This window comes from Rhizobium sp. Root149, from assembly GCF_001427345.1.
Classification (GTDB): Bacteria; Pseudomonadota; Alphaproteobacteria; order Rhizobiales; family Rhizobiaceae; genus Neorhizobium; species Neorhizobium rhizoryzae.
This window is the reverse complement of sequence record NZ_LMGD01000001.1, coordinates 57,672-113,931: the sequence shown is the minus strand read 5'-3', so window position 1 is coordinate 113,931 and position 56,260 is coordinate 57,672. Positions and strand designations below refer to the sequence as shown.

The following is a 56,260-nucleotide window of genomic DNA, read 5'->3' as shown; positions in this document are numbered from 1 at the left end:
TATCGGCTGGAACTTCGGCTTCATCGGCTCCACGGCGATAGTTGCCTCCACTTACCGGCCACAAGAGGCAGACAAGGTGCAGGGCTTTCACGATATCTTCCTGTTCGGAACGGTTGCACTGTCTTCTTTCTCGTCCGGCAAGGTGTTTACCAATTACGGCTGGAGCTTCATGAACCTGTTCATCTGGCCAGTTTCCGTTCTCTGCCTCGTTCTGATCGTGATGCTGCTGATCCGCCAGAGGCGCGCGGCACCTGTTTGATCAGGTAAAACTGACATTTGCTCAGTCTTCAGTGTGCAGCTGGATGCTCGCACCGTTTATTCCTTGACGCAATTTATGAACGAACGCACTCTCGCGTCTAACTGTCGGGCCTATGTCCTTGGGAGGGGATCTGTCTGATGGTTCTCGCCGGCGCAATTCTTGTGGCCGGTCCATTGGGAGAGGAAATTCGTATGACAGTGATACTGGGAGTGATCGTCTGCGGGTTCTTGTCAGTGGCCTACGCTGTGTGGGCCACTCGGTCGGTTCTGGCGGCGGATCAGGGCAATCCCCGCATGCAGGAAATTGCCGGATATATTCGTGAAGGTGCGCAGGCTTACCTGACGCGTCAGTACATGACCATTGCCATTGTTGGCGTGGTCGTGACTTTGGGAACATGGTGGCTGCTGTCCGCGCTTGCGGCTATCGGCTTCGTCATCGGTGCTGTCCTGTCGGGTGCGGCAGGCTTTATCGGAATGCACGTCTCGGTTCGCGCCAATGTTCGCACGGCGCAGGCCTCGTCTCACAGCCTCGCGGCGGGTCTTGATATTGCCTTCAAGTCCGGCGCCATTACTGGAATGCTCGTGGCGGGCCTCGCCTTGCTGGGAGTGTCCATCTATTACGGTATCCTGACTTCCGGTCTCGGCCATGCGCCGGGTTCACGTGAAGTGATCGATGCTCTGGTTGCGCTTGGTTTTGGTGCCTCTCTCATCTCTATCTTCGCGCGCCTTGGCGGCGGCATTTTCACCAAGGGTGCCGATGTCGGGGGCGATCTCGTCGGCAAGGTCGAAGCGGGCATCCCGGAGGATGATCCGCGCAACCCGGCAACAATCGCTGACAACGTTGGGGACAATGTTGGCGATTGCGCTGGCATGGCGGCCGATCTTTTCGAAACCTACGCCGTCTCGGTCGTCGCAACCATGGTTCTGGCTGCCATCTTCTTTGCCGGCGCGCCCAACCTCGCCGCGATCATGGTCTATCCGCTGGCCATCTGCGCAGCCTGCATTCTCACATCGATCGTGGGAACATTCTTCGTCAAACTCGGTGCCAATGGCTCCATCATGGGCGCTCTTTACAAAGGCCTCATCGTAACAGGCGCTCTCTCCATCGTCGGCCTGGGTGCTGCAACGTCCTTCACGATAGGCTGGGGCGGTATCGGTACGGTTGCGGAGAAGCAGATAACCGGAACCAACCTGTTCTTCTGCGGTATCCTCGGTCTCGTCGTGACGGCTCTGATCGTGGTGATCACGGAGTACTACACGGGCACCAACAAGCGTCCGGTGAATTCCATCGCGCAGGCGTCGGTCACCGGCCACGGCACCAACGTGATCCAGGGCCTGGCAGTATCGCTCGAATCAACGGCGCTTCCGGCCATCGTCATCGTCGGCGGCATCATCACCACCTACCAGCTCGGCGGCCTTTTCGGCACCGGCATTGCCGTTACGGCCATGCTTGGTCTTGCCGGAATGATCGTGGCACTCGATGCGTTCGGCCCGGTGACCGATAATGCCGGCGGGATTGCCGAAATGGCAGGCCTTCCGCCGGAAGTGCGCAAATCCACCGATGCGCTCGACGCCGTCGGTAACACAACGAAGGCCGTGACCAAGGGGTACGCCATCGGCTCTGCCGGTCTCGGAGCGCTTGTGCTTTTTGCGGCCTATGCCAACGATCTGCAATACTTTGCAGCCAATGGTCAGAAATATCCGTACTTCGCGGATGTCGGTGCGATCTCCTTCAGTCTCGCCAATCCATACGTGGTTGCGGGCCTGATCTTCGGTGGTCTTATTCCCTACCTCTTCGGTGGGATGGCCATGACGGCTGTCGGAAAGGCAGGCAGCGCCGTTGTGGAAGAGGTGCGCAGGCAGTTCCGCGAAAAGCCGGGCATCATGCAGGGTACGGATCGCCCGGATTACGGACGAGCCGTCGATATGCTGACCAAGGCCGCAATCCGGGAAATGATCCTGCCTTCACTTCTGCCGGTTCTGGCGCCCATCATCGTCTACTTTGGCGTTCTCTTGATTTCGGGATCGAAGGCGTCGGCTTTTGCCGCACTCGGAGCGTCGCTGCTCGGCGTCATCATCAACGGACTTTTCGTCGCGATTTCCATGACCTCCGGTGGCGGTGCCTGGGACAATGCGAAGAAGAGCTTCGAGGATGGCTTCGTCGACAAGGATGGCACGCGCCATATGAAAGGATCGGATGCGCACAAGGCTTCCGTGACCGGCGATACCGTGGGGGACCCCTACAAGGACACGGCCGGCCCGGCAGTCAATCCGGCGATCAAGATCACCAATATCGTGGCCTTGCTGCTTTTGGCGATCCTAGCCGCATGAGTGACTGATCGATGATGAAAAGCCCGCGGCATCAGAAGATGCCGCGGGCTTTTGCCTGTGGAGTCGATTTCTGAGTTAGTTCCCGCCCAGTATGTTGCGAACGGCTGCGGCGCCGCTGCTGCCTGTGCCGCCGCCACCCGACAGGAGCTGCTGCAGGAATGTGAGGTCGCGACCGCCGGTAGGCGTTGTGCGGCTGATATTGTCGAACACCTTGCCATCCTGCAGCGTGTAGACCGCGCGTCGGGCAACGGTGCCTTCCTTGTTGAAATAGATGGCAACAATGGTCTGCTCTACCAGCTTCGGCTTCATGAAGGCAGCCGAGCGATGGCGCTTCTGCGAGATGTAATAGAAGACTTCGCCATCAAAGGTCGCGGTGGTGGAGGGCGTGCCCATGCTGAGCAGAACCTGTTCGCGGCTCGAACCCTCCGGAATGAGATCAAGCGAATCCTTGTCGAGAACATAGCCATTGTACATCGTCTGGCCGATGTCCATGCTGGTGCAGCCGGAAACGCCAAGCGCGAGTGCGACGGCGGCAACCGCAACTGTGCCCCTCAAATTCACGTCAGAACCAAACACGCGCTTCTTCAACACTTTGTCCTCATGTCTTCCTGCCGGTCAACGACAGCAAACCTGCTGCGATAGCATTGTGGCTATTCCGCGAAACCCGCAACGGCAATCGGCATTTTACAGCCATATTCTCGCGCGAAGCCTCGCCGATCGCGATCGCCATTGCAATTCGTGCCTGCTTCGGTAAACCACCTTTTGTTTCCATGCAACAAGGTGGCGCGCCTTCATTGGCTGCTTTGGCAGCAAAGAGTGTGATCACGTACAAAACATGATCGAGTCTCGAGCCCCATGATCTTCAATCTCTTCAAAAAGAAGAATAGCAACCGCGCAATTGTCGACCGCCAGTACGCAATATTGACATCTTCGGCCCGCATCCCCTTCTTCTATTCAGATCTGGATGTGCCGGATACCGTAATGGGTCGGTTCGAGATGCTGTCGCTGGTGATGATTCTCTTCTTCCGGCGAACATCCGGCTCAGGTCAGAGCGGCAAGGAACTGGCTCAGGAGATCATTGACGCGTTTTTTCAGGATATCGATCATTCCATCCGGGAGCTCGGTGTCGGCGATCAAAGCGTGCCCAAACGAATGAAGAAGTTTGCAGGCATGTTCTACGGTCGCGTTCAATCCTATGGGGAGGCTCTTCAGGCCGAGGATGGAGCGGCACTTGCCCAAGCATTGCGCCGGAACATCCACCCGGATATGAGTGAAGCACCTTCGATGGAAGGGCTGGCCGCCTGGGCGCTGAGGACGGAGAAGAGGCTGGCGGCGCTTTCGGACGATGATATTGCGCGGGGTGCCTTGCAGTTGCCCGTGCCAGGACAAGAGGACTTGCAGTGAAGACATCACCCGACGCCAGATCCAGACCGCCTTTTTCCTATGCGGTCAAGGTTGGGCATATTTCTGCCAATCCGGTGACAGTTCGAATTTCTGCAGACGAGCGTGAACGAGAAGGACTGGCAGAACTCTGGAAGGTTTCCTCCGTGGAAGAACTCAGCGCGGAAATGCAGATTGCCCGCTGGAAGAAGGATGGAGTCCGGGTTCGCGGCCACATCACTGCCCGTTTGACCCAGAGCTGCGTCGTGACGCTGGAGCCCGTCGAGAGCGTGGTATCGGAAGACTTCGAGCAGATCTTTGTGCCTGAAGGCTCCAAGCTTGCGCGTATGATGACAGGGGAAAGCGCTGAAATGGTACTGGACCCTGATGGTCCCGATCTGCCGGAGACATTCGAGGGCGACACGATCGATGCAGGCGCCACCGTTGCGGAAGTGGTTGCCCTTGGCATTGATCCCTATCCTCGAAAAGCTGGCATCGAATTCGCCGATCATATCGAGTCGGATCCAACAGCGAAGGACGACAAGCCAAACCCGTTTGCCGTCCTGAAGGACTGGAAAAAGAAGGAATAGCGTTTGCATTCGCTTGCGAATGAGTTGTATGGGGCGAATGAACCAAGATTTTGGCCGCGACACAGCCAGGCCGGCGGCAGAAGGACCAGGAACGCGTGATCAGAATTTCTCTTGATGCCATGGGCGGTGATTTCGGTCCTGCCGTGGTCATTCCAGGTGCAGCCAAGGCTCTGGAGCGCCATCCGGACATGGTTTTCGTCATGTACGGACTTCAGCAGGAATGCGAGCCAATTCTCGCCAAATTCCCGAAGCTGAAGGAAAAGACGACATTCCATCATTGCGATGTCGCAATCACGATGGACGAAAAGCCAAGCGCGGCGCTGCGGCGTGGTCGCTACGTTTCAAGCATGTGGCGCTCCATTGAGGCCGTGAAGTCCGGTGAGGCCGATGCCGTTGTGTCTGCCGGGAATACCGGCGCGCTGATGGCCATGGCAAAATTTTGCCTCCGGACGATGGAGAATATCGAACGCCCTGCGATTGCCGGTATCTGGCCGACGCTGAAGGGCGAAAGCATCGTTCTCGACATTGGCGCCACCATCGGTGCTGACGCGCAGCAGTTGCTGGACTTCTCGTTGATGGGCGGCGCCATGGCGCGCGCGCTGTTTGAAATCGAGAAGCCCACCGTCGGTTTGCTGAATGTCGGCGTGGAAGAGGTCAAGGGACAGGAAGAGGTCAAGGAAGCCGGGCGCATGCTGCGTGAGGCCAATCTGTCGACAATTTCCTACCACGGTTTCGTTGAAGGCGACGATATCGGCCGCGGCGTCGTGGATGTGGTGGTGACGGAAGGTTTTACCGGAAACATCGCTCTCAAGACGGCGGAAGGCACAGCCAAGCAGATGGCTGAATTGCTTCGCTCGGCAATGTCCCGCACACTGATGTCGAAGATCGGTTATCTGCTTGCAAAGGGTGCCTTTGACCGGTTGCGCGAGAAGATGGACCCGCGCAAGGTCAATGGCGGCGTGTTCCTCGGCTTGAACGGCATCGTCATCAAAAGTCACGGCGGAACGGATGCCGAAGGTTATGCGGCTGCCATCGATGTCGGCTACGACATGGTGCGGAATGCGTTGAACCAGAAGATCGTACAGGATTTGAAAACATATCATGCCCGCCGCCTGCCTCCTGCAGGCCCGGAAGAAGCGGCGTGACCAAAGGAATTTGCATCAGATGATTCGCTCTGTCGTCCGCGGCTTTGGTTCCGCACTGCCCCAACGCGTCGTCACGAACAAGGAAATGGAAAGCCTTGTCGAAACCTCCGACGACTGGATTGTCCAGCGCACCGGAATTCGCCAGCGTTACATTGCAGGCGAGGGAGAAACCACAGCGTCTCTCGGGGAAGCCGCGGCACGGGACGCCCTGCAGCGCGCAGGCCTTACGCCAGACGACATCGACCTCGTTATCGTTGCGACGTCCACGCCGGACAACACGTTTCCGGCAACTGCCGTCAATATTCAGAATCGCCTTGGTATGACCAAGGGCTACGCCTTCGACGTACAGGCTGTCTGCACGGGCTTCGTCTATGCCATGGCCACCGCCGACGCGCATCTGCGGGCAGGGATGGCGAAGCGTGCCCTGGTCATCGGGGCTGAAACCTTCTCCCGCATTCTGGACTGGACGGATCGCACAACCTGCGTTCTCTTCGGTGATGGCGCCGGTGCGCTGGTCCTGGAAGCGCAGGAACAGGAAGGCAAGGTGTCTGATCGCGGCGTTCTGACGTCTCATCTGCGTTCTGACGGATCGCACAAGGAAAAGCTTTACGTCGACGGCGGGCCGTCGACGACGGGCACAGTCGGTCATTTGCGGATGGAGGGCCGGGAGGTCTTCAAACACGCCGTCGGCATGATTACGGATGTTATCGTCGCTGCTTTTGAGGCGACCGGGACAACGGCTGAAGATCTGAACTGGCTTGTGCCCCATCAGGCGAATCGCAGAATCATCGATGGCTCAGCGAAAAAGCTTGGCATCCCTCTCGAAAAGGTTGTGGTGACAGTCGATCTGCATGGCAATACGTCGGCGGCATCCATCCCACTGGCCCTGTCTGTGGCCGCCAATGATGGCCGCATCAAGCAGGGCGATCTCGTGATGCTGGAGGCCATGGGCGGGGGCTTTACCTGGGGTGCTTTGCTGGTCCGTTGGTAGAAGCCGCAAGAGAGGCGCTTGACCCTAGGCATTAACGCACATAGTGTTTGAAAAAATTGATCAATACAGCTTCAGACGGGCGAGGATCATGGCTGGCAAAACAGTAACACGGGCAGATTTGGCAGAGTCGGTGTTTCGCAAGGTCGGCCTGTCCAGAACAGAATCCGCCGAGTTGGTGGAGACAGTGATCGACGAGATCTGCAACGCCATCGTACGGGGTGAGACGGTCAAGCTGTCTTCCTTCGCGACCTTCCAGGTTCGAGCCAAGAATGAGCGCATAGGTCGCAATCCGAAGACCGGGGAAGAGGTTCCAATTTCGCCCCGCCGGGTGATGACGTTCAAAGCATCGAACGTTTTGAAGCAGAGAATTCTGAAGTCTCACTTGTCACGCAAGGCGAAGCAGAAGCCTGCGAATCCAGCGTCTTGATCGCGCCAAAATCAAAACATTAAACTCTGTTGGTTCGCGACCACTGCACTTGATCCGATGATGCGGTGTCGCTGAAATGCATTATGACTGGATGCGTTGTCGTGATTCGGCACGACGGTTCCTCGGAGATATGTAAACGTGGATAAGAGCCCCGACGCGTTCCGCACGATCAGCGAAGTTGCGGATGATCTTGATCTTCCGCAGCACGTGTTGCGCTTCTGGGAAACCCGTTTTCCGCAAATCAAGCCCATGAAGAGGGGCGGCGGACGTCGCTACTACCGCCCGGAAGACATCGACCTCTTGAAGGGAATTCGCCATCTTCTCTACGATCATGGCTACACGATCAAGGGCGTCCAGAAGCTCCTGAAGTCCAACGGCAACAAGTTCGTAACAGCAATTGCCACGGGTGATATGGCAACCATGGAAGCCATCATGGCGGCCAACAGCGACCGGCATGAGGAGCCAAAGGGCCTCAGCCATGCAGATGAAGATCAATTGCTTGGCAAACCGAAAGCAAAACCCAGCGGTCGCTTCTTTGGCTTCGGTGGATCGAGTGATGACGAGGTCTCGATCGGCAAGAGCTCAATTGGCAAGGAAGACCGTGCCTTACTGCAGGAAGCGCTTTTTGATCTGCTTGAATGCAAACGGCTACTTGATCAGGTTCGCTGATATCCAAGCGTGCATAAGAGGTTCACAACCGGAATCGACAGTTTTCACAAGAGTGGCGAGTTACACTGTCGCTGGTCGCAACAAAGACAACTGAACGCGTCGACAAGGTCCGCCGTTTGATCGTCGCCATTGGGTGTTATTTTGCGCCGTTAAGCGCGAACCTTGGCCATTAATGCCATATTGTGCTGGCGGGCGTCTGCTTCAGCCTTCTTTGCAGCCAGTGGCATGCAAATCGTGAACAACACCAAGCCAAATACGAAAATCCGTCCCTGAAGCGCCATATCGACCTCGTCCCAATGTCGTCTGGATCTTCATAGTAGATTAAAATTAATCGAAACTGAAACACTAAAATGCATGCAGTGTGATCAAACTTTGATTGTCAATGTTACACAAGGATTTTATCACCGGCTTTATCCGTGTCTCAACAGCGGTTGGTGTAGCAATGTCTCTGCCGCCGGGAACGACGGTCGAGGATTCTGACCAGCGTCAGACTTGCTTGTCGCCGGGGGACTTTCCATCTGAGCTTCTGGAGCGTTCTTCAACGCGCTCTGCGCCTTTACGAAGCTGTGACCCCTTGAGGCTTTCCGTTCGCGTCTCTTCAGCTTTTGCGGATCTGTGCAATCCTGTTGCAGATTCGGTCGCAGTCGCTTTTGTCTTACCCTGGTCCGTCATGATGATCTCCTGTCTGGGGAAGCAAACCGGAGATGCAGCCGATTGTTCCCGCGCCATTGCGCAGGCAAACGTCTGTTGAGAAAGGAGAGGGCGAAGAGGATGAGAAAGCCAATGCTGGGGTAATGGCTTAAAAAGTTAAATGGTCGGGACGACTGGATTCGAACCAGCGACCCCTTGACCCCCAGTCAAGTGCGCTACCGGGCTGCGCTACGCCCCGACCCGCTTCCGAAGAAGCCTGATCTCCATACTGGCTTGCCGACTGCTTCGCAAGTCTAAACTGTCGAAATAACCAGTTCAGCGATAAAGTGGCGTCCGGCTGGCATTCATCAGAAGTTCCTGTTCGCTTGCGAAGGGACCAAGCAGCTTGAGCAGGCGATTTTCCTCCTGCGGATCAAGGCGATAGCGCTTGGCGAATTCGGCGACATTCCAGACTTTCCTCAGTCCGGATGTTTCGGTGAGATGCTGATCGACGTGCGTTGTCATGATTTCCCCCATCTGAATCTGACGCAACAACGATACTCGGCTCGACTTGTTCCAATGATCTATCCAAATGGTTGAAAAATAAAGTCCAAATTCAATGATGAGTGTAATAATACGCTAGCCGAGTTTTGGACCGCTCCGAGGAGACCTGTAGGGGGAGGAGCGATTCCAGCCACTAATCGTCGTTCGTCGAGTTCAGATTTTCCGGACGGGTTCCCTGATCAAGAGTTTGATCTCTCCATTGAATTCCCGGTCCAATGCCGGGATCGGCCTGTCCTCTCTCGAAGAAGACAATACCACGGCTTTCCAGAAACGCCCGAATCCGCTCTGACGCCTGAGGGTCCAGGTCACCACCGCCGCTTTCAGAGGCGATGATCTTGTGCGCATCCACGCCGGTAAAGCCGGCAATGTCTTCCATGGAAAGGTTTAGCGCTGCACGTGCAGCCCGCATTTGCTGAATGGTCATCATGCAAGATGAACTGGGGCAGGAGTGGGACTTTTCAAGCTATCCCGGCATTGGCAAGCGAACTTTGCCGTATCCGTTTTTGCCAGTTGTTTTCGAGCGCGAAACAGCCCCAAATGATCCCGAAAAGCATATAGACATGTCGCCAGTGATCGAGATCGATGACATTTCCGATCAACGCGTGACCTGCGAGGACAATCCAGGCGACCATCAGGAAGGGCTGCCAAGGCCGCTCCCGCAGCAGCGAGCGGAAGCCGATGTAGAGTGTCGACCATAGCAGGATGAGATAGCACACGAAGCCCAGCCAACCGTAGGTCGTCAGGGTCTTGAGCCAAATGTTGTGCTCATCTTCGCCAAACATCTTGCCAAGCACCATGGGCCCCATGCCGAGGGGCCGTTCCATCGCCATCAGGAAGCCGATCTTGTGACGTTCGAAGCGGCCCAGTCTTGCTCCGTCATACTCCTGAACGAGCTTGGCGCGGTTCATGAACAGGTCGGATACCTTCTTCGATTGCATCGCACCGGCAATCGCCATCATCAGAATAACGACTGCTGTCAGGCTCAACGTGAAGATCTTCATGCGAAATGCCGCTGTGCGTTCCTTGAGAAGCATCACGACGATCAAGGCAATGGCAGCAAAAGCGAACAGACCCCAGGCTGCACGCGAAAAGGATAGAAAGATTCCAAGCGCCAGAATCAAAATGCCCGGAACGTAGAAAACAGCACGGCTCAATCGGGTCGTGAGCAGCCGATACATCAGGTAGATTGCCGGTGCCACCAGATAGGGGCCGAAGACGTTGGGATCCTGAAAGGCACCCATAGCTCGGTCATAGCGTGTGAAAACTTCCGCTCCAGGAAAGGCGTGGAAGTAGCCAAGGATGCCGAGGAGGGCGGTAATAACAGCGCCCGCCACCCAGGCCCTGAAGATCAGCAGAAGGCGATGGTGCCCGTCTTCGATGATGGCGGCATAAAATACCGAGGTAAGAGCCAGAAACGTTGAGACCGCCATGTAAAGCGGCGCCCCGGTCATGTCGTTCATGACGGTCAGCGAAAACATACCGCCGATATTGAACAAGAGCATCAGCACGAGCAGCGGAGCGACCGATCGCGAAATCTTGAGGCCGAGCAGAAACCAGATCGCAATCTGCACGGCCAGCATCACTTCGTAGGGAGCTGGCTCACGAATGACGAAGCCCGAGAGAAAAACACCAAAGGCAACCATGGCGGACCCGATGATGCGCAGGGCCGCCATTTGTGGGTTGAATGGCTTGGCAGAAACCGGGGCCTCGAACGCGACGCTCAATACGCATTCTCCGTGTTCAGCAGCCTGATGGGCGTCAGGAACAGGATCTTGAGGTCGAGCCAAAGCGACCAGTTCTCGATGTAGTCGAGATCAAAAGCGATGCGGGCCTTGATTTTTTCGTCGCTGTCGAGCTCCCCGCGCAGGCCATTGATCTGCGCCCAACCCGTTACGCCAGGCTTGACCCGGTGACGGGCGAAATAGCTTTCGACCACATCGACATATTTCCTGTCGCCGGTCTGGGCCTGGACCGCATGCGGTCGCGGCCCAACGAGGGAAAGTTCACCGCGCAGCACATTGAACAATTGCGGAAGTTCATCCAGCGACGACTTGCGAATAAAGCGCCCCACAGGTGTCACACGCGGATCGTGCTTCGTCACCGCCTTCTTCGCAGTGGGATCGCTCTGCTCGGTATACATGGAGCGGAACTTCAGGACGTTGATGACCTCATTGTTGAAACCATGGCGCTTCTGAATGAAGAGCGCGGGGCCCTTTGAGGTTGCTTTAACAGCAATGGCACAGCCGATCATGATCGGCCAGCACAGCAACAATGCGAGGCTTGAAAAGAAGATGTCGAAGGCGCGTTTTGAAACCGAGTCCCAGTCCCGAAGCGGTTTGTCGAAGATGTCGAGCATCGGCACGGCGCCGACGTGACTATAGGCGCGGGGACGGAAACGAAGCTGGTGTGCGTGTGCGGCGAGGCGAATATCGACCGGCAGAACCCAGAGCTTCTTCAGCAGTTGGAGGATTCTCTGTTCTGCGGATGCCGGTAGCGCGATGATCAACATGTCGATCCGCGCGAGGCGGGCAAAGGTAACCAACTCGCCGAATGTCCCAAGCTTTGGATAGCCGGCGACCAGATCCGGCGAGCGGGCGCTGCCACGATCATCAAAGATACCACAGATGCGGATGTCGTTTTCAGGCTGCGCTTCGAGCGCGCGCACAAGATCCTTCGCTGGCTGGCCGCCGCCAACGATCACAGCGCGACGCTCCATGATGCCGTTGCGTGCCCAATGCCGAATGGCAATCGCCATCAGATAGCGCACCGCAATCATGGCTGCAGTGCCAAACACCCACCACGCAAACGTATGCACATCAGGCGTGTAGGACAGCAGAAGCCAGTTCAAAAGCCCAACGGCACCCCAACCAAGGCTCCAGCAAATGACGACGCGGACGACCATGCGTCGAGGCATTCGCAATGAGGGAATTTGGTAGGTATCCGCAATTTGCAGGCTCAGTATCATCAGACCGGCTGCAAATACGGAAGTGAAGAACTGGATGATGAGCGATTCCAGATCCCGGTTGTCGCTGAGGTAATGGGCGAGAAGACTGATGAGGACAACGACCATGCCTTCCAGAAGTCGGAACTTGCCGATGAGCATGGATGGTGTGGTATTCGTGTCACGAAACTGCTCGGCAATTTGCTGTGCAAAATCGTTCAACTGGGCTGGAGGCTCTTCCTGCCCGGTTTCAGATCGGCTTTGGATCTCGGAAACCTGTCGACGCAATGCCTCGACGTCGAATTCCTGCTTTCCTGCCGGCTCGCTCATTGCTCGGATCCCATTGATCGCAAACGCGCCCAGGCACCGCCTGTTTCATTCTGCGCATTGCCGAGCATTAGCAGCAAGATGCTAAGAAAGTTTTGAACCTTTGGTTAGAGTATCTTGATATAGCTCGAGCATGGAAGACGCCATCGCATCGGCTGAAAAGCGGGCGCGAAACTGTTCGGGCAGCGGCATTACCCGTTCTCGCCATCCGTTCTCGCTTCTTGATTCAACCATCAAGCGCGCCAGATCCTCTGCACTTCCGGGTATGGCAAGGGCGCGGCTCTGCTCGCCAAGAATTTCCGGAATGCCGCCGACCCTGCTGGCAAGCACAACTTTGCCGGCGGCGAGAGCCTCAAGAACGATATAGGGCATCGCTTCGGCACGGGATGGCACCACGACGATGTCCGCCATCGAAAATGCAGCCGCAGCCGGCATCGCATTGTCCATCGAGATGCGGTCCGACAGCCCTCTTCCACGGATGGTCCGGATATAGGTTTCCTTGTCGGGTCCGTCGCCGACCATTGCAGCGGACAGGCGTCGTCCGAGCATTTTCTCGGCCAGCTCGAACGCAGTGATGAAGACATCTGGACCTTTGAGATCCCGCATCATCCCGATGTACAGGAAATCTGCCCCGTTCGGCACAGTCGCAATCGGTTTAAACTCGGTGTCGTCGATCCCGTTATAGATTACTTTACCGGCGACACGGGGCCTGCCTACCTTCTGCTCGTAGACGCGCCGCTCGTAGTCACAGACGAAGACCAAGCCGTCGGTGAAGTACTCCTGCATGCGCTCCAACCACATGACCGCCTTGCCGGAAAGGCGCTTTTCATCATAGTGCAGACTGCCGCCGTGAGGCGAATAGAAGCGGGCTACGCGATACCTGTTGACCCGCAGGGCTGAGCCGATGAGACGGGCAAGGACGCCACCTTTGGCGCCATGTCCATGCAGAACATCCGGCTGCAAGCTCTTGATATGTTTGTAACTGTCATAAAGTGCGAGAAGATCTCCCGGCGACACTGACCGCTGGATGGGCAAGCGCATCAATCCCAGTGCCAGTTTTGGTTTGATCCGATCGAACAGGGCCTCCTCATGTGCTCCGCCTGTCGAACTGTCACAGAGGATGCCGATCTGATGACCAGCCTCCGAATGCGCGTCTACCAGATCGCGCACATGCCGAAAGATGCCGCCGACGGGCGACCTGAAGCAGTGAATGATGCGGAGCGGTCGTGACGCAGCCATATGATCAGAAGAGACGTTCTTTGACGTAGATAGTGTCTCCAGCCAGGATCGGCGCAGAGATGGTCGTCTTGCCAGTCAGGATCTGTCCGTTGATCTTGCGCGTGACGTCAATTTCGCGCTGGTTGCCGCGGGGCGTAAAGCCTCCGGCAATGGCAATGGCGTTCTGCGCCGTCATTCCAGGAACGTAAGAATATTGTCCGGGGCGACCAACTTCACCCATCACGAAAACCGGGCGATAGCGGTCGACTTCGATGGATACATCGGGATCGCGCAGATAGCCTTGCTTGAGTTTTGCCGCGATGGCTCCGGAAAGTCCGCTTAGTGTCTGGCCGCGTGCTGTTACCTGACCGACGAGCGGGAAGGAGATGTAACCGGCCTGGTCGACAGTGTAGGTGTTGGAGAGGCTAGGCTGCTCAAAAACGGTCACACGCAGGCGATCACCACTATCCAGGCGATAAGGCTGGATAGTGGCCTCGTGAAATGCCTTGGGCGCAGGTGCATAGGAGGTGCATCCGGCAAGCGTGGTTGCAGAAAGGGCTGCAAGCGCCAGAGCTACAACTGATTTAAAACGGGCGAACTCCATCCGCGCGAACTCCGCTGGAAGAAACTGATGGCCCGTTATGGAACTGTTAGGGTTAATGTCTGGTAAAAGTGTCCACGGCCAGCCCTGATTTGACGTAGATTCGTGCATTCGTATGAGCTTTCGAACGTTAACCGGACGCTTACCATAGTCCTTTACGCTCGCGCCCAAATGAAATCGTGGAGTGCGCAATGTCTGGCGTAAGCGGAAATCAGGACGCAGATATCGACATCGGCCAGTTGATGAGCGCGGTGTGGGAACGCCGCATGCGAATTCTGGCCACGACGATCCTGGCCGGTGGCATTGCTCTGGCAATTGCCGGCACCATGACGCCAGCCTACAAGGCTGAAACGCGCCTGCTGATCGAAACGCGAGAAAACTCCGTGGCAGGTCGCGAAACGCAAGGCGCCTCCGAACCGGTGCTCGATCAATACAATATCGTGAGCCAGGCGCAGATCCTGCAGTCAGCGGATCTCATCAAGGCGGTCGCAAGAGATCTGAAGCTGGCCGATCTCAAGGAGTTCGATCCGGAAGCGCATTCCTTCCTGTCCGGGCCACTCGTTGCGATAGGTATGAAGTCCAATCCGATGGACACGGCACCCGAGGAGAGGGTGCTGAAAGCATTCCGAGAGAAGTTGCAGGTCTACCCGGTCGAAGGCTCACGCATCATCGCAATCGAGTTTTCGTCGCAAGACCCCAAGCTGGCGGCTGCTGTGCCTAACCGGATGGCAGATCTTTATCTCTCCATGCAGAGCGGCGCGAAGATCGATACGCATACTGAGACCACTCGTTGGCTGGAGCCGGAAATCCAGGCTCTGCGAACAAAAGTTCAGGAGGCCGAAAAAAAGGTCGCGGATTATCGAACATCGGCTGGCCTGTTTCGCTCCTCGGATAACACCAGTTTCTCAGAGCGCCAGTTGAACGATATCTCCACTGAGATCGCAAGGGTGCGAACTGAGAAGGCAACCGCGGAAGCCAAGGCTCAGAACGTCAAGCGGGCGCTGGATGCTGGAACTGGCTACGATACGTTGAATGATGTCATCGCTTCGCCGATGATTCAGCGGCTGAAGGAAACCGAAGCCAACCTTCAGGCGCAGATTGCCGATCTTTCGATTTCCATGATGGACGGACATCCCCGCCTGCGTGGACTGAAGGCGCAATTGGCGGGAATTCGCCAACAGATCCAGGCTGAGACCCGAAAAATTCTTGCGGCAGCCGAAAGTGAAGCGCAGGTTGCAAACGCGCGTGAAGTTCAGTTGAATCAGCAACTGACCACGATTAAGGCGGATTCTGCCCGTGCAGGCGAAGAAGAGGTTGGCCTACGCGCCCTGGAGCGTGAAGCGGCGGCACAACGGCAGTTGCTTGAAAGCTATCTCTCCAGATACCGCGAAGCTGCATCGCGCGCAGATCGGGCGGCAACGCCAGCCGATGCTCGCGTGATTTCAACCGCTGTAGAGCCGTCCGAACCCTATTTCCCCAAGGTCGTGCCGATCACCATTGTCGTGGCGCTGGCCACACTCATATTGTATGCGCTTGGCATTGTCGTTGCGGCTCTCTTTAGCGGGCGTGGCCTTCGCCCTGCCGCAACCAGCAACGAAGACCTTGTTGTGGTTCGGTCGACAAAACCTGTCGATACTCATGCAAGGGTCGAATTGCCCGATACAGCAATGAATTCGGCACACGCTTCCTCTTTCGAACAGTCAGGCGAGCAGCCCCTTGTCGTCCGGAAAAAGACGACAACCGAGATTGAAGCGATCAACGAAAAGCCCGACGATACATCGGTGCGAACCTTCAGTGCTCTGGCCAAACTGCGCGCGCGCTCCGCCGTGGCGAAGGAGGACAGTGACGAGAAGGTGATAGTGACGCCCGCACCCCAGCCCTCAAAGTCTGTTTCTGACGCGGCAGATGCCGTTTCTATAGACGAGATGCGCACGGACCCCTTCCGGGAGCTCAAGGAGTCGCTGTCTTCAAAGTCTGGCGACGAGGTAGAGATTCAAGAAGCCGCGCGAGATGAGATGAGCGTTGCAGCAACTGTTTCGAATTCGGTGGAGCCACCGAAGCAGGATCAGGAAGAACCTGTTGAGGTTTTGTCCCTGAGCGTTGAAAACGTTCGTGATCTGTTGACGCGCACAGGTCTCCCTATGGCAATCAGCGTATCGCCAACCGGCGACGATGGTTCCACGGCGACGGTGCTGCTGGCGCGCGAGATCGCAGAAATGGGTCGCAGTGTGGTGCTCATCGATATGTCAGGCTCCGCATGTCCGACCCGACTGATGGCACACAATGCCCAACTTCCCGGCATCACGGACCTTCTCTGTGGCACGACGCCGTTTGGTGAGACCATTCATCCCGATCGTCTGTCCGATGCTCACATCATCCCGCAGGGCGGCGCTGATCCCGCCCAGGCCATGCGCGGTGCTGACAGGCTGGGGATGATTTTCGATGCCCTGACCGGCGCCTATGACATTGTGATTATCGAATGCGGGCGGGCAGAGCCTCGCAGCCTCGCTCGGCTGACGAAGAACAACCCGATGCAGATCGTTCTGTCGCTGGCAGGCGCAGGAGACGAAATCATCGCAAGCCAACTCGAGGCATTCCGGAAGGCCGGTTACGGCGATGCACTTGCGATGACTGCGAGCGTGACCGACAACCCGGAAAATCGCGGGCGGCACGCGGCCTGATAATCCTGAGATCCAGAAATGATACGACTGGATCACATCGTACCGTTATAAAGCAGAGCCCGCTGGCGCGTGTAGTGTCAGCGGGTTTTCAGCCTTCTGGGGAGGCAATCTTTGAGGCTCTGATTCGCTGTAGCAGACGGTAGATGGTCTGACTGCGTTTCAGCCGCGATTTTAGGCGGATCTGCGCCTGCCTTGCGATGGCTGCCAGATGGCCTCGACCGGAAATCGGAACCATCAGATCATAGTGCACCGTTTCTACCGGGCACCAACTGCGTTTGTAGAGTTGATCACCCAGTCCAAAATCGAAAAGTTTCGCGCCCGTGCTGCAAGCATTTTCGATGACATGCCAGAACAGCAGTTCACCCGGGCTCGTTTCCGGCACGCGACTCTCATCAATCGAACCGAATTGGCAGATTATGTGATTGCCCTTACGCGTCAGGCCGCAGATTGCTGGGATTGCGCGGTCGCCACCCGACGTTAGCTTGATTGCTGAAAGCCTTAAGGGATAGTTTTCTGCATCGGCGGGCTCATCAAGAAGCGCATGAAAAAAATGCTGTATGGAAGCGCTGGCAAAGACATCCGGCAATCCCTGGGACCGGAAGCGTTCGCGCTTTTGTTCAAAGAAAAGGTCGAGAAGTTCGTGTTGCTCACCTGCGTGCTCAGGCGTGCAGACCTCATACCCTCCAAGTTCGCTGATCCGTCGCGTCTGTTGGCGAAACTTCTTGCGCCTGCGCTTGGCGTTGATCTGCGCCAGGGTCTCGTCAAACGATCCGAGAAGCGGCAATTGGAAGGAATGGTTGACATGCTCTACGGCTGAAAGTCGGTGCAAGGGCAGTCTGGCACCCTGCCATTCCTTCGGGATCGCACGCATGTGCAAAACGTCAACGTGCTCAGACAAAGCGCTTTTGATCTGTGCGATACAGTGCACCAACGCCGATTCCGAGAAGTCGCAACCTGCCGCGAACAGGCCAGTGTTTATGTTGTTGAACGAACCGCCGGGAAAGCCAGCGGACCGAATGCCGTGGCTGGAGGTAACTGCAAGCGGTAAAACGAACAGGGGCTTTCCCATGTCAGAGCCCAACAGGAAGAGCGGCTTGTCGGCTTGCGTCGCATACCAGGCCTTGCACCACTCAATAGACTGGTGCGGACTGTTCCATGCGATCTGCTGCAGGTCCCGCCACGCATCCACAACCTGCTCGATTTCCTGATGAAGGCTTACGACCAGACCATGGTCTTTCGCTGCGTCCGCAGCGCAGTTGTCCTGATCTATCCGTGCCGTCACTGCGCTCATGGCAAATCCGTCCATCTGAAGGTGGCGGCCCAAGCTTTACCGGCAAACGCCGCATAAGCTGTTAGCACGAGAACGCCATCGATCAACTTTTAGACAGATGGTTAAGGCGCTCTAAAGCGATCCTCAAACATTTCTCGGCCCCGCCATCCAGCGGATAATCAGCATCGCGGGCAAGATCCAGATAACGCCTGTCAGCAGGAAATAGAGGAGGTGGACATACCAGGGCGCTGTGGAAAGGGTTAGCGTGGCGATGGTTGTCGCAACGATTGCATAGACCGATACAAGGACGATAATCAGGATCGTGCCAATGAACTTTTTGAGCCGCAGAGGCATTCGTCTGTCTCCTTGTTGAACCTCTCCCGTACCGCGACGGCATGCCGCAAAGGGCGAGGACTTGTTTTGCACCGAAGGGTAGGGCAAATCAACGCCCAATAACCATGTTGACGAATGTCAGGAGATCTCATGGCGACGTCGCAGACGACGGAAGTGATGCAGGCGCCAGTAGGGCGCGTCGAGACCAATCGAACCGCGCTGAGATGGTGGCTGAAAACGGTCATTGCAACGCTGTTCTGCCTCGTTCTGGTTGGCGGAGCAACCCGGCTGACGGATTCCGGTCTCTCGATCACTGAATGGAAACCCATTCACGGCGTCATTCCGCCCTTGAGCGTTGCAGACTGGGAGGAGGAGTTTCAGCTCTACAAGCAGATTCCCGAGTACCAGCAGATCAACAAGGGCATGGCGCTGGATGAGTTCAAGTCCATCTTCTGGTGGGAATGGGCTCACCGTTTGCTGGCCCGTGCGGTCGGACTGGTTTTCGGCCTGCCGCTCCTGTTTTTCTGGCTAAGCGGTCGTGTCGAAAAGCGCCTGCGTCTGCCGCTGGTTGGTCTTCTGGCCCTGGGCGGCTTTCAAGGTTTTGTCGGCTGGTGGATGGTGTCTTCCGGTCTATCAGTGCGAACCGATGTGTCGCAGTACCGGCTTGCTACCCATCTGACAATCGCCTGCATGATCTTCTCGGCCTGTGTATGGATCATGCGCGGCCTGACGCCGCAACAGGTAGACCGGCCACCAACTGCACATTCACATCTGGCTGCAGGCGGGTTGGCTTTTCTCGCTCTGTTCCAGATCTACCTGGGTGCACTGGTGGCAGGTCTCGACGCTGGCTTTACCTATAACACCTGGCCGTTGATGGATGGCGCGATCATCCCGCCTGACCTCTTCGTGCAGAACCCATGGTGGATCAACCTGTTTGAGAACCCGAAGACAGTGCAGTTCGTCCATCGCTGCGGCGCCTACGTGCTTCTCGCATTGACTCTGGTTCATATGATTCAGTCCATCCGACTGACACCCGGAACGACGCATGCGAAGGGTGCCATCGTTCTGTTCGGACTGGTCTGTCTTCAGGCCGCCATCGGCGTTACGACTTTGCTCCTGCATGTACCCATTGAGATGGGGCTTTTGCATCAGGCCGGCGGTCTCGTTGTGCTGGGCTATGCTATCACTCACTGGCGTGGCTTCTACGGCGAATTCCCGAAGGATCAGGTTGTTTCAGCCTGATCCTTAACGTTCAGCCGAAGCGATAGGCGGAATAAGGCTTGCCGAGGAATTCGGTCGTGAATATCCGTTTTCCGGTATCGCTCCCGGCCGCACCCGCCGCGACAAAAAGCGGAACAAGATGATCGTGGTCCGGCACATGACAGGCGAGCGCATCAGGGTTCTTGTCCCAGTGCGACAAGCGAGCTGCCCTGTTTTCTGAATCTGTTTCCTCAATGACCTCGGCGAGCCAGGCGTCGAATCGCGAAGCTTGCGCGACATGTTCCGGATCCGCTTTCCGGAACATTGGCATGTTATGATAGGTCATTCCCGACGCGATGATCAGGACACCTTCATCACGTAGCGGCTCAAGCGCCTTGCCGATCTCCAGATGGCTTGGCGCATCCAGCGTATTCTTGAGTGAGATCATCGTGATCGGTACATCCGCCTTCGGATAGATCAGCATGAAGGGGATGAAGACGCCGTGATCAAACCCTCTGGCTTCATCTTCTGCTGATTCAATACCGGCATCTGAAAGCAGTTTACGAGCGCGCACGGCAAGTTCAGGAGATCCGGGGGCCGGATAGCTTAGTTGGTATGTATGGGCTGGAAAGTTGTAATAGTCGAACAGCATGCCGGGTTTGGAAGCGGTGCTCAGAGTTGGAACCGGCTCATTCTCCCAGTGACCCGATATAACCAGAACTGCCTTCGGGCGCCTGCCGACATCGTCCGCAAGATTGCGTAAGAAGGCACCGAGATCATCCCATGGTCCTTTTCCCTCATTGTTTTTAGGAAATTCCATGAATGGCCAGGGCCCACCGCCGTGCGGAATGAAATAAACTGGAAGTTTGTGCGACATCAGCGCCTCCGAAAGCTCTTATAGAAGGCGTATCAGTCGGCAAGATCATCGCATAGCTAGACGCATACCGACAATTCGTTCAGTAAAATTGAACAATAAAAAAGCTGCCACCTCGCGGCGACAGCTTTCTTCAAGTCAACAGCGAAAACTTATGCCGAGAGCATCAGATCCATGTTCTGGACCGCTGCTCCGGAGGCGCCTTTGCCAAGATTGTCGAGAAGCGCGACGAGATTGACATGCGCGCCGCCCGCTGTTCCAAACACGAACAGCTTCATCGTGTCCTGTCCGGCCAGTTCCTCGGCGTCGATACGGCCCAGCTTGCTGCTCTCTTCAAGCGGAACCACGCTGACAATGTTCTGGCCGACATAATGGTCTACCAGAGCGGCATGGATGCTTTCGACCGTTGCACCCTGTTTCAGGTCATCCAGGAAAAGCGGTACCTGAACGATCATTCCCTGTGGGAAACGTCCGACGGACGGCGAGAACAATGGCGCGCGGTCAAGCAGGCCGTGGATCTTCATCTCAGGCACATGCTTATGCTTGAGGGTCAGACCATAAAGGAAGTTATTGGCCGAAATGGCATCGTCGCGCGTCTGGTCTTCCATCTGGGCAATCATCTGCTTGCCACCGCCCGTATAGCCGGAAACGGCATTCACGCTCACAGGATAGCCGTCTGGCAGAAGACCTGCGGCCCGCAACGGACGAATGAGCGCAATCGCGCCGGTTGGATAGCAACCCGGATTGGCCACGAGCCGCGCGGACTGGATCTTGCTTCTCTGGGCGCTATCCATTTCGGCAAAGCCGTAGGCCCAGTCCTCGGCAACGCGATACGCCGTCGAGGTGTCGATGATCCGAACCTTGTTATTGCCGCTCAGCATCGCAACAGCCTCGCGAGATGCATCGTCAGGCAGGCAAAGGATGGCGATGTCCGCACTATTGAGCAGATCCTCGCGCATGGCAGCGTTGCGACGTTCCGCTTCGGGAATGGACAGGAGTTCCACGTCGCGGCGACCAGCCATGCGGGTGCGGATCTGCAGTCCCGTTGTGCCGTGTTCGCCGTCGATGAAGATTTTCGCGCTCATGTCCTTGTCCAGATTTTCAATGGGTTACGGGTGCAGGCGGAATCAGTATATCCGCCGGTTGATTCATTTTGTTAACGACCGTGCCAGTCGTTCGGCACGCAAACCCAGCATATACATGGCTACCGTCGCACCGGCAATGGCGGTGATATCCGCATGGTCGTAGGCAGGCGCCACTTCCACGATATCCGAGCCGCGAATGTCGAGCGGGCCGAGTTTCCGGAGAACCGATAGCATCTTTGCGGAGGAGGGGCCGCCTGCGACGGGCGTGCCGGTGCCAGGCGCAAACGCCGGGTCAAGGCAATCAATGTCAAAAGTGAGATAGCAGGGTGCTTCGCCGACATGGGAGACGATCATGTCTGCAATGGCCTGTGCACCCAGATCCTCGATTTCGTAGCCGTGGATGATCCGAATGCCGAAATCGTCCGGAGCTTCGGTTCTTATGCCAATCTGGATAGAGCGGGCAGGATCGATGACGCCCTCGCGGACGGCTCTGCACACAAACGAGCCATGATCGATGCGCTTTCCGTCATCATCCCACGTATCCTGATGCGCATCAAAATGCACGAGCGCCAGCGGGCCGTGTCTTGCAGCATGCGCTTTCAGCAAGGGCCAGGTCACGAAATGATCGCCACCCAGCGACATTAGATAGGCATTCGAGGAAAGGATGTGCGCCGCTTCCTGTTCGATGAGGGCAGGCGTCTCTTGATGATTCCCGTAGTCGAAAAGCACGTCGCCGTAATCGATGACTGCCATCTGCTCGAACAGATCCCGCGCAAACGGATATTGGGGGTCATTGTCGAAGATCGCCGATGCGCGACGGATCGCCTGCGGGCCAAAGCGGGCGCCCGGTCTGTTGGAAACAGCGGCGTCAAACGGAATGCCGAGAATGACTGCATCGACAGCCTCGAGACTTTTGGTGTACCGGCGTCGCATGAAGGACAGGGCGCCCGCATAGGTGGGATCGGTAGCGGCACCACGTATTGTTTTTGCCATAAAAGCGTTATCGATGGATTTCGAAGCCATGGGATCAATCCTTCACAAAGCCATAGGCGCGCTGCACAAGGGCGATCCGAACCTCATAACGTTCATACCAGTCCCTCCGGCCCTGTTCCTGCGCGGCAAGGTGGTCTACCACTTGTTTCCACGCGATGATGCTGGCCTCATCGATCCAGTAGGAATTGGCTATCCCAAATCCGTCAGCGCCGCGCACGCTCTCATAGCCGAGATAGCCCGGTTGCTGCTCGGCAAGATCCAGCATGGTCTGGGCCATGTCTGCGTATCCGCAATCACCAACAGTTCGATGAGAACTGAAAGCCACCACGAAATAGGGTGGCTTTGGCAGCGCTGCGAAACGATCTTTCGGTTCCGCTGACATAGTGATCTCCCGTTAGAAGCCTCGTTCAAAACGATGCCTGATGATGCCCAGATGGCTTCTCCGGACAAGCCTGAATTATTGATGAAGCCATAACGAAAAAAGGCGGAGCCGAAGCCCCGCCTTTCCAATCCAGTATCCAGCAGAAGCGATTAGCGCTTCGAGAACTGGAACGAACGGCGGGCCTTAGCCTTACCGTACTTCTTACGCTCGACAACGCGGCTGTCGCGGGTCAGGAAGCCACCCTTCTTCAGAACCGAGCGCAGGCCTGGTTCGAAGTAGGTGAGAGCCTTAGAGATACCGTGACGAACGGCACCGGCCTGACCGGAAAGGCCACCGCCAGCAACGGTTGCGATAATGTCGAACTGGCCATTGCGGGCAGCTGCAACGATCGGCTGCTGCAGGATCATCTGCAGAACCGGACGTGCGAAGTATGCCGAATAGTCCTTGCCGTTGACAATGATCTTGCCGGAACCAGCCTTGACCCATACGCGGGCAACGGCGTTCTTGCGCTTGCCGGTAGCATAGGAACGGCCCTGTGCATCAACCTTGCGCTCACGTGCCGGAGCGGAAGCCTGACCAGCGACGCCGAGGTCCTTCAGGGAAGAAAGGTCAGCCATGCTTAGGCGCTCCTTGTGTTCTTGTTGCTGAGCTTGGCCACATCGAGCGTGACCGGCTGCTGTGCTTCATGCGGATGGTTGGAGCCAGCATAAACGCGCAGGTTCTTCATCTGGCGACGTCCGAGCGGGCCGCGCGGGATCATGCGCTCAACAGCCTTCTCGAGAACACGCTCAGGGAAGCGGCCTTCGATGATGGCGCGTGCAGTGCGCTCCTTGATGCCGCCCGGATAACCGGTGTGCCAGTAGTACTTCTTGTCGGAGTACTTCTTGCCGGTGAAGACGACCTTCTCAGCGTTGATGACGATGACGTTGTCGCCGTCGTCGACGTGAGGCGTGTAGGTAGCCTTATGCTTGCCGCGAAGATGGTTTGCGATGATGGTGGCGAGGCGTCCGACAACGAGGCCTTCGGCGTCGATCAGCACCCACTTCTTCTCCACCTCAGCGGGCTTCTGTACGAAGGTAGACATATGTGCTCTCTTCTTTTCATGATCCCGTAGCGAGGAAACCTCATCTCGGGCGTTTCTTGTTGCTTGGTTTTGACCCGCGAGCAGGCCAACAGGGCAGGAAAGTCACGCTTTCACGACCTGCGGCGGCTTATAGGGACAGATGCCGCTATCGTCAAGATAGCTGCAATTGGCGGTCTGGAAATAAAACGATAAAAATCAATGGGTTAGAATTGTGGTTCTATGATACCACAAAAATCAACCGAAACTGTTGCATGAGACCGTGGTTTATCGCCAACCAAAACATCCTTCGTCCAGAAAACTGTCGCAGTCCCCGGGGGAAGGGCGCATTTCGCACTGACGGACAGGGCAGTTGCGGACATCCTTGGTCGGAATGCTATCGGACTTCGCATACTCGCCACCGGCACAATAGCGGTCGCTCGAAACGTAGCGATCATAGAGCGTCACCCCCGTCCTTCCGGGGTAGCGGAAGATAACTGCGCCTTCGCGTGCAATACGCTCCTGTGCTGCCGCGCAGGTCATGGATGTCGAGTTATACCGTGAGATAGCGGCCGCTGGCTGGCTGCTTGCGATGATGGAAAACGCGGCGCTTGCGGCAATCAAATAGTGACCTTGCATTTGATCTTTCCTTTTAAGCCTTGCGGAACCTAAATAGCGCAAACTGTTTCTCAGCCAAGAGCATGAACTGATGCTTTGGAGGATCACGCGATGGATCACAATTTCTATGACGACGGCTATCTGACGGACATCTTGAAATCCGTTAAATCAATCGCTCTCGTGGGGGCGTCTCCCAACCCTAGCCGACCCAGCCATGGCGTAATGGGCTTCTTGCTCTCCAAGGGGTACCACGTCATTCCCGTCAATCCGGGTCAGGCTGGCAAGATGATTCTTGGCCAGAAGGTGTATGGTCACCTGGGCGATATTGCCGAACGGATCGACATGATCGATGTGTTTCGTGCCTCGGAATATCTGGCTGAAGTTGTCGATGAAGCGCTTGCGCTTTCTCCGCGCCCAAAAGTCCTCTGGACCCAGTTGGGCGTGAGGGAAGAAAGTTCGGCGGCGCGGGCAGAGCAAGCGGGTGTGCAGGTTGTCATGGATCGGTGTCCGGCAATCGAATATCCTCGACTGCTCGGGCACCATCCGGTGCATTGAACCGACACGGGTCGAGAGGTTCGGGGGCGCTAGTCCACCAGCAAATCCGGCTGTACCCGAAGCGCGTTCATCTCGCCTGCGTTCACGCAGTATGCGGCAAAGTTTTCCGGTGCCTGATGCATGCCAAGGTCGTGTCGGCATTGCTCCTTCGACGCGCAGTGCGAGCAATTCGACTGCATCTCGCGGAACTGGTTCGGTGACAGAAGGCGCACCTCGACCGGATCGATATGCAGGGCCTGCATCAACCGTTCCATTTCTTCCGCGCCATTCGCGGCCAGGCGGTTCAGCTCCAGCAGCCGGTGACGGTCTATACCCAGATCTGCTGCAATTTCGCTCTGGAGCTCCGGTCCCAGCTCATCCAAATCCGATAAGGTTTGGAAACAGTTGCGAATATTTCCGTAGAGATGCGACAAGCGCGCTGCGAAACTTCCCGATGCTTCGTTCATAGCCATGCTGATGCCTCCTGACGATCCGGCTCGCAGTGTGGCACGTCTGTGAGCAGCCACCTTGATCCGGATCAAGTCCTTATCGGGGAAGCAGCAGTTCCGTCTGCAGCGTCGAACCGCGCAAAGAATTTCTCAATTCAGTCCGGTTTATGGCGTTTGGCGGTTTGTCGCCGGAGCATGGCGCTGTCTATAGTGTGCCTCAGTCAGCCGAACACGGCGGTATTCGTTCAAGGGAGGAACCACTATGACAACCGACAATCCGGGCTTTTCCACACTTGCAATTCATGCAGGCGCAAAGCCTGATCCGGCCACAGGCGCCCGAGTGACGCCTATCTACCAGACAGCGTCCTACGTCTTCGAAAGTGCCGATCATGCCGCGGCTCTTTTCGGACTGCAGCAGTTCGGAAACATCTATACGCGAATTATGAATCCCACTCAGGCGGTACTGGAGGAGAAGGTTGCTGCCTTGGAAGGCGGCACCGCGGCTCTTGCCGTCGCTTCGGGCCACGCAGCGCAGATGCTCGTTTTTCATACGATCATGAAGCCCGGGAGCAATTTTGTCGCTGCACGCCGTCTCTACGGAGGCTCCATCAACCAGTTCGGACACGCCTTCAAGAATTTTGGCTGGGACGTACGTTGGGCAGACCCTGCAGATCCGCAAACCTTCTCCGCGCAAGTCGACGAGAACACGCAGGCGATCTTTATCGAGAGTCTTGCCAATCCTGGCGGCACCTTTGTGGACATTGCGGCGATTGCAGAAGTCGCTCAGAAGCATGGCCTTCCATTGATCGTGGATAACACTATGGCTAGCCCCTATCTGGTTCGTCCCCTTGAGCACGGAGCCGATATCGTCGTGCATTCCCTGACCAAGTTCCTCGGCGGGCATGGCAATTCGATGGGTGGCATCATCGTGGACGGAGGCACCTTCGACTGGACCGCATCAGGACGTTATCCGATGTTGTCCGAGCCGCGGCCTGAATATGCCGGTGTCGTGCTGCATCAGACGTTCGGCAATTTCGCTTTTGCCATCGCTTGCCGCGTTCTTGGCCTGCGCGATCTTGGACCTGCGATTTCACCCTTCAACTGCTTCATGCTGCTGACCGGTATCGAGACGCTTCCGCTTCGTATGCAAAGGCATTGCGACAATGCCCTGGCGGTGGCGAAGTGGCTTAAAAAGCACGAGAAAGTTTCCTGGGTTTCCTATGCCGGACTGGAGGATGATGCGAATCATGGTCTGCAGCAACGCTATTCACCATCTGGCGCCGGCGCGGTCTTCACCTTCGGCCTGAAGGGCGGCTATGAGGCTGGCAAGACGTTTGTGGAAGGGTTGAAGCTTTTTTCGCATCTGGCCAATATCGGCGACACACGTTCGCTGGTCATTCACCCCGCTTCAACGACCCATCGACAATTGACGCCCGAACAGCAGACGGCTGCCGGGGCAGGGCCGGACGTCGTGCGCTTGTCGATTGGCATCGAGGATCTGAAGGATATCATCGCCGATCTCGAGCAGTCGCTCTCGAAGGTATGAGGATAAGATGAACGACGTCGTCCGCTTTGATATTGCATCCATTGAGCCGGAGGAGGGCGCGCCAGCGCCTGATCGGCTGATTTCCGGTGAGCCGCGGTTCCGGACATGGAATGTTGAAGAGGCGGATGGCGGCGTCTATGCCGGGATTTGGGAATCAACTCCCGGCAAATGGCGTATTCTTTATGACGAATGGGAGTATTTCCATGTTCTTGAAGGCCAGTCGGTCGTGACCCCAGATGGTGGCGCGCCTATTCATCTCAAGGCGGGCGACAGGCTGATCCTCAGACCAGGGTTCAAGGGAACCTGGGAAGTCATTGAAACGACTCGCAAGGACTACGTGATTCGACTGTGATCACCGCTGCTGCTGCCGTGCCTCTTTCAGCATCAGCGACAACGACGCCCCCAGAATAAGCAGTGCGCCCAGCCACAGATACCCGCTCGGCGCATAACCAAACACGACCCAGCCAGCGAGCACGTTGAGCGGCAACTTCAGGTCATCGAACGGCTGCACGTAAGCGGCGTCGGCAACGCTGTAAGCGAGCGTGAGTAGATATTGTCCGATAGCGGTCAAGAAGCCCGCCAGAACGAGTAGCCAAAGCGTTGAGGCCTGCGGCAGAGCAAAGCCGGTACCAAAGGCAAGAGCGGCATTGATGGGTGTCAGCAGCACGAACAACCAGATCGTGACGGTCTCGGCCGGTTCATGATGCGTCAGGTTCTTCATGATCAGGGATGAACCGCCCCAGAGCAGAGCAGCCAGAACGGGTAGGAGCGCGGTTGCTGAAAAGCTGTCTGCCCAAGGCTGTAGAATGATCATAGCGCCTGTAAAGCCGATTGCGGTTGCCGACCAACGGTGCAGACCAACAGTCTCGCCCAGAAACAGACGGGCGCCGATGATGACGAAGAAGGGCGACGTCATGACAAGGGCAATCGCCTGCCAGATCGGGACAGTCACCAGACCGTAGGCCCAGGCCTGAACTCCCAGAGCGGCCAGGACGACGCGAAGCAGGTGACGGATCGGATGGCGCGTTCGCATTGCCCTGATTCCAAGCTTCATCAGCAAGGGCAGGGAGAAGGCTGTTGCAATGGCATATTGCCAGAACGCCATGGAGGAGGCTGGAAAGTGCAGTACCATGGCCAGCCATTGGGTCAGAACATTGATCGCTGCAAACACAATCCCTGCCAGGATCATGAAGAGCGCGCCCAGTATGGCAGGAGAGCGGATCAGGCTTTTCGGCTGGTGCGCGTTCATGGAGATATCCGTCGTTACTGCTGGCCGCAACTGTCGACCCCGGATCACACCGATAACAAGTCAACGGTTCGCCATCAAATGGAAAGCCCGGCACGATGGCCGGGCTTGGATCTTCAAAACAGCTGCGCTTCGGAAAACGCATGCTAAATAGCCTTAGCTGTTGACGGCGTCCTTCAGGCCCTTGCCGGCCGAGAACTTCGGAACGTTACGAGCCGGGATATCAACTTCAGCGCCGGTCGATGGATTACGGCCCTTCGAAGCTTCGCGGCGCGATACGGAAAAGCTACCGAAGCCTGCGAGACGAACATCGCCACCGTTCTTCAGTTCAGCCTGAACGGCATCGAGAACTGCGTCAACAGCCGATGCGGCGTCTGCCTTGGACAGACCAGCCTTTTCAGCAACGGCGGATACCAATTCGTTCTTGTTCATGTTTCCACCCCTTTCAATGGTTTCACACAAATGGACCTAGTCGGGGCAACGATTCATGCCGCCCTTCGCCCAACCAAAAGCTCTGCGATTGCCTGAAAAACAAGGGGCTCTCAGCAGTTTTCACAAAAAAGGCCGGTGAAATACCGGCCTTTTTCCACAAGAGGTGCATAATCTACACCCTATGATGCTCAATGAGCGACAGTCGCACCCGTATCGTCGCTGCCGTCAACAGCAGCAATGACCGTCGTTTCAACCGTTCCATCCCATTCAATCGGCTCCGGTTTGCGCAGGAGCGCATGCTCCAGAACCTCACCCATCCGCGATACAGGGATGATCTCCATGTTGTTCTTCACGTTGTCCGGGATATCCGCCAGATCCTTCGCGTTCTCTTCCGGGATCAGAACCTTCTTGATGCCACCGCGCAGTGCAGCGAGAAGCTTTTCCTTCAGACCACCGATGGGCAGAACCCGACCACGCAGGGTGACTTCCCCCGTCATGGCGACATCCTTGGAGATCGGAATTCCCGTCATGATGGACACGATGGCAGTTGCCATTGCGATACCAGCGGACGGACCGTCTTTCGGCGTTGCACCTTCCGGCACGTGAACATGGATATCCGACTTGTCGAAGAGCGGCGGCTTGATTCCAAAATCGACGGCACGCGAACGGACATAGGATGCCGCCGCAGAAATCGATTCCTTCATCACGTCCTTCAGGTTGCCGGTTACGGTCATGCGACCCTTACCCGGCATCATGACGCCTTCGATCGTCAGCAATTCGCCTCCGACCTCGGTCCAGGCAAGGCCTGTCACGACACCGACCTGATCTTCACGCTCAGCTTCACCGTGGCGGAACCGCGGAACGCCGAGATAATCGTGAATGTTCGCGGCGGTGACCTCGACGGTCTTCGTGTTGCCCTTGATGATCTCCGTCACGGCCTTACGTGCGAGTTTCATCAGTTCACGTTCGAAGTTACGGACACCGGCTTCACGGGTGTACTGCTGAATGATCGCGGTCAGGGCGTCGTCGCTGACGGAAAACTCTTCCGGCTTCAACGCGTGCTCCTTGATTGACTTCGGCAGAAGGTGGCGCTTCGCGATCTCGCGCTTCTCATCTTCCGTGTAACCGGCGATCCGGATGATCTCCATGCGGTCCATGAGCGGGGCAGGGATATTCAGCGTGTTCGCGGTCGTGATGAACATCACGTCAGAAAGGTCATATTCCACTTCCAGGTAGTGATCCATGAAGGTGGAGTTCTGAGCCGGATCGAGCACTTCCAGAAGAGCCGATGATGGATCGCCACGGAAGTCCATGCCCATCTTGTCGATCTCGTCGAGCAGGAAGAGCGGGTTCGACCGTTTTGCCTTCTTCATCGACTGCACGACCTTGCCCGGCATGGAGCCGATATAGGTGCGGCGGTGACCACGAATCTCGGCCTCGTCCCGCACGCCGCCCAGCGCCATGCGCACATATTCGCGGCCGGTCGCCTTGGCGATCGACTGTGCGAGCGAGGTTTTGCCGACGCCCGGAGGACCGACGAGGCACAGGATTGGCCCCTTGATCTTGGTCGCGCGGGCCTGCACGGCGAGATACTCGACGATACGCTCCTTGACCTTGTCGAGACCAAAATGGTCCTGATCCAGGATCTTTTCCGCATTGTGCAGATCGATCTTGACCTTCGACTTCTTGTTCCACGGAATCGTCAGCAGCCAATCGAGGTAGTTGCGAACTACCGTCGCTTCCGCAGACATCGGGCTCATCTGGCGCAGCTTCTTCAGTTCAGCATCCGCCTTCTCGCGGGCCTCCTTGGAGAGCTTGGTTTTGTTGATGCGCTCTTCCAGTTCGGCCATCTCGTCACGGCCGTCTTCGCCGTCGCCGAGTTCCTTCTGGATCGCCTTCATCTGTTCGTTCAGGTAATATTCGCGCTGCGTCTTTTCCATCTGGCGCTTGACGCGCGAACGAATGCGCTTCTCGACCTGAAGCACCGAGATCTCGCCTTCCATGAAGCCGAGCGCCTTTTCGAGACGCATCTTCACGCTCACCATTTCTAGCATTTCCTGCTTCTCGGTGATCTTGATGGAGAGGTGGGATGCAACAGTGTCCGCCAATTTCGAATAATCTTCGATCTGGCTAGCCGCACCGACGACTTCCGGAGAAATCTTCTTGTTCAGCTTCACGTAGTTTTCGAATTCCGAAACCACAGAGCGTGCAAGGGCTTCGACTTCAACCGGATCCTCGACGGGTTCGCTGAGAACGGAGGCCTGCGCCTCATAAAATTCTTCACGGGCGGTGTAATCCGAAATCTCTGCACGCGCCCGGCCCTCGACCAGAACCTTTACGGTGCCGTCGGGTAGCTTCAGCAGTTGCAGCACGTTCGCGACTGTACCAACCTTATGGATGGCGGAAGGATCCGGGTCGTCATCACCCGCATTGATCTGGGTGACGAGCATGATCTGCTTGTCAGAACCCATAACCTCTTCCAGTGCGCGAATGGATTTCTCGCGCCCGACGAACAGAGGTACGATCATGTGGGGGAAAACCACAATATCGCGCAGAGGCAGAACCGGATAAATACTTCCGTCCTGATGCGCCGACGCTGTATTCGTCATAACATTTCCTTTCACTCTTCCCGTTTCCGGGAGCCGTCCAGTTAAAGGCTGGACTTTCTGTCTTCTCCAAAGTGGAGGTTCCGGACGCAGTTTTCAAGCCTTGCACAGCTATCCGCGAGGCGGCTGTGGAAAGGTCGAGCATAGGGCCGGATGCTTACGCGTGACTGATTTCAGCATACAGAATCAGGAGCCAGCAGTGCCATGAAGTTCTGGCCAACGCTCCTGATCGTTCGGGCCGGTCAGGAAGCAACGCTCCGACACCTATCGCCCCACCCTCGACGGGATTGAACCCTGCGCGGGTGTTAAAGATAGCGAAGGGGCCAGCAGGCCCCCTCGCAAATCGAAGTAAGATCAGGCTGAGACGTTTGCCTTTTCTTCCTGACGGTCGGCGTAGATGTAAAGCGGACGCGCCGTACCGCGGACGACCTCTTCAGAGATAACGACCTCGCGAACGCCTTCCAGCGCAGGAAGTTCGAACATGGTGTCCAGCAGGATCTTTTCCATGATCGAGCGCAAACCGCGCGCCCCGGTCTTGCGAATGATGGCCCGACGAGCAATCTCGCGGAGCGCATCTTCGTGGAAGGTCAGTTCGACATCTTCCATCTCGAACAGACGCTGATACTGCTTTACCAGAGCGTTCTTCGGCTCGGACAGGATCTGGATCAGAGCATCCTCGTCCAGATCTTCCAGCGTCGCCAGAACCGGCAGACGGCCAATGAATTCCGGAATAAGGCCGAACTTCACCAGATCTTCTGGTTCCAGTTCGCGCAGAACCTCGCCTACGCGGCGGTCATCCGGCGCCTTCACGGTCGCAGCGAAACCGATAGAGGTCTTCTCGCCACGCGCCGAAATGATCTTGTCCAGACCAGCAAATGCGCCGCCGCAGATGAAGAGAATGTTTGTCGTATCAACCTGCAGGAATTCCTGCTGAGGATGCTTGCGGCCGCCCTGAGGTGGAACGGATGCAACAGTGCCTTCCATGATCTTCAGGAGGGCCTGCTGAACGCCTTCGCCCGACACGTCTCGCGTTATCGACGGGTTGTCAGACTTGCGCGAAATCTTGTCGACTTCGTCGATATAGACGATTCCGCGCTGTGCCCGCTCGACATTGTAGTCGGCAGCTTGAAGCAGTTTCAGAATGATGTTTTCGACATCTTCACCAACATAGCCAGCTTCCGTCAACGTCGTTGCGTCAGCCATGGTGAATGGCACGTCGATGATTCGCGCGAGCGTCTGGGCGAGGTAGGTCTTGCCGCATCCGGTTGGGCCGACAAGCATGATGTTGGACTTCGCCAGTTCCACATCGCCGTTCTTTGAAGCGTGCGCCAGGCGCTTGTAGTGGTTGTGGACGGCTACGGACAGGATCTTTTTCGCCTGCTGCTGACCGATGACGTATTCATCCAGAACCTTGATGATGTCCTGCGGCGTCGGAACGCCATCACGGGACTTCACCATTGAGCTCTTGTTCTCTTCGCGGATGATATCCATGCACAGTTCAACGCATTCATCGCAGATGAACACGGTCGGTCCGGCAATCAGCTTGCGGACCTCGTGCTGGCTTTTGCCGCAGAAGGAACAATACAACGTGTTTTTCGAGTCGCCGCCGTTGCTGCCGCTGACCTTGCTCATATCACTTTCCTTCCAGCACACCGATCGCCTGTCCCCAGGCTCGGAGAGTTCCTATGCCGGTGGGCCGGCTCTCGTGCTAAGAGCCACGCCAACCCGTTTCTGGGGCACTCTACCGAACAGGAACTTAACGGTCCCTGATGCGGTGGCAACGCAACCCCTTCAATACCGCATGCTATGTCATAATAATTCAACACAGCATTAATAGATATTATTACCGCGTTCGTCGTCAGTTGAAACCCCGTTGCGGTCGAATACGGGGTAACACTTTGTCGACTACAGCTTTGCCTTAAGAGGCAGAGCCACCTTCCAGTTCCAGGCGCGTGGTGAGGATCTTGTCCACAACGCCCCATTCGAGCGCTTCGTCGCTATCCATGAAGTGGTCACGATCCAGCGTCTTTTCCACTTCTTCGTATGTACGGCCGGTATGCTTCACGTACACGTCGTTCAAACGCTTTTTCATCTTCAATATGTCGCGAGCATGGCGCTCGATGTCAGATGCCTGGCCCTGGAAGCCACCGGATGGCTGATGAACCATGATACGGGAGTTTGGCATGGCAAAACGCATGCCCTTCTCGCCAGCAGCCAGCAGCAGCGAGCCCATAGACGCAGCCTGACCGATACAAAGCGTGGAAACAGCTGGCTTGATGAATTGCATCGTGTCGTAGATCGACATACCGGCGGTCACAACGCCACCCGGCGAGTTGATGTAGAGCGCAATTTCCTTTTTCGGATTTTCCGCTTCCAGGAAGAGCAACTGCGCGCAGACCAGAGACGCCATATGATCTTCGACAGGGCCTGTCAGGAAGATGATCCGCTCTTTCAGCAAACGCGAGTAGATATCGTAGGAGCGCTCGCCGCGGTTGGTCTGCTCGACGACCATCGGCACCAAGGCCATAGCGGTATCAACTGGATTTCTCATGGTGTTCCTTTGTCTCATCCGGCGCCCGACGGCGTTTCCGCCCGGAATCGTCTCTGATTTGGTCTCATCCCTACATAGAGTGTGAAAGCCGGGTACTTCAAGACTCCGTACCGGATATCCTTAACTGCTTGTAGTTTTCACCTCTTCTATAGCGTGATCGTTAGCAAACAGATCACAACCGAAACGAGGTTTTAAGCTCTGCCCTGCATAAACTGCGGCAACAATCACGCAGGATGATGACTATGGATGCGATGACAGGCATGCTTCTGTGGGCAGCAGAAGCGCTTACGCTCGCGTTTTTACTGATCGCAGCATGGCTGCACAATCGAAGCCACACCGTCATGGGGCTGTGGGGACTCGGTTTTGCCTGTCATGGGATTGGCGTATGTCTCGTCGGCCTGCGTGGTATCATACCGGACTTCGCATCCATCGTTCTCGGCAACGAGCTGATTCTTCTCGGCATTGCCTGCTGGGGACTAGGCGTTTGCGTCTATGATGGATTGAAGGCGCGGGTGTGGCTCCTCGTTCCTGCTTTGCTCTATCCGATTGTCGTATGCTTGCCGCAAATCTATCCGTACTTCTGGCTACGATCGGCGCTGATACAATGGGCTTCGGCCGCAGGATACCTGATACTTGCCTATCTCCTTCTCACTGGCCAGAGGCCAGTTCCTTACGTGCGGCGTGTGTTCGCGCTGGTCGCTTGTTGCCAGTCGCTGATCATGATCAACATGGGCGTCCAGGTTCTGGTCAGCAAGCCGGTCGCCTTCGCGCAGATGCCCAACCTGCTTATGTCTTCGGTGGGCAATATCATATGTCTGGTGGCGGGGCTGATGCTCGGGGCGAGAATGTTGATGGTGAAATCCGAGGAGCGACTTGAAAGAGCTGCTGTCACCGATCCTCTCACGGGCGTTTTGAACCGACGCGGCTTCCTGCAGCGCTTTGACATAGTGCGGCAACACGTTGCCAGCCAACGCACTCAACTCGCACTCATCCTGTTTGACCTCGATAATTTCAAACAGATCAACGACCAAAGCGGTCATATGACAGGTGATCGGGTGCTGGCCGAGTTTTGCGCCACCGCCCAATCGTGCATAGGTCTGCGAGGCGAGTTTGGGCGAATGGGCGGTGAGGAATTCGCCTGTGTCGTGCCAATTGGAAGTCGTGCGGAGGCAGTAGGCCTGGCGGAAGCGATTCGCCTGACCTTCATGAGACAGCAGATTGCAACGGAACAAGGGACTCTTCTATCTGCGACGGCCAGCGCAGGCATTGCAATTGCTGGCGGGCCGATTCCAATTATCCTGGACGAAATGCTGTCCCGCGCCGACAAGGCGCTCTATTTTGCCAAGAATGCCGGACGAAACCGGACTGCGCTGCACGATGGCCTGAATATTTCCTGCGTCACGAATCAACGCGGAGAGGACGCAAGATCCGGCAAACCACTTCAACTGAATACCGCAATATCGCTCTCTCACCGCACCGCAGGCGCTCAATGAAGGCCGTGTCAGACCAACTTTAGCAAGCTGCCAAGGAGAGGTGCCAACCCGGACTGTTGCTTTGCAGCAATGATTGTACTCTTATCCCGGCCGATTAACGGGAAGCTTTTTCACACATGCACTATCTTGTAACGGGTACGGCCGGGTTTATCGGTTTCCATCTTGCACGCCGTCTGTTGGAGGATGGGCATCGGGTGACCGGCTTCGATGGTTTGACACCCTATTATAATCTCAAGCTCAAGGAAGGTCGCCACGCCGCACTGGCGCAATTTCCGTCCTTCCGTCCGGTCATCGGCATGCTTGAGGATCGTGAAACGTTGTACAGTGCGTGCGACCACGGCCAACCTGATGTGATGATCCACCTCGCGGCCCAGGCCGGCGTTCGCTACAGCCTTGAAAACCCTCGCGCCTATTTGGATTCAAACCTGCTCGGATCCTGGAACGTCCTTGAACTCGCGCGAGAGGTGGGTGTTCGGCACCTCATGCTGGCTTCGACATCGTCGGTCTATGGCGCGAACGAATCAATCCCGTTTTCAGAAAGCGACAAGACTGACGAACCGCTGAGTTTTTACGCAGCGACGAAGAAAAGCATGGAACTGATGGCGCACACCTATGCGCATCTGCATCGCTTACCGATCACCGCCTTCAGGTTCTTCACTGTCTACGGGCCATGGGGGAGGCCTGATATGGCGCTTTTCAAGTTCGTGAAGGCGATACTGGAAGACAGAGAAATCGAAATCTACGGGGAGGGGCGGATGAGTCGCGACTTCACCTACATCGACGATCTCGTCAGCGGTATAATCGATCTGTCGCACGTGGTTCCCGCGGAGGGGAATCGGGTTACGGCAAACGGGGTGCGGGATACTCTCTCGCATCAGGGGCCGTTTCGAGTCGTGAATATTGGCGGTGGTCAGCCCGTCAGCGTCCTGGATTTCATCGAAACCATCGAATCCGTGCTGGGCAGGAAGGCCAAGCGCAAAATGCTACCAATGCAGCAGGGGGATGTGCCGCGAACCTATGCGTCACCGGATCTGCTGGTGGCGTTGACAGGTAAAAAGCCTGAAATCGACCTGAATGCGGGCGTCGCCGCCTTCGTGGATTGGTACGTGACGCACAGTCGCGAATTACAGCTTTGAATGAGGTTCAAGTCTTTCCGACACGCGCGCGGCAGAACATGCCGCGCAGGGCGACAGCCGAAAGACTCGAAACAGACACCAGTACCTGGCGACCGCAAGAGATGACCTAAGACAAGGGGAATTAATGGTGGGCGATGAGAGACTCGAACTCCCGACATCTTCGGTGTAAACGAAGCGCTCTACCAACTGAGCTAATCGCCCTGACGTCCGCGGCTCGTGTCCGCTGCGTCGGTGGCCGTGATGTATTCAGATCCGAAAAAAACCGCAAGAGCGTTTGCGAAGTTTTTTTGATTTTTTTGGACGACGAGAGAGGCGGGTTTCTCAAAAGCCCTGAAACTGCGGGGTTTTAGCCTCAAAGTTTTTTTCGTCTTCCACAGGGGCTTATGCTGAAGAGGGGGCCTGTTGAAAAGAAACGAACATTCGTCACCGAATTGTCTTGAAACCTGCTTGACACCTCAGAACGAACGCCTTAGAGAGCCGGTCATCGACTGGCGCTGCCGGTTGGTGACGGGGGTTTCTCCCTTGTCTGGAAGAATGCGGGTGTAGCTCAGTCGGTTAGAGTGCCGGCCTGTCACGCCGGAGGTCGCGGGTTCGAGCCCCGTCACTCGCGCCATTCCAGTCAAAAACGAAACAATGCGCGGGTGTAGCTCAGTCGGTTAGAGTGCCGGCCTGTCACGCCGGAGGTCGCGGGTTCGAGCCCCGTCACTCGCGCCATTCTAATTCAAATTGCTTTGGAACAGTGCGGAACTCAAATGGGTTCCTCTGTTTCCCATTGGGCGGTATCCCACTCGTTTTCCTTCGATGCGACCCGGCGTCGCAAGGCCGTCGTTTTGTTCTCGAACGGACCTATCGCCCTCAGGTTTCGCTGATCCGTTGCTTTCACGACAATGCCTCATTATCTGACGGTGATAAAAGGCCGATCAACAGGATTCTCAGGTCTCATCATTTGCGTCATCTTCCCTTGATGTTAACATGCAGATGGATTTGTACCATTTTGGTGCGGGAAGCTTGATTCAAAGGTCTTGCGCGCGGCTTCCGCCTGCGCTAGTCACGCCTTGTTGCAATGCACGTTCGCTTGCCGCGCATTCGCTTTTGTGCCGCCCGGCACCGCTTGGCAAGCAAGGATGGAATACGATGACTGAACTTCTCAGTTCCTATGTTCCGATCGCGATTTTTATTGGAATTGCCCTCGTGATCGGTCTGGCGCTTCTAATTGCTCCGTTCGCTGTTGCCTACAAGGCGCCGGATGCGGAAAAGCTGTCTGCCTACGAGTGCGGTTTCAATGCATTTGACGATGCCCGAATGAAGTTCGACATCCGATTCTATCTCGTGTCGATTCTGTTCATCATCTTTGACCTGGAAGTTGCTTTTCTGTTCCCTTGGGCTGTGTCCTTCGGAGAAATCGGCTGGTTTGGCTTCTGGTCCATGATGGTGTTCCTCGGCGTCCTGACCATCGGCTTTATCTATGAGTGGAAAAAAGGAGCGCTGGAATGGGAGTAGTCGATAACGGCACCACCCTGGTTGCGCCACAGGCGAAGGGTATCATTGATCCCCGGACCGGCAAGCCGGTCGGAAGCGACGATGCATTCTTCGGCGAGATCAATAACGAACTCGCCGATAAGGGTTTTCTGGTCACTTCGACTGACGAACTGATCAACTGGGCGCGCACCGGCTCCCTGATGTGGATGACGTTTGGTCTTGCGTGCTGCGCTGTGGAAATGATGCAGCTTTCAATGCCTCGCTATGATGTCGAGCGCTTTGGTTTCGCGCCTCGTGCGTCGCCTCGTCAGTCTGACGTAATGATTGTGGCGGGCACCCTGACGAACAAGATGGCGCCTGCTCTGCGCAAGGTTTACGACCAGATGCCTGAGCCACGTTACGTCATTTCCATGGGATCGTGCGCTAACGGTGGCGGCTACTACCATTATTCCTATTCGGTGGTCCGTGGCTGCGATCGCGTCGTACCTGTTGATATCTATGTTCCCGGCTGTCCCCCCACAGCGGAGGCGCTGCTGTACGGCGTGCTTCTGCTGCAGAAGAAGATACGCCGGACCGGAACGATCGAGCGCTAAGGGCGAGGACTGAATATGAGTGAGGCCCTGAACGACTTCGCGGCTTATGTGAACGAGGCTCGACCTGGCTTGGTCGCGTCATCGGCTATCGCATATGATGAGTTGACGCTCAACACGACACCGGAAAACCTGATCGCGCTGTTGACGTTCTTGCGTGACGATGTGCAGGCACGTTACGTCAACCTCGTTGATATCGCCGGCGTCGACTGGCCGCAGCGTGCGCGTCGCTTCGATGTTGTCTATCATCTGCTTTCGCCAAGCCAGAATGCGCGCATTCGCGTCAAGGTGCAGTGCGGAGAAGATGAAGCGGTCCCATCGGCATGCGCAGTCTACCCGGGTGCAGACTGGTTCGAGCGGGAAGCGTGGGATCTGTACGGCATTTTGTTTACCGGTCACCCGGATCTTCGTCGTATCCTGACCGATTACGGCTTCGAAGGTCATCCTCTCCGCAAGGATTTCCCACTGACTGGCTTCGTCGAAGTTCGCTATGATGATGGTGCAAAGCGTGTCGTTTACGAGCCGGTGCAACTGCGCCAGGAATTTCGTAATTTCGATTTCCTGAGTCCCTGGGAAGGTACGGACTACGTGCTTCCCGGCGACGAGAAGGCCAAGGTCTGATTCAGGCGGCGTCCTGGCGCCGCTTTAACAAGGAACGTCATCCCGCTGGCGCTTTTGAGCCGTCCAGCATGGAGTAGGCAGAAATGACTGAACACAACGTCCGCAATTTCAATATCAATTTCGGACCGCAGCATCCTGCGGCGCACGGCGTTCTGCGTCTGGTCCTTGAGCTGGATGGTGAAATCGTCGAGCGCGTCGATCCCCATATTGGCCTGCTTCATCGCGGCACGGAAAAGCTGATCGAGGCCAAGACCTATCTTCAGGCCCTGCCGTATTTCGATCGCCTCGACTACGTTGCTCCGATGAATCAGGAGCATGCCTACTGTCTCGCGGTTGAGAAGTTGCTCGGCATCCAAGTCCCGATCCGCGGTCAGCTCATCCGTGTCCTCTATTCCGAAATCGGTCGTATCCTGTCGCATCTGCTGAACGTGACGACGCAGGCCATGGACGTCGGTGCGCTTACGCCTCCGCTTTGGGGTTTCGAAGAGCGCGAAAAGCTCATGGTGTTTTATGAGCGCGCTTCCGGTGCTCGCATGCATGCGGCCTATTTTCGTCCGGGTGGCGTGCACCAGGATCTTCCTCAGGATCTTGTCGAAGACATCGGTAGATGGTGTGACGAGTTCCCGCGTGCCCTTCAGGATATCCATGGCCTGATCACCGACAACCGCATTTTCAAGCAGCGCAACGTCGATATCGGTGTTGTTTCGCTGGAAGATGCCTGGGCATGGGGCTTCTCGGGCGTCATGGTTCGCGGTTCCGGCGCGAAGTGGGATCTTCGCAAGTCGCAGCCGTACGAATGTTACGCCGATCTCGATTTCGATATCGCAATCGGCAAGAACGGTGACTGTTACGATCGTTACTTGATCCGCATGTTCGAGATGGAGCAGTCCTGCAAGATCATGAAGCAGTGCGTCGACCGCCTGCTCGGCGATGCAAAGACCGGTCCCGTATCGTCTATCGACGGCAAGGTTGTTCCACCGAAGCGCGGTGAGATGAAGCGCTCCATGGAAGCGCTGATCCATCACTTCAAGCTCTACACCGAAGGTTTCCATGTGCCGGAAGGCGAGGTGTATGCCGCAGTAGAGGCCCCGAAGGGTGAGTTTGGCGTTTATCTGGTTTCTGACGGAACGAATAAGCCGTACCGCTGCAAGATCCGCGCTCCGGGCTATGCACATCTGCAGGCAATGGATTTCCTGTGCCGTGGACATCAGCTTGCTGACGTTTCCGCGGTGCTCGGATCACTCGATATCGTGTTTGGAGAGGTTGACCGCTGATGAAATGCGTCGCCTTCGCAGCCGGATTGTTTATCCTGTCCAGCTTTGCAGCTGAAGCTCAGAGCTTTCAGACAGGGGCAGACACCGCGCGAGGTGCTGATGCGACCATGGCGGAACTCCTAGCCAAGGAATATGAAATCAAGTCGGCCGTACCCAATGGATCGAAGTTGATCGTATTCATGCAAAAGGGAAAATCCGGCTACGCCTGCGAATTCGTCAATGTGGCGAACACGCGGTGCGCATCCATCAATTGATAAGGCGTGAGAAGAAATGTCTGTTCGTCGACTAGCCGAAGATCAGTTTCAGCCGGCAGCTTTTGCCTTCACTGCGGACAACGCAGATTGGGCCGAAGCGACGATTCGCAAATATCCGGAAGGTCGCCAGCAATCAGCGGTGATTCCGTTATTGATGCGCGCCCAGGAGCAGGATGGCTGGGTGACGCGGGCAGCAATCGAGTTTATCGCCCAGAAACTGGCTATGCCCTACATTCGCGTGCTGGAAGTTGCGACCTTTTACACGCAGTTTCAGCTGAAGCCGATTGGCACGAAGGCTCACATCCAGGTTTGCGGTACAACGCCTTGCATGCTGAGAGGTTCCGAAGCCTTGATGGACGTGTGCAAGCGCAAGATCAATGCCGAGCCTTTCGAGCGCAACGCATCCGGCACCCTGTCCTGGGAAGAAGTCGAATGTCAGGGTGCGTGCGTCAATGCGCCGATGGTGATGATCTTCAAAGATGCTTATGAAGATCTTACGCCTGAGCGTCTTGAAGAGATTATCGATGAATTCGAAGCAGGTCGTGGCGCAGATGTCAGAACTGGTCCCCAGATCGACCGGCATTTGTCTGCACCCGAAGGTGGGTCGCTGACGCTCCTTGAGGAGACAAAGCCGGTCCGTACCAATCTGGAGGCTCAGGCTCCTGCAGAGGGTGCTTCCGTACCGCCTGCCGAGGCTGCTCGTCCGAAGGATACGGGTGCGGAAACCAATGCTGCGCTCAAGACACCGGTGACTGCGCCGGCAGAAGCGAAAGCGAATGCCGCGAAAGCTGAGACGCAGCCGCTTTCCGGGACAAAGGCTTCAGAGCCTGACCCCAAGGCTGTTGGGAGCACGGGCGAGGGCGCACCGGCTGAAGGCAGCAAGGTAGCGGGTACAGGCGACAAGACATCCGGTGGCGACAAATAACTCTGCCGCATCGGTGAAACGCCGCATTCCGCGGTGAACAGGTATTCATAAAGCCGGCCTCGGGGCCGCGGACTGGTGGAACACATCATGTTGAAAGATCAGGATCGCATCTTTACCAACATTTACGGCCTCAAGGACAAGTCGCTGAAAGGCGCGATGAGCCGTGGCCACTGGGATGGTACGAAGCAGATCATTGAAAAAGGCCGCGACTGGATCATCAACGAGATGAAGGCGTCCGGTCTGCGCGGGCGCGGTGGCGCGGGCTTCCCGACCGGTCTGAAGTGGTCCTTCATGCCGAAGGAATCGGATGGCCGCCCTCATTATCTCGTGGTCAATGCTGACGAATCGGAGCCTGGTACCTGCAAGGATCGCGAGATCCTGCGCAATGACCCCCATACGTTGATCGAAGGCTGCGTGATTGCAGGCTTTGCGATGGGTGCTCATACCGCTTACATCTATGTGCGCGGTGAGTACATGCGTGAGCGCGAGGATCTGCAAAAGGCCATCGACGAATGCTATGATGCTGGCCTGCTCGGCGCCAACAACAAGTGTGGCTGGGATTTTGATGTCTACGTCCATCATGGCGCAGGCGCCTACATCTGCGGTGAAGAGACTGCACTTCTGGAAAGCCTTGAAGGCAAAAAGGGTCAGCCGCGCCTCAAGCCGCCGTTCCCGGCAAACATGGGTCTTTATGGCTGTCCGACGACGGTGAATAACGTCGAATCGATCGCCGTTGCCCCGACTATCCTTCGCCGTGGCGCTTCGTGGTTCTCGGCTATTGGTCGTCCCAACAATGTCGGCACAAAGCTGTTCATGGTTTCCGGCCACGTCAACAAGCCCTGCACCTTCGAGGAAGCCATGGGCCTATCCTTCCGTGAGCTGATCGAGCGCCATTGCGGCGGTATTCGCGGCGGCTGGGACAATTTGCTTGCTGTCATCCCAGGCGGTGCATCGTGCCCGGTTGTCCGCGGCGAGGACATGGCCGATGCGATCATGGACTTTGACGGCATGCGCGAAGTCAAGTCGTCCTTCGGGACAGGCGGCATGATCGTGATGGATAAATCCACGGATATCATCAAGGCGATCTGGCGTATTGCTGCGTTCTTCAAACACGAAAGCTGCGGTCAGTGCACGCCTTGCCGGGAAGGCACCGGCTGGATGATGCGTGTTCTCGAGCGGATGGTGAAGGGGCAGGCGCAGAAGCGCGAAATCGATATGCTGTTCCAGGTGTCGAAGCAGATCGAGGGCCACACAATCTGTGCACTCGGCGACGCGGCGGCTTGGCCTATCCAGGGTCTGATCCGCAATTTCCGATCTGACATCGAGAAGCGCATCGATCAATACACTGCCAACGCCACCAGCCACGGCGCTGTCATGGAAGCTGCGGAGTAATCAATGGTCGGGGCGGGCAACGAAAAGGGTAATTCTGATGCGAAGAAGAATTCTTCGCTCGGGTTCACTTTGCCTTTTTCCGACCATGCACCGGCTAGTCCCTTGGAGTGGATGACGGCTGCCACCGCCGCTGGTCTTGCGTTGAGCAACCAGTTCGCGGGCGCCTTTTTCGGCATCATGCAGGCCGCTATGGCGGCAACTGCAACTACCGAGCAGCGGCAGGCAGAAGATGACAAGCTTTCTGGTGCGGTGAAGGACGCGGGTCGAATCGACGAAGTCAGGACAGTTGCGGTAGCGATGGATGTGGCTTCGGATGCATCGCAAGAGGTATCTCCGAGCACCAGCGCTCCCGCGGTAAAGCTTCAAGCAAAGTCAAAGCAGAAGGTTTCTGAGACGCAAGGTGCACCCAAGCCCGCCAAGGTAGGGCGTAGCAAGGCTACCGCTTCACCGGCTTCGGTCGGTGGGAGCAAGCGTCTCAGCAGCAGAACTAGAAAGCAGCCGGATGATCTTAAGGCAATTTCGGGTATCGGCCCGAAGTTGGAGGTATTGCTCAATGGCATGGGTGTCGTGCGCATTGAGGATATTGCAGCATGGACTGATAAGGAAGTAGAGCATTTCGACCGGGAGCTGGGACTTGACGGTCGGATTGCCAAGGACGATTGGATCGCGCAGGCAAAGGCGCTGCTGCGGTAACGGAATGTGTCACCAGCCTGAAAGGGCAGGGGACTGGAAACAGGACGTAAGTGACGATGGTTAAGCTCAAGGTTGACGGCAAAGAGATAGAGGTTCCCGATCACTTCACGCTTTTGCAAGCGTGCGAGGAGGCGGGTGCCGAAGTGCCGCGTTTCTGTTTCCATGAGCGCTTGTCGGTGGCGGGCAACTGCCGCATGTGCCTTATCGAGGTAAAGGGCGGACCGCCAAAGCCGGCTGCCTCCTGCGCCATGGGCGTGCGCGATATTCGCGGTGGTCCGAACGGCGAACTTCCTGAAGTCTTCACCAACACACCGATGGTGAAGAAGGCCCGGGAAGGGGTCATGGAATTCCTGCTCATCAATCATCCGCTTGATTGTCCGATCTGCGACCAGGGCGGCGAGTGTGATCTGCAGGATCAGGCAATGGCCTTCGGTATGGACGCTTCCCGCTATGCCGAAAACAAGCGGGCTGTTGAAGACAAATATATCGGCCCGCTCGTCAAGACGGTGATGAACCGCTGCATCCATTGCACGCGTTGCGTTCGTTTCACGACGGAAGTGGGTGGCATCTCCGAGCTAGGCCTGATCGGTCGCGGCGAAGACGCGGAAATCACGACCTATCTCGAGCATGCAATGACGTCCGAACTACAGGGCAATGTCATTGATCTCTGCCCGGTCGGTGCACTGACGTCACGTCCGTTCGCCTTCACGGCGCGTCCTTGGGAACTGGGCAAGACCGAATCGATTGATGTGATGGATGCTGTTGGCTCTGCAATCCGGGTCGATACGCGCGGTCGCGAAGTGATGCGCATCATGCCTCGCGTGAACGAGGAAGTGAATGAAGAATGGATCTCTGATAAAACCCGCTTCATCTGGGATGGTCTGAAGACCCAGCGTCTCGATCGTCCCTATGTCCGTCGCGACGGTCGCTTGCAGCCCACCACCTGGGCGGACGCTTTCCAGACGATCAAGACGGCGGTTTCGGCAACGACCGGTGCCCGTATCGGCGCGATCGCAGGTGATCTTGCGAGCGTTGAAGAAATGTACGCGCTCAAGCAACTCCTGAACGCACTTGGTTCGCAGAATCTCGATTGTCGTCAGGATGGTTCGAAGCTGGATCCGGCCTTTGGTCGTTCAAGCTACATCTTTAATCCGACCATCCAAGGTATTGAAAACGCTGACGCACTCCTGCTCATCGGCGCCAATCCCCGAGTGGAAGCTGCCGTTCTGAACGCCCGTATCCGTAAACGCTGGCGTCGCGGCAATTTCCCGATTGCTGTGATCGGCGAAGCGGCTGAGCTGCGTTACCCTTATGAGTATCTCGGTGCTGGTCCGGAAACCCTTGCCGAACTGGCCAACGGATCCCATGGATTCCTCGAGAAACTGCGCAACGCGAAAAAGCCCATGATTGTCGTGGGACCCGGCGCTCTGACGAGAGACGACGGAGCGAGCATCCTTGCTTCTGCCGCCTCGATCGCAAGTGCTGTTGGTGCAGTGAGCGAAGACTGGAATGGCTTCGGTGTGCTCCATACTGCCGCTTCGCGTGTTGGTGGACTGGATCTCGGTTTCGTTCCGGGCGCTAACGGTGCCAATGCCGCAACCATGCTGCGGTCGATGGACGTACTCTTCCTGTTGGGCGCTGACGAAATGGAGTTTTCCACAAAGCATGCCAAGTGCACCGTCTATATCGGTAGTCATGGCGATGCTGGCGCGCATGGCGCAGACGTGATCCTCCCCGGCGCTGCCTATACGGAAAAGTCCGGCACTTGGGTCAATCTCGAGGGGCGGGTGCAGATGGGTAATCGTGCGGGCTTTGCGCCTGGCGATGCTCGCGAAGAATGGGCCATCATCCGTGCGCTTTCGGACGTTCTCGGCAAGAAGCTACCCTTTGATTCGCTTTCGGCTCTTCGTCGCCAGCTGTATGAAGCGCACCCTCATTTCAACGCGCTGGACGAAATTGCTCCGGCTCCGAGCAATGAGATTGCAGAGCTTGCAAAAAAACCGGTGAGCTTGGGCAAGTCTGGGTTTGCGTCTTCGGTCAAAGACTTCTATCTCACGAACCCAATTGCACGTGCTTCGGCCGTGATGGCGGAATGTTCGGCACTGGCCCGCAACAATTTCAAGGCTGCGGCAGAGTAAAGGCTGGAAAACATGGACTCCTTCTTTTTGACTTACGTCTGGCCAGCGATTGTTATGATCGGCCAGTCCCTGTTGCTCCTCGTATGCCTGCTCGTGTTCATCGCCTATATCCTGCTGGCCGATCGCAAGATCTGGGCAGCGGTACAGTTGCGCCGTGGACCTAACGTGGTGGGCCCGTTCGGCCTTTTCCAGTCGTTTGCCGATCTTTTGAAGTTCGTATTCAAAGAGCCGATCATTCCGGCCGGCGCGAACAAAGGCGTGTTCCTGCTGGCGCCGCTCGTGTCGGTTACCCTTGCGCTCGCGACCTGGGCCGTCATCCCGTTCAACGAAAACTGGGTAATCGCCAATATCAACGTCGGCATCCTTTACGTCTTCGCCATTTCCTCGCTGGAAGTTTACGGCGTAATCATGTCTGGCTGGGCGTCCAACTCCAAATATCCTTTCCTTGGCGCACTGCGCTCTGCGGCGCAGATGGTATCCTATGAAGTCTCGATCGGCTTCGTGATCGTGACGGTTCTGCTGTGCGTCGGTTCTTTGAACCTGACGGACATTGTCCTTGCGCAAAAGACCGGCATAGGCACGGCAGTCGGATTGCCAGCCTCGTTCCTTGATTGGCACTGGCTCGTCCTGTTCCCGATGTTCGTGATCTTCTTCATTTCCGGCCTCGCTGAAACGAACCGCCCTCCGTTCGATCTACCGGAAGCAGAATCCGAACTCGTGGCCGGCTACATGGTGGAGTACTCCTCTGCGCCTTACATGATGTTGATGCTCGGCGAATACGCCGCCATCCTGCTGATCTGCTCGCTGACGACCATCCTGTTCCTAGGAGGCTGGCTCCCGCCGGTTGATGTCTGGTTCTTGAACTGGGTGCCGGGCATCGTGTGGTTCATCCTCAAGGGAACATTCGTCTTTTTCATGTTCGCAATGGTCAAGGCGTTTGTTCCGCGTTACCGCTACGACCAGCTGATGCGTCTGGGTTGGAAAGTCTTCCTGCCGCTCTCGCTCGCTATGGTCATCATCACTGCATTCGTACTGAAGCTTACCGCTGGCGCCTGATTGCGCCTGACCGGAAGCTCATTGGAGAATACAAATGGCAAGTCTGGCTCAGTCGATCAGCTCGCTTTTTCTGAAGGAATTCGTGTCGACCTTCTTCTTGTCGATGCGCTATTTTTTCAAGCAGAAGGCGACGATCAATTACCCCTTCGAAAAGGGTCCGGTCAGTCCGCGATTTCGGGGTGAGCATGCACTGCGTCGTTATCCAAACGGCGAAGAGCGGTGCATCGCCTGCAAGCTGTGCGAGGCAATCTGTCCCGCCCAGGCCATCACCATCGAGGCTGGCCCGCGTCGCAATGACGGGACGCGCCGAACAGTCCGCTATGACATCGACATGGTGAAGTGCATTTATTGCGGCTTCTGCCAGGAGGCATGCCCGGTTGACGCAATCGTCGAAGGTCCGAACTTCGAGTTCTCGACGGAAACGCGTGAAGAACTCTACTTCGATAAGCAGCGTCTGCTCGATAACGGCGACCGATGGGAGCGCGAAATTGCGCGCAATATCTCCATCGACGCTCCTTATCGTTGAGCGTTTGAATTGTCGGCGTCCGCGAGGGCGCCGAATAAACTGAAGACATTACCTACCTGGCTGGTCGTTCCGCCGGGTTTTGACAGTGGGGAGAGAGTTCCTCGCTGGGGAAGACGAAAAGGCACCACCATGGGTTTGCAGGCTGTTTTCTTCTATTTGTTCGCCTTTGTAGCGGTCGCATCGGCCTTCATGGTCATCTCGGCCAGGAATCCCGTTCATTCGGTGCTTTTCTTGATCCTGGTTTTCTTTAACGCGGCAGGGCTCTTCCTGCTGACGGGTGCTGAATTCCTGGCCATGATCTTGCTGGTCGTTTACATCGGCGCTGTGGCGGTGCTCTTCCTGTTCGTCGTCATGATGCTCGATATCGACTTTGCTGCCCTGCGCTCCGGCATTCTCCAGTACGCGCCGGTTGGAGCTCTGGTCGGGTTGATTGTTGCTGCGGAACTAATCGTTGTTGTTGGCGGGTCGGTCCTCACGCCCGAAGCGGCCAAGGCCATCACGATGCCGATCCCGTCGCCAGCAACACGCACGAACACCGCAGCACTCGGCGATGTTCTCTACACAAACTACGTCTACTTCTTCCAGGTGTCGGGTCTGGTCCTGCTGGTCGCAATGATTGGTGCAATCGTCCTGACCCTGCGTCACCGCGAAAATATCAAGCGCCAGAACATTTCGCAGCAAGTTGCTCGTACGCCTGCGACAGCTATCGAAGTGGTCAAGGTCAAGACCGGCCAAGGCATCTAAGAGCGCGATCAAGGAACTGAGATATGGAAATCGGACTTTCCCATTACCTGACGGTCAGCGCGATACTCTTCACGCTTGGCGTCTTCGGCATCTTCCTCAACCGGAAGAACGTCATCATCATTCTGATGTCCGTCGAATTGATCCTGCTGTCGGTCAACCTCAACATGATCGCGTTCTCGTCGTTCCTCAACGACATCGTCGGTCAGGTTTTCGCACTCTTTATTCTGACCGTTGCAGCTGCGGAAGCTGCGATCGGTCTCGCGATACTCGTGGTCTTCTACCGCAATCGTGGTTCGATTGCCGTTGAAGACGTCAATATGATGAAGGGCTGATCGGGTTATGATCTACAAGGCTATTGTCTTTCTCCCCCTGATCGGCTTTCTGATCGCCGGCCTCTTTGGCCGCTCCATTGGTGCGAAGGCTTCTGAATACGTCACAAGTGGTCTGATGATCGTCGCCGCGATCTTGTCCTGGATCGTATTCTTCCAGGTCGGGCTTGCTCACGGTGAAGGCCATGAGATGATCAAGGTAACCGTCCTGCGTTGGATTCAGTCCGGCGGCCTTGATTTCGAATGGGCCTTCCGGATCGATACGCTCACCGTGGTCATGTTCGTGGTCGTGAACTCCGTTTCGACCCTCGTGCATATCTATTCCATTGGATACATGCACCACGATCCGCATCGGCCGCGTTTCTTCGCCTACCTCTCATTGTTCACCTTCGCGATGCTCATGCTGGTAACGTCTGACAATTTGGCTCAGATGTTCTTCGGTTGGGAAGGTGTTGGTCTGGCCTCTTACTTGCTGATCGGTTTCTGGTTCAAGAAGCCCTCTGCGTCTGCAGCGGCCATGAAGGCGTTCATCGTCAACCGCGTCGGCGACTTCGGTTTTGTACTCGGCATTTCCGGTGTTTTCGTTCTATTCGGATCCATCAATTTCGAGACCATTTTTGCAACGGCGCCGACCTATCTTCCGGCTGCGGGCTCAGCAGATGCCAGCCAAGCAGTCATCAACCTGTTCGGCATGCATCTGGATAAAGCACATGCACTGACAGGCGTCTGCCTGCTTCTATTCATGGGCGCCATGGGTAAATCCGCGCAGTTTCTTCTGCACACATGGCTTCCGGACGCCATGGAGGGGCCGACCCCCGTGTCTGCGCTCATTCATGCGGCTACGATGGTCACCGCTGGCGTCTTCCTCGTTGCTCGTATGTCGCCGATCTTTGAACTGTCGCCAGATGCACTGACGGTTGTTACGATCATCGGCGCGATCACGGCATTCTTCGCGGCAACGGTCGGTCTCGTGCAGAATGACATCAAGCGTGTCATTGCCTATTCGACCTGCTCGCAGCTTGGCTACATGTTCGTTGCGCTGGGTGTCGGTGCCTATGGTGCTGCTGTCTTCCATCTGTTCACGCACGCCTTCTTCAAGGCCCTTCTCTTCTTGGGCGCCGGTTCCGTGATCCACGCTGTGGATGGCGAGCAGGACATGCGTTACATGGGCGGGCTGCGGAAGCATATTCCATACACATTCTGGGCCATGACGATCGGTACCCTTGCTCTGACAGGCGTGGGTATCCCGGGGACGATGATCGGTTTCGCCGGTTTCTTCTCCAAGGACGTCATCATTGAATCGGCCTATGCCTCGCATTCGGCTGTGTCCGGCTTCGCTTTCACACTGCTTGTTATTGCCGCGTTGTTCACGAGCTTCTATTCGTGGCGTCTGGCGTTTCTCACATTCTTCGGAAAGCCGCGGGCTTCCTCGGATGTCATGCACCATGTCCATGAGTCACCGCTTGTCATGCTTCTGCCCTTGGCCTTCTTGACGGTTGGTGCGGTCCTCGCAGGTGTCGTCTTCGAAGGGTACTTCTTCGGGCACGAGTACAACGAGTTCTGGAAGGGTGCCCTGTTCACACTGCCGACGAATGAAATTCTCGAAGAGTTTCACCATGTACCGCTTTGGGTGAAGTGGAGCCCATTCGTTGCCATGCTGACGGGTTTCGTTATCGCTTGGTTCATGTACATCAAGTCGCCGGAAACACCGAAGCGTCTGGCTGAGCAGCACAGGGTTCTCTATCAGTTCCTGCTGAACAAGTGGTACTTCGACGAACTTTATGACCTGCTCTTTGTCCGCTCTGCCAAGGCGCTTGGTCGTTTCCTCTGGAAGCGCGGCGACGTGGGTATCATCGATGCCTATGGACCTAACGGCATCGCGGCACGCGTCATGGATGTGACGCGCGGTGTTGTCCGGCTTCAGTCCGGTTATCTTTATCATTATGCGTTCGCGATGCTCATCGGCATTGCTGCGCTCGTCACCTGGATGATGCTCGGGAGTTCCCTCTAATGACCGATTGGCCGATTCTCTCAACGGTCACCTTTCTGCCGCTCGTTGGTGTCGTTCTCCTGCTCTTGACGCGGGAAGACGGTCCTCACGGCCGCCGGAATATCCTGAATGTTTCCCTCTGGACGACTGTCGTTACCTTTTTGGTGTCTCTGCTGATCTGGATCGGGTTCGACAACTCGAATCCGGGTTTCCAGATGGTAGAAAAGCATCAATGGCTCAACACCGGGATTGCCTATCATTTGGGTGTCGACGGCATATCAATGCTGTTCGTGATCCTGACAACGTTCCTCATGCCATTCTGCGTTCTGGCAAGCTGGGAATCTGTCGAGAAGCGTATCAAGGAATACATGATCGCCTTCCTGCTTCTGGAAGTCGTGATGATCGGCGTGTTCGTCTCGCTCGACATCGTCTTGTTCTACGTCTTCTTCGAAGCGACGCTGATCCCCATGTTCGTCATCATCGGCGTCTGGGGCGGGAAGGATCGCGTCTACGCATCCTATAAGTTCTTCCTCTACACGCTCCTCGGCTCAGTTCTGATGATGCTGGCCATCATGGCGATGTACTGGCAGGCCGGCACGACAGATATCACTGAACTCCTGAAGTTTGGCTTCCCGGCTGGAATGCAGACCTGGCTTTGGCTTGCTTGCTTTGCGGCCTTCGCTGTCAAGATGCCGATGTGGCCGGTGCATACCTGGCTGCCGGATGCGCACGTTCAGGCACCGACCGCCGGGTCTGTTATCCTGGCGGGTGTGATGCTGAAGCTCGGCGGTTACGGGTTCATCCGTTTCTCCCTGGCAATGTTCCCATTGGCCTCGGATTACTTCGCTCCCTTCGTGTTCACGCTGTCTGTTCTTGCCATCATCTACACGTCGCTCGTCGCGATGATGCAGGACGATATCAAGAAGTTGATCGCCTATTCGTCGGTCGCTCACATGGGATATGTCACCATGGGCATCTTTGCGGCCAACGCGCAGGGTGTGCAGGGAGCTATCTTCCAGATGCTGTCGCACGGTATCGTATCCGGCGCGCTCTTTCTCTGTGTCGGCGTCGTCTATGATCGTCTCCATACCCGTGAAATCGCGGCCTATGGCGGTCTGGTCAACAACATGCCGAAATACGCGGTTGCGTTCATGGTCTTCACCATGGCCAATGTCGGTCTTCCAGGCACTTCCGGCTTTGTCGGCGAATTCCTGACGATCATCGGTGTGTTCCGCGCGAATACATGGGTTGCGCTTTTTGCAGCGACGGGTGTGATCTTGTCGGCATCCTATGCTTTGTGGCTCTACCGTCGGGTGATCTTCGGTGCGCTGGAAAAGGAAAGCCTGAAGGGGCTGCTCGATCTGTCGACACGCGAGAAGATCATACTGTATCCGCTCGTTGTTCTGACGATCTTCTTCGGCGTCTATCCTGCACCGGTTTTCGATGCGACTGCCGCATCCGTCGATTTGCTGCTCAATAACTACTCCGCTGCCCTGCAGGCCGCGCAGAAACTTGCACTTGTCGTGCATTGACAAGGGGACACGATTTCAAATGACTGCTGAACTTCTCATTACGAGCCTGCAGATCTCGACGCCGGAACTGATCCTCGCGGTTGGTGCTCTTGCGTTGCTCATGATCGGTGTCTTCTCTGGTGACAAATCTGCTCCGACTGTGACGGGACTTGCCGTTGCAATCATGATCGCAGCCGGACTGTGGCTGGTCTTTTCTCCAATGCAGGGCGAAGCCTGGGGAGGCGCTTTCGTACTCGACTCCTTCAGTCGCTTCATGAAAGTCATCGCGCTGATCGGTTCGATCACGGCCATGATTATGACAGTCGGCAACGCGCGGTCGGAACAGCTGGATCGGTTCGAGTTTCCGGTGCTCCTGACGCTTGCAACGCTGGGAATGATGCTGCTCATCTCGGCCAACGACCTTATCGCTCTCTACCTTGGCCTCGAGTTGATGTCGCTTGCACTGTATGTTGTTGCTGCGATCAATCGTGACAGTCTCCGTTCAACTGAAGCTGGCTTGAAGTACTTCGTCCTTGGTGCCTTGTCCTCGGGCATGCTGCTTTATGGTATGTCGCTGGTCTATGGCTTCACGGGCAATACGGGCTTTGACAATATCGCGGCTGTTCTGACGGCAGAAACGCGGTCGCTTGGCGTTGTTTTCGGACTAGTGTTCATTCTGGCCGGACTTGCATTCAAGATTTCTGCGGTTCCCTTCCATATGTGGACGCCGGATGTGTATGAGGGCGCGCCAACACCGGTTACGGCGTTTTTCGCAGCTGGCCCCAAGGTTGCTGCGATGGCAATTTTCGTGCGGATCGTGACAGATGCATTCATGCCTGTTTTCGCGGATTGGCAACAGGTCGTGGTTTTCATCTCGATTGCGTCCATGCTTCTGGGATCCTTCGCGGCGATTGGTCAGAAGAACATCAAGCGCCTGATGGCCTACTCGTCGATCGGACACATGGGCTATGCTCTGGTAGGCCTGGCCTCTGGTTCTGAGACCGGCGTTTCCGGCGTCGCCCTTTACATGCTGATTTACATGGTCATGACGCTTGGCACTTTTGCCTGCATCATGTCGATGCGTCGGAAGGAAGGTGCGGCTCTCGAGAGCGTCGATGATCTGGCAGGCCTTTCCTCGACGAACCCCTTCATGGCGGTGGTTCTGACGGCTCTCATGTTCTCGCTGGCCGGTATTCCGCCCTTGGCAGGCTTCTTTGCAAAGTACTTTGTCTTTGTTGCCGCGATCGAGGCGAAGCTTTATGCGCTTGCCATTATCGGTGTCCTCTCCTCCGTTGTCGGCGCCTACTACTACCTTCGCATCGTTAAGGTCATGTGGTTCGACGCAGCAAACGGCGAGTTCGCTCGGACTGCCGGCGAACTGAGACTCGTCTTTGGCATTTCGGGTCTCTTCGTCACTGCCTATGTGCTGTTTGGCGGCCCGATCGGCCTTGCCGCAGAAGCTGCTGCGAAGGCGTTCTTCTAATGCGCAACGAACGAGGGGGATCTTACTCCCTCGAGAATTTCAGACACCTCGCACTTGGCGAGGTGTCTTCGACAAATACGGAATGTTTGACGCGGGCTCGTCAAGGCGAAGCCTCCGGACTTTGGATTACTGCCGAGCGCCAGACCGCAGGCCGAGGACGTCGTGGACGGGCATGGACCTCCGAAGTCGGTAATCTTTACGCAAGTCTCCTCCTGATTGATCCTTCACCACCTGAACTCCTGAGCTCGCTTCCGCTCGCCGTGTCACTGGCTGTTCACGGGACGCTGCGGAGAGTTTTGCCAGCGACCGCAGAAGCTGTTGAGATCAAGTGGCCGAATGACGTTCTTATAGGGCGCAAGAAATCATGCGGCATTCTCCTCGAAGCTGAAATTCTTCCCGATGGCCGCCGTGCCGTTGTCTGTGGCATCGGGATCAATATTCGTCATCGTCCCGAAACGGCACCTTATGGCGTGACTTCTTTGCAAGAGCAGGGCGCTACGAGTTCTGCTGGAGAGGTGTTTACGCATCTGTTCGATGAGATGATTCAGATCTTGAACATCTGGGATCACGGTCATGGCGTGGCTGAGGTAACTCGTTTCTGGCGGTCTGCTGCATGTGGGATAGGCACGATGATCCGCGTTAATTTGCCGGACCGGTCTTTGGATGGTGTGTTTGTCGGTATCGATGATGATGGACTTCTGATACTGGAGACCGAGAACCGCCTGCACCATATTGCTGCGGGCGATGTTTTTCTTCTTGAAACGGAATGAACGTGTAATGGCGAAACAGGACGAACTGGTATTTCTGCCACTGGGCGGCGTGGGTGAGATTGGTATGAATCTAGCCCTTTATGGCTTTGGCCCGGCTGAGAAACGCCAGTGGATCATGGTGGATTGCGGAGTAACGTTCGCGGGCCCGGAATTGCCCGGAGTGGACCTGGTCCTGCCGGATATCTCCTTTCTCGCCAAGCAACGTGACCGGTTGAAAGCAATCATTATCACGCACGCGCATGAGGACCATTACGGCGCGCTGAATGATCTATGGCCTGGTTTGAATGTGCCCGTCTATGCGTCTCCGTTCACCGCCGGCATGCTTGAGGCAAAGCGGGATTATGAAGGAACGCGGGCAGATATCCCGATTACCATCTTCAAGGCAGGTGACCGCGTCAACATCGGTCCGTTTGAAATCGAAGCGGTCGGCGTCAACCACTCGATTCCCGAGCCAATGTCGCTTGTGATCCGCACTCCGCTCGGCAACATTGTTCATACCGGTGACTGGAAAATTGATGCGGAGCCTTCGCTCGGGCCTCTCACTGACGAGAACCGTTTCCGCGCTATTGGTGATGAAGGCGTTCTCGCACTAATGTGCGATTCGACGAATGCAGTTCGTGACGGCGTCTCTCCGTCGGAAGAGGCTGTGTCTGAAGGTCTGCGTCAGGTTATCGAACAGGCAGAAGGCCGCGTCGCGATCACGACCTTTTCCTCCAATGTCGGGCGCATACGATCAATCGCCCAGGCTGCCGAGGCGGCGGGTCGTGAGGTTCTCCTGCTTGGCTCGTCGTTGAAGAGGGTGGTAAACGTTGCCCGCGACGTCGGGCTGATGGAAGGCATCAAGCCGTTCATCGCTGAGGATGAATACGGCTACATTCCGCGCGATAAAGTGGTCGTCATCCTGACCGGCAGCCAAGGCGAAGCGCGCGCGGCACTGGCCAAACTTTCCCGCGATGAGATGCGCCACGTGGCTTTGGCGGCCGGTGATACTGTCGTCTTTTCATCGAGAACGATTCCGGGCAACGAGAAGGCCATTCTCGAGATCATGAATGGCCTGATTGACCAGGGCATCAAGATTGTGACGGATTCTCAGGCGCTCGTTCATGTTTCCGGTCATCCGCGTCGCAACGAATTGCTGAAGATGTACGAGTGGATTCGCCCGCAGGTACTTGTACCCGTGCACGGCGAAGCAGCACATCTGACGGCCCAGGCAGATTTGGCGCGTGGTGCCGGGATCGAGATCGTGCCCCGTGTTCGAAACGGCAATATCTTGCGCCTTGCGCCCGGTGAGGTTCAAGTCATCGATGACGCACCTCATGGCCGGATTTTCAAGGACGGCAAGCTCATCGGCGATGTAGACGAAATGGGCATATCCGATCGCAAGAAGCTTGCTTATGTTGGCCATGTTGCAGTCAGTGTCTTGCTGGATGCGCGATATGATTTCATCGGCGATCCCGATGTCGTACCCTTCGGTCTTCCGGAATTTGACGACGAAGGCGAGGATATGGAGGACACGCTCTATGATGCTGTACTTGGAGCTGTTGAAAGCATCCCGCGCAGTCGTCGGAAGGATCTGGATACACTGAGAGAGGCGGTGCGCCGCTCCGTTCGTTCAGCAGCGAATAACGCTTGGGGCAAGAAACCTGTGGTCACTGTTTTCGTGAACCGGATAGCCTGACTAGCGCCAGCAAGCAGCGACGGCGACGCCCAGAAGGTTTGACCGGGCCTCGTAAATCGACCGAGATGTGCCGAATTGATTTTGGGGGCGGAGGAAATGGATGCTTGGTAGAGTGAACCATATCGCAATTGCCGTTCCGGACCTCAGTGTCGCGGCTGCCAGTTACCGTGACACGTTGGGTGCGCGAATCTCGCAGCCTCAGGCTCTTCCAGAGCATGGCGTGACCGTCGTGTTTGTGGAGTTGGA

57 protein-coding genes, 4 tRNA genes and 1 pseudogene (2 of these 62 only partly in view) are annotated in these 56,260 nt (G+C 56.4%); 36 read left to right on the top strand and 26 right to left on the bottom strand.

Annotated features, from left to right (window positions below; genetic code table 11):
- Nucleotides 1–259, top strand: partial view of an MFS transporter gene (locus tag ASD54_RS00555; protein ID WP_062552666.1) — the 3' portion only. It extends 968 nt beyond the left edge of the window; the window shows 259 of its 1,227 coding nt (coding positions 969–1,227); the start codon falls outside the window, past its left edge; the stop codon is at nt 257–259.
- A 191-nt stretch (nt 260–450) separates the two neighbouring features.
- Nucleotides 451–2,589: a sodium-translocating pyrophosphatase gene (locus ASD54_RS00550; protein ID WP_062553195.1), complete on the top strand. Its 2,139-nt coding sequence runs from the start codon at nt 451–453 to the stop codon at nt 2,587–2,589.
- Nucleotides 2,590–2,664: 75 nt separating this feature from the next.
- Here ASD54_RS00550 and ASD54_RS00545 read toward each other — a convergent pair whose 3' ends face one another.
- Together ASD54_RS00545 and ASD54_RS26365 are read right to left on the bottom strand one after the other, a co-directional pair.
- A complete protein-coding gene (locus ASD54_RS00545) occupies nt 2,665–3,177 on the bottom strand; it encodes an outer membrane protein assembly factor BamE (protein WP_082547003.1) in 513 nt (170 codons plus the stop codon).
- Between the two features lie 10 nt (nt 3,178–3,187).
- A complete protein-coding gene (locus tag ASD54_RS26365) occupies nt 3,188–3,415 on the bottom strand; it encodes a hypothetical protein (protein WP_156378998.1) in 228 nt (75 codons plus the stop codon).
- A gap of 29 nt (nt 3,416–3,444) precedes the next feature.
- On the opposite strand from ASD54_RS26365, the gene ASD54_RS00540 reads away from it, so the two are divergent.
- The 6 genes from ASD54_RS00540 (at nt 3,445) to ASD54_RS00515 (ending at nt 7,791) form a co-directional block, all read left to right on the top strand.
- Nucleotides 3,445–3,993 (top strand): ubiquinol-cytochrome C chaperone family protein, encoded by a 549-nt coding sequence (locus ASD54_RS00540; protein ID WP_062552664.1) that lies wholly within the window; start codon nt 3,445–3,447, stop codon nt 3,991–3,993.
- The gene (locus ASD54_RS00535) at nt 3,990–4,559 is read left to right on the top strand and encodes a DUF177 domain-containing protein (protein WP_062552663.1); all 570 of its coding nucleotides are present in this window, start codon (nt 3,990–3,992) and stop codon (nt 4,557–4,559) included. The genes ASD54_RS00540 and ASD54_RS00535 overlap by 4 nt, the downstream gene beginning before the upstream one ends.
- Nucleotides 4,560–4,654: 95 nt before the next feature.
- The gene (gene plsX, locus ASD54_RS00530) at nt 4,655–5,704 is read left to right on the top strand and encodes a phosphate acyltransferase PlsX (protein ID WP_062553194.1); all 1,050 of its coding nucleotides are present in this window, start codon (nt 4,655–4,657) and stop codon (nt 5,702–5,704) included.
- Between the two features lie 19 nt (nt 5,705–5,723).
- Nucleotides 5,724–6,695: a beta-ketoacyl-ACP synthase III gene (locus ASD54_RS00525; protein WP_062553193.1), complete on the top strand. Its 972-nt coding sequence runs from the start codon at nt 5,724–5,726 to the stop codon at nt 6,693–6,695.
- Between the two features lie 85 nt (nt 6,696–6,780).
- The gene (locus ASD54_RS00520; protein WP_312223053.1) at nt 6,781–7,122 is read left to right on the top strand and encodes an integration host factor subunit alpha; all 342 of its coding nucleotides are present in this window, start codon (nt 6,781–6,783) and stop codon (nt 7,120–7,122) included.
- Between the two features lie 138 nt (nt 7,123–7,260).
- On the top strand, nt 7,261–7,791 hold the full coding sequence (locus tag ASD54_RS00515; protein ID WP_062552661.1) for a MerR family transcriptional regulator: 531 nt from the start codon (nt 7,261–7,263) through the stop codon (nt 7,789–7,791).
- Nucleotides 7,792–8,277: 486 nt separating this feature from the next.
- Here ASD54_RS00515 and ASD54_RS27110 read toward each other — a convergent pair whose 3' ends face one another.
- The 8 genes from ASD54_RS27110 to ASD54_RS00480 form a co-directional block, all read right to left on the bottom strand.
- Nucleotides 8,278–8,463 carry a hypothetical protein gene (locus tag ASD54_RS27110; RefSeq protein ID WP_082547002.1) on the bottom strand — a complete coding sequence of 62 codons (186 nt, stop codon included), beginning with the start codon at nt 8,461–8,463 and terminating at the stop codon, nt 8,278–8,280.
- 140 nt (nt 8,464–8,603) lie between these two features.
- Nucleotides 8,604–8,680 (bottom strand) — tRNA-Pro (locus tag ASD54_RS00510).
- 77 nt (nt 8,681–8,757) lie between these two features.
- On the bottom strand, nt 8,758–8,946 hold the full coding sequence (locus ASD54_RS00505) for a hypothetical protein (protein WP_062553192.1): 189 nt from the start codon (nt 8,944–8,946) through the stop codon (nt 8,758–8,760).
- A gap of 172 nt (nt 8,947–9,118) precedes the next feature.
- Nucleotides 9,119–9,409 carry a DNA-binding protein gene (locus tag ASD54_RS00500; protein ID WP_156378997.1) on the bottom strand — a complete coding sequence of 97 codons (291 nt, stop codon included), beginning with the start codon at nt 9,407–9,409 and terminating at the stop codon, nt 9,119–9,121.
- A gap of 34 nt (nt 9,410–9,443) precedes the next feature.
- Nucleotides 9,444–10,658 carry an O-antigen ligase family protein gene (locus tag ASD54_RS00495; protein ID WP_062553191.1) on the bottom strand — a complete coding sequence of 405 codons (1,215 nt, stop codon included), beginning with the start codon at nt 10,656–10,658 and terminating at the stop codon, nt 9,444–9,446.
- Nucleotides 10,659–10,705: 47 nt separating this feature from the next.
- Nucleotides 10,706–12,256: an undecaprenyl-phosphate glucose phosphotransferase gene (locus tag ASD54_RS00490; RefSeq protein ID WP_062552659.1), complete on the bottom strand. Its 1,551-nt coding sequence runs from the start codon at nt 12,254–12,256 to the stop codon at nt 10,706–10,708.
- A gap of 81 nt (nt 12,257–12,337) precedes the next feature.
- Nucleotides 12,338–13,492, bottom strand: coding sequence for a glycosyltransferase family 4 protein (locus ASD54_RS00485; protein WP_062552658.1), 1,155 nt, complete (start codon nt 13,490–13,492; stop codon nt 12,338–12,340).
- Nucleotides 13,493–13,496: 4 nt separating this feature from the next.
- Nucleotides 13,497–14,075: a polysaccharide biosynthesis/export family protein gene (locus tag ASD54_RS00480; protein WP_062552657.1), complete on the bottom strand. Its 579-nt coding sequence runs from the start codon at nt 14,073–14,075 to the stop codon at nt 13,497–13,499.
- A 188-nt stretch (nt 14,076–14,263) separates the two neighbouring features.
- Between ASD54_RS00480 and ASD54_RS00475 the strand changes: the two genes are divergently transcribed.
- The gene (locus tag ASD54_RS00475; RefSeq protein ID WP_062552656.1) at nt 14,264–16,753 is read left to right on the top strand and encodes an exopolysaccharide transport family protein; all 2,490 of its coding nucleotides are present in this window, start codon (nt 14,264–14,266) and stop codon (nt 16,751–16,753) included.
- A gap of 88 nt (nt 16,754–16,841) precedes the next feature.
- On the opposite strand, the gene ASD54_RS00470 is transcribed toward ASD54_RS00475, so the two are convergent.
- Nucleotides 16,842–18,044: a GNAT family N-acetyltransferase gene (locus tag ASD54_RS00470; protein ID WP_062552655.1), complete on the bottom strand. Its 1,203-nt coding sequence runs from the start codon at nt 18,042–18,044 to the stop codon at nt 16,842–16,844.
- 123 nt (nt 18,045–18,167) lie between these two features.
- The gene (locus ASD54_RS00465; protein WP_062552654.1) at nt 18,168–18,377 is read right to left on the bottom strand and encodes a DUF2842 domain-containing protein; all 210 of its coding nucleotides are present in this window, start codon (nt 18,375–18,377) and stop codon (nt 18,168–18,170) included.
- A gap of 129 nt (nt 18,378–18,506) precedes the next feature.
- On the opposite strand from ASD54_RS00465, the gene ASD54_RS00460 reads away from it, so the two are divergent.
- Nucleotides 18,507–19,598 (top strand): COX15/CtaA family protein, encoded by a 1,092-nt coding sequence (locus ASD54_RS00460; RefSeq protein WP_062552653.1) that lies wholly within the window; start codon nt 18,507–18,509, stop codon nt 19,596–19,598.
- 10 nt (nt 19,599–19,608) lie between these two features.
- Here the strand turns inward: ASD54_RS00460 and ASD54_RS00455 are convergent, their stop codons facing one another.
- The 7 genes from ASD54_RS00455 to ASD54_RS00425 form a co-directional block, all read right to left on the bottom strand.
- On the bottom strand, nt 19,609–20,433 hold the full coding sequence (locus tag ASD54_RS00455) for a class III extradiol ring-cleavage dioxygenase (RefSeq protein WP_062552652.1): 825 nt from the start codon (nt 20,431–20,433) through the stop codon (nt 19,609–19,611).
- 149 nt (nt 20,434–20,582) lie between these two features.
- Nucleotides 20,583–21,515: an N-acetyl-gamma-glutamyl-phosphate reductase gene (gene argC / locus ASD54_RS00450; protein ID WP_062552651.1), complete on the bottom strand. Its 933-nt coding sequence runs from the start codon at nt 21,513–21,515 to the stop codon at nt 20,583–20,585.
- A 63-nt stretch (nt 21,516–21,578) separates the two neighbouring features.
- Nucleotides 21,579–22,538 (bottom strand): agmatinase, encoded by a 960-nt coding sequence (speB, locus tag ASD54_RS00445; RefSeq protein WP_062552650.1) that lies wholly within the window; start codon nt 22,536–22,538, stop codon nt 21,579–21,581.
- 4 nt (nt 22,539–22,542) lie between these two features.
- Nucleotides 22,543–22,890, bottom strand: a complete 348-nt coding sequence (locus tag ASD54_RS00440) for an antibiotic biosynthesis monooxygenase (RefSeq protein WP_062552649.1) — start codon at nt 22,888–22,890, stop codon at nt 22,543–22,545.
- A 149-nt stretch (nt 22,891–23,039) separates the two neighbouring features.
- Entirely contained in the window at nt 23,040–23,507 is a 468-nt protein-coding gene (gene rpsI / locus ASD54_RS00435; protein ID WP_062552648.1) for a 30S ribosomal protein S9, read from the bottom strand.
- Nucleotides 23,508–23,509: 2 nt separating this feature from the next.
- On the bottom strand, nt 23,510–23,974 hold the full coding sequence (gene rplM / locus ASD54_RS00430) for a 50S ribosomal protein L13 (RefSeq protein WP_062552647.1): 465 nt from the start codon (nt 23,972–23,974) through the stop codon (nt 23,510–23,512).
- Nucleotides 23,975–24,238: 264 nt separating this feature from the next.
- Entirely contained in the window at nt 24,239–24,589 is a 351-nt protein-coding gene (locus ASD54_RS00425; RefSeq protein ID WP_062552646.1) for a hypothetical protein, read from the bottom strand.
- A gap of 90 nt (nt 24,590–24,679) precedes the next feature.
- Here ASD54_RS00425 and ASD54_RS00420 point away from each other — a divergent pair, with 90 nt between their 5' ends.
- Complete coding sequence (locus tag ASD54_RS00420; RefSeq protein ID WP_062552645.1) at nt 24,680–25,123, top strand: CoA-binding protein; 444 nt, start codon at nt 24,680–24,682, stop codon at nt 25,121–25,123.
- A 29-nt stretch (nt 25,124–25,152) separates the two neighbouring features.
- Here the strand turns inward: ASD54_RS00420 and ASD54_RS00415 are convergent, their stop codons facing one another.
- Nucleotides 25,153–25,575 (bottom strand): DUF6455 family protein, encoded by a 423-nt coding sequence (locus ASD54_RS00415; protein ID WP_062552644.1) that lies wholly within the window; start codon nt 25,573–25,575, stop codon nt 25,153–25,155.
- A gap of 238 nt (nt 25,576–25,813) precedes the next feature.
- On the opposite strand from ASD54_RS00415, the gene ASD54_RS00410 reads away from it, so the two are divergent.
- Both ASD54_RS00410 and ASD54_RS00405 read left to right on the top strand, forming a co-directional pair.
- Nucleotides 25,814–27,097: an O-acetylhomoserine aminocarboxypropyltransferase gene (locus tag ASD54_RS00410; protein WP_062552643.1), complete on the top strand. Its 1,284-nt coding sequence runs from the start codon at nt 25,814–25,816 to the stop codon at nt 27,095–27,097.
- 7 nt (nt 27,098–27,104) lie between these two features.
- Nucleotides 27,105–27,449 carry a cupin domain-containing protein gene (locus tag ASD54_RS00405; protein WP_062552642.1) on the top strand — a complete coding sequence of 115 codons (345 nt, stop codon included), beginning with the start codon at nt 27,105–27,107 and terminating at the stop codon, nt 27,447–27,449.
- Here the strand turns inward: ASD54_RS00405 and ASD54_RS00400 are convergent, their stop codons facing one another.
- The 5 genes from ASD54_RS00400 to clpP form a co-directional block, all read right to left on the bottom strand.
- Complete coding sequence (locus ASD54_RS00400) at nt 27,450–28,346, bottom strand: DMT family transporter (protein ID WP_062552641.1); 897 nt, start codon at nt 28,344–28,346, stop codon at nt 27,450–27,452.
- A gap of 153 nt (nt 28,347–28,499) precedes the next feature.
- Entirely contained in the window at nt 28,500–28,775 is a 276-nt protein-coding gene (gene hupB / locus ASD54_RS00395; protein ID WP_062552640.1) for a DNA-binding protein HupB, read from the bottom strand.
- 188 nt (nt 28,776–28,963) lie between these two features.
- A complete protein-coding gene (gene lon / locus ASD54_RS00390; protein WP_062552639.1) occupies nt 28,964–31,384 on the bottom strand; it encodes an endopeptidase La in 2,421 nt (806 codons plus the stop codon).
- A gap of 351 nt (nt 31,385–31,735) precedes the next feature.
- Complete coding sequence (gene clpX / locus ASD54_RS00385) at nt 31,736–33,013, bottom strand: ATP-dependent Clp protease ATP-binding subunit ClpX (RefSeq protein WP_062552638.1); 1,278 nt, start codon at nt 33,011–33,013, stop codon at nt 31,736–31,738.
- A 286-nt stretch (nt 33,014–33,299) separates the two neighbouring features.
- Complete coding sequence (gene clpP / locus ASD54_RS00380; protein WP_062552637.1) at nt 33,300–33,932, bottom strand: ATP-dependent Clp endopeptidase proteolytic subunit ClpP; 633 nt, start codon at nt 33,930–33,932, stop codon at nt 33,300–33,302.
- Between the two features lie 242 nt (nt 33,933–34,174).
- Here clpP and ASD54_RS00375 point away from each other — a divergent pair, with 242 nt between their 5' ends.
- Together ASD54_RS00375 and ASD54_RS00370 are read left to right on the top strand one after the other, a co-directional pair.
- A complete protein-coding gene (locus ASD54_RS00375) occupies nt 34,175–35,425 on the top strand; it encodes a GGDEF domain-containing protein (RefSeq protein WP_062552636.1) in 1,251 nt (416 codons plus the stop codon).
- A gap of 116 nt (nt 35,426–35,541) precedes the next feature.
- Nucleotides 35,542–36,561 (top strand): NAD-dependent epimerase, encoded by a 1,020-nt coding sequence (locus tag ASD54_RS00370; RefSeq protein WP_062552635.1) that lies wholly within the window; start codon nt 35,542–35,544, stop codon nt 36,559–36,561.
- A gap of 125 nt (nt 36,562–36,686) precedes the next feature.
- Here the strand turns inward: ASD54_RS00370 and ASD54_RS00365 are convergent.
- Nucleotides 36,687–36,762 (bottom strand) — tRNA-Val (locus ASD54_RS00365).
- A gap of 335 nt (nt 36,763–37,097) precedes the next feature.
- Between ASD54_RS00365 and ASD54_RS00360 the strand changes: the two genes are divergently transcribed.
- The 21 genes and pseudogenes from ASD54_RS00360 to mce all read left to right on the top strand — a co-directional run.
- A tRNA-Asp gene (locus ASD54_RS00360) sits at nt 37,098–37,174 on the top strand.
- Nucleotides 37,175–37,198: 24 nt separating this feature from the next.
- Nucleotides 37,199–37,275, top strand: a tRNA-Asp gene (locus ASD54_RS00355).
- Nucleotides 37,276–37,695: 420 nt separating this feature from the next.
- Complete coding sequence (locus ASD54_RS00350; RefSeq protein ID WP_062552634.1) at nt 37,696–38,061, top strand: NADH-quinone oxidoreductase subunit A; 366 nt, start codon at nt 37,696–37,698, stop codon at nt 38,059–38,061.
- Nucleotides 38,052–38,633, top strand: a complete 582-nt coding sequence (locus ASD54_RS00345) for an NADH-quinone oxidoreductase subunit B (protein WP_062552633.1) — start codon at nt 38,052–38,054, stop codon at nt 38,631–38,633. The genes ASD54_RS00350 and ASD54_RS00345 overlap by 10 nt, the downstream gene beginning before the upstream one ends.
- Nucleotides 38,634–38,648: 15 nt before the next feature.
- Entirely contained in the window at nt 38,649–39,251 is a 603-nt protein-coding gene (locus ASD54_RS00340) for an NADH-quinone oxidoreductase subunit C (protein ID WP_062552632.1), read from the top strand.
- Between the two features lie 83 nt (nt 39,252–39,334).
- Nucleotides 39,335–40,525, top strand: coding sequence for an NADH-quinone oxidoreductase subunit D (locus tag ASD54_RS00335; protein WP_062552631.1), 1,191 nt, complete (start codon nt 39,335–39,337; stop codon nt 40,523–40,525).
- Nucleotides 40,525–40,779, top strand: a complete 255-nt coding sequence (locus ASD54_RS00330) for a hypothetical protein (protein ID WP_062552630.1) — start codon at nt 40,525–40,527, stop codon at nt 40,777–40,779. The genes ASD54_RS00335 and ASD54_RS00330 overlap by 1 nt, the downstream gene beginning before the upstream one ends.
- Nucleotides 40,780–40,795: 16 nt before the next feature.
- Nucleotides 40,796–41,620, top strand: a pseudogene (gene nuoE / locus ASD54_RS00325) (NADH-quinone oxidoreductase subunit NuoE); the annotation flags it as partial.
- A 171-nt stretch (nt 41,621–41,791) separates the two neighbouring features.
- A complete protein-coding gene (gene nuoF / locus ASD54_RS00320; protein WP_062552629.1) occupies nt 41,792–43,096 on the top strand; it encodes an NADH-quinone oxidoreductase subunit NuoF in 1,305 nt (434 codons plus the stop codon).
- Between the two features lie 111 nt (nt 43,097–43,207).
- Nucleotides 43,208–43,789, top strand: a complete 582-nt coding sequence (locus ASD54_RS00315; RefSeq protein ID WP_156378995.1) for a hypothetical protein — start codon at nt 43,208–43,210, stop codon at nt 43,787–43,789.
- Between the two features lie 56 nt (nt 43,790–43,845).
- Entirely contained in the window at nt 43,846–45,927 is a 2,082-nt protein-coding gene (gene nuoG, locus ASD54_RS00310; protein WP_062552627.1) for an NADH-quinone oxidoreductase subunit NuoG, read from the top strand.
- Between the two features lie 12 nt (nt 45,928–45,939).
- Nucleotides 45,940–46,983, top strand: a complete 1,044-nt coding sequence (nuoH, locus tag ASD54_RS00305) for an NADH-quinone oxidoreductase subunit NuoH (protein ID WP_062552626.1) — start codon at nt 45,940–45,942, stop codon at nt 46,981–46,983.
- A 34-nt stretch (nt 46,984–47,017) separates the two neighbouring features.
- The gene (gene nuoI, locus ASD54_RS00300; RefSeq protein WP_062552625.1) at nt 47,018–47,509 is read left to right on the top strand and encodes an NADH-quinone oxidoreductase subunit NuoI; all 492 of its coding nucleotides are present in this window, start codon (nt 47,018–47,020) and stop codon (nt 47,507–47,509) included.
- Nucleotides 47,510–47,638: 129 nt separating this feature from the next.
- The gene (locus ASD54_RS00295) at nt 47,639–48,253 is read left to right on the top strand and encodes an NADH-quinone oxidoreductase subunit J (protein ID WP_062552624.1); all 615 of its coding nucleotides are present in this window, start codon (nt 47,639–47,641) and stop codon (nt 48,251–48,253) included.
- A gap of 23 nt (nt 48,254–48,276) precedes the next feature.
- A complete protein-coding gene (gene nuoK, locus ASD54_RS00290) occupies nt 48,277–48,585 on the top strand; it encodes an NADH-quinone oxidoreductase subunit NuoK (RefSeq protein ID WP_062552623.1) in 309 nt (102 codons plus the stop codon).
- 7 nt (nt 48,586–48,592) lie between these two features.
- The gene (gene nuoL, locus ASD54_RS00285; RefSeq protein ID WP_062552622.1) at nt 48,593–50,593 is read left to right on the top strand and encodes an NADH-quinone oxidoreductase subunit L; all 2,001 of its coding nucleotides are present in this window, start codon (nt 48,593–48,595) and stop codon (nt 50,591–50,593) included.
- A complete protein-coding gene (locus ASD54_RS00280; RefSeq protein WP_062552621.1) occupies nt 50,593–52,104 on the top strand; it encodes an NADH-quinone oxidoreductase subunit M in 1,512 nt (503 codons plus the stop codon). Before nuoL ends, ASD54_RS00280 begins: the two co-directional genes overlap by 1 nt.
- Nucleotides 52,105–52,123: 19 nt before the next feature.
- Nucleotides 52,124–53,566, top strand: a complete 1,443-nt coding sequence (nuoN, locus tag ASD54_RS00275) for an NADH-quinone oxidoreductase subunit NuoN (RefSeq protein WP_062552620.1) — start codon at nt 52,124–52,126, stop codon at nt 53,564–53,566.
- Complete coding sequence (locus tag ASD54_RS00270) at nt 53,566–54,336, top strand: biotin--[acetyl-CoA-carboxylase] ligase (protein ID WP_062552619.1); 771 nt, start codon at nt 53,566–53,568, stop codon at nt 54,334–54,336. The genes nuoN and ASD54_RS00270 overlap by 1 nt, the downstream gene beginning before the upstream one ends.
- A 7-nt stretch (nt 54,337–54,343) precedes the next feature.
- Nucleotides 54,344–56,014 (top strand): ribonuclease J, encoded by a 1,671-nt coding sequence (locus ASD54_RS00265; protein WP_062552618.1) that lies wholly within the window; start codon nt 54,344–54,346, stop codon nt 56,012–56,014.
- A 100-nt stretch (nt 56,015–56,114) separates the two neighbouring features.
- Nucleotides 56,115–56,260, top strand: partial view of a methylmalonyl-CoA epimerase gene (gene mce / locus ASD54_RS00260; protein ID WP_062552617.1) — the 5' portion only. Its footprint extends 259 nt past the window's final position; the window shows 146 of its 405 coding nt (coding positions 1–146); the start codon lies at nt 56,115–56,117; its stop codon lies beyond the right edge, outside the window.

Bases quoted from the DNA above. Each gene is read 5' to 3' on its own strand.
- nuoL (WP_062552622.1), top strand. From the start codon at position 48,593: ATGATCTACAAGGCTATTGTCTTTCTCCCCCTGATCGGCTTTCTGATC.
- ASD54_RS00375 (WP_062552636.1), top strand. From the start codon at position 34,175: ATGGATGCGATGACAGGCATGCTTCTGTGGGCAGCAGAAGCGCTTACG.
- ASD54_RS00525 (WP_062553193.1), top strand. From the start codon at position 5,724: ATGATTCGCTCTGTCGTCCGCGGCTTTGGTTCCGCACTGCCCCAACGC.
- ASD54_RS00410 (WP_062552643.1), top strand. From the start codon at position 25,814: ATGACAACCGACAATCCGGGCTTTTCCACACTTGCAATTCATGCAGGC.
- ASD54_RS00330 (WP_062552630.1), top strand. From the start codon at position 40,525: ATGAAATGCGTCGCCTTCGCAGCCGGATTGTTTATCCTGTCCAGCTTT.
- ASD54_RS00485 (WP_062552658.1), bottom strand. From the start codon at position 13,492: ATGGCTGCGTCACGACCGCTCCGCATCATTCACTGCTTCAGGTCGCCC.
- ASD54_RS00340 (WP_062552632.1), top strand. From the start codon at position 38,649: ATGAGTGAGGCCCTGAACGACTTCGCGGCTTATGTGAACGAGGCTCGA.
- ASD54_RS00265 (WP_062552618.1), top strand. From the start codon at position 54,344: ATGGCGAAACAGGACGAACTGGTATTTCTGCCACTGGGCGGCGTGGGT.
- ASD54_RS00455 (WP_062552652.1), bottom strand. From the start codon at position 20,433: ATGTCGCACAAACTTCCAGTTTATTTCATTCCGCACGGCGGTGGGCCC.
- nuoF (WP_062552629.1), top strand. From the start codon at position 41,792: ATGTTGAAAGATCAGGATCGCATCTTTACCAACATTTACGGCCTCAAG.
- ASD54_RS27110 (WP_082547002.1), bottom strand. From the start codon at position 8,463: ATGACGGACCAGGGTAAGACAAAAGCGACTGCGACCGAATCTGCAACA.
- nuoI (WP_062552625.1), top strand. From the start codon at position 47,018: ATGGCAAGTCTGGCTCAGTCGATCAGCTCGCTTTTTCTGAAGGAATTC.
- nuoH (WP_062552626.1), top strand. From the start codon at position 45,940: ATGGACTCCTTCTTTTTGACTTACGTCTGGCCAGCGATTGTTATGATC.
- ASD54_RS00465 (WP_062552654.1), bottom strand. From the start codon at position 18,377: ATGCCTCTGCGGCTCAAAAAGTTCATTGGCACGATCCTGATTATCGTC.
- ASD54_RS00315 (WP_156378995.1), top strand. From the start codon at position 43,208: ATGACGGCTGCCACCGCCGCTGGTCTTGCGTTGAGCAACCAGTTCGCG.
- ASD54_RS00415 (WP_062552644.1), bottom strand. From the start codon at position 25,575: ATGGCTATGAACGAAGCATCGGGAAGTTTCGCAGCGCGCTTGTCGCAT.
- ASD54_RS00350 (WP_062552634.1), top strand. From the start codon at position 37,696: ATGACTGAACTTCTCAGTTCCTATGTTCCGATCGCGATTTTTATTGGA.
- ASD54_RS00480 (WP_062552657.1), bottom strand. From the start codon at position 14,075: ATGGAGTTCGCCCGTTTTAAATCAGTTGTAGCTCTGGCGCTTGCAGCC.
- ASD54_RS00470 (WP_062552655.1), bottom strand. From the start codon at position 18,044: ATGAGCGCAGTGACGGCACGGATAGATCAGGACAACTGCGCTGCGGAC.
- hupB (WP_062552640.1), bottom strand. From the start codon at position 28,775: ATGAACAAGAACGAATTGGTATCCGCCGTTGCTGAAAAGGCTGGTCTG.
- nuoK (WP_062552623.1), top strand. From the start codon at position 48,277: ATGGAAATCGGACTTTCCCATTACCTGACGGTCAGCGCGATACTCTTC.
- ASD54_RS00345 (WP_062552633.1), top strand. From the start codon at position 38,052: ATGGGAGTAGTCGATAACGGCACCACCCTGGTTGCGCCACAGGCGAAG.
- ASD54_RS00370 (WP_062552635.1), top strand. From the start codon at position 35,542: ATGCACTATCTTGTAACGGGTACGGCCGGGTTTATCGGTTTCCATCTT.
- ASD54_RS00440 (WP_062552649.1), bottom strand. From the start codon at position 22,890: ATGTCAGCGGAACCGAAAGATCGTTTCGCAGCGCTGCCAAAGCCACCC.
- clpX (WP_062552638.1), bottom strand. From the start codon at position 33,013: ATGAGCAAGGTCAGCGGCAGCAACGGCGGCGACTCGAAAAACACGTTG.
- ASD54_RS00490 (WP_062552659.1), bottom strand. From the start codon at position 12,256: ATGAGCGAGCCGGCAGGAAAGCAGGAATTCGACGTCGAGGCATTGCGT.
- ASD54_RS00505 (WP_062553192.1), bottom strand. From the start codon at position 8,946: ATGACAACGCACGTCGATCAGCATCTCACCGAAACATCCGGACTGAGG.
- ASD54_RS00460 (WP_062552653.1), top strand. From the start codon at position 18,507: ATGGCGACGTCGCAGACGACGGAAGTGATGCAGGCGCCAGTAGGGCGC.
- rpsI (WP_062552648.1), bottom strand. From the start codon at position 23,507: ATGGCTGACCTTTCTTCCCTGAAGGACCTCGGCGTCGCTGGTCAGGCT.
- rplM (WP_062552647.1), bottom strand. From the start codon at position 23,974: ATGTCTACCTTCGTACAGAAGCCCGCTGAGGTGGAGAAGAAGTGGGTG.
- ASD54_RS00495 (WP_062553191.1), bottom strand. From the start codon at position 10,658: ATGGCGGCCCTGCGCATCATCGGGTCCGCCATGGTTGCCTTTGGTGTT.
- ASD54_RS00280 (WP_062552621.1), top strand. From the start codon at position 50,593: ATGACCGATTGGCCGATTCTCTCAACGGTCACCTTTCTGCCGCTCGTT.
- ASD54_RS00295 (WP_062552624.1), top strand. From the start codon at position 47,639: ATGGGTTTGCAGGCTGTTTTCTTCTATTTGTTCGCCTTTGTAGCGGTC.
- ASD54_RS00405 (WP_062552642.1), top strand. From the start codon at position 27,105: ATGAACGACGTCGTCCGCTTTGATATTGCATCCATTGAGCCGGAGGAG.
- ASD54_RS00400 (WP_062552641.1), bottom strand. From the start codon at position 28,346: ATGAACGCGCACCAGCCGAAAAGCCTGATCCGCTCTCCTGCCATACTG.
- nuoG (WP_062552627.1), top strand. From the start codon at position 43,846: ATGGTTAAGCTCAAGGTTGACGGCAAAGAGATAGAGGTTCCCGATCAC.
- ASD54_RS00335 (WP_062552631.1), top strand. From the start codon at position 39,335: ATGACTGAACACAACGTCCGCAATTTCAATATCAATTTCGGACCGCAG.
- lon (WP_062552639.1), bottom strand. From the start codon at position 31,384: ATGACGAATACAGCGTCGGCGCATCAGGACGGAAGTATTTATCCGGTT.
- ASD54_RS00425 (WP_062552646.1), bottom strand. From the start codon at position 24,589: ATGCAAGGTCACTATTTGATTGCCGCAAGCGCCGCGTTTTCCATCATC.
- speB (WP_062552650.1), bottom strand. From the start codon at position 22,538: ATGGCTTCGAAATCCATCGATAACGCTTTTATGGCAAAAACAATACGT.
- ASD54_RS00270 (WP_062552619.1), top strand. From the start codon at position 53,566: ATGCGCAACGAACGAGGGGGATCTTACTCCCTCGAGAATTTCAGACAC.
- ASD54_RS00550 (WP_062553195.1), top strand. From the start codon at position 451: ATGACAGTGATACTGGGAGTGATCGTCTGCGGGTTCTTGTCAGTGGCC.
- ASD54_RS00540 (WP_062552664.1), top strand. From the start codon at position 3,445: ATGATCTTCAATCTCTTCAAAAAGAAGAATAGCAACCGCGCAATTGTC.
- ASD54_RS00475 (WP_062552656.1), top strand. From the start codon at position 14,264: ATGTCTGGCGTAAGCGGAAATCAGGACGCAGATATCGACATCGGCCAG.
- nuoN (WP_062552620.1), top strand. From the start codon at position 52,124: ATGACTGCTGAACTTCTCATTACGAGCCTGCAGATCTCGACGCCGGAA.
- ASD54_RS00500 (WP_156378997.1), bottom strand. From the start codon at position 9,409: ATGACCATTCAGCAAATGCGGGCTGCACGTGCAGCGCTAAACCTTTCC.
- clpP (WP_062552637.1), bottom strand. From the start codon at position 33,932: ATGAGAAATCCAGTTGATACCGCTATGGCCTTGGTGCCGATGGTCGTC.
- argC (WP_062552651.1), bottom strand. From the start codon at position 21,515: ATGAGCGCGAAAATCTTCATCGACGGCGAACACGGCACAACGGGACTG.
- ASD54_RS00420 (WP_062552645.1), top strand. From the start codon at position 24,680: ATGGATCACAATTTCTATGACGACGGCTATCTGACGGACATCTTGAAA.